This is a genomic window from Bradyrhizobium iriomotense (genome assembly GCF_018130765.1).
Classification (GTDB): Bacteria; Pseudomonadota; Alphaproteobacteria; order Rhizobiales; family Xanthobacteraceae; genus Bradyrhizobium; species Bradyrhizobium iriomotense_A.
On the sequence record NZ_JAFCJZ010000006.1, the window covers coordinates 1 to 57671 of the forward strand.

Sequence of the window (57671 nt, forward strand, 5' to 3'; positions counted from 1 at the left end):
CGCCGCCCTCGCACTTCCCCGACCTCACCCAAGCCAATCGAAAAGCCTTGACTCAAAAATCCCCATATGAGGGTGGGCAAAGCGAAGCGTGCCCACGATCTCGATGTGATCCGGAAAGATTGGTGGGCACGGCGCAAGTGCGCCTTTGCCCACCCTACGAGAGCTACGCCACCCGCCACTCCGGCACGCCATCGGCGGCCATCGTGATCTCGCCGAGCGAGCCGACGGGCGTGCGATCCATGTCAAGCAGATGGGCCAGCGTCGCGCTATCGCTCGCCGGAATTCGCGCCAGCGTGCGGCGATCGTCCTGCGTCCGCAGTATCACCACACCGTGCTCGACATCGCCGCCACGGCCGTAGAGCACCGTAAAGCTCTCGACCTTGCCTCTGCCTGACGCTTCCGTCACGAACTCCGGCACCGCGCGCTTGTTGCGGTCGGCTACGCCTTGCACGCTCGTCTCCTGCGCCAGCGCCTCGCGCGGCGGCGTCTTCGAGACCACCAGCGCGTGATGCTTGGTGACGAAGCCGCCCTGGCCATAGAGCAGGCCGAGCTTGGCGCCGTCGCGCACACGTCGCACCATCGCGCAGGCCGCGTGCGTCATGTAAGTGTTGAGCGGGGCGCCGAAGAAGGTGAGGCCGCCGGTCACGGTCGGCTGCACGTCGGCACCCAAGCCCAGCGTCCGTCGCGCCATCTTGGGCACGCAAGGGAAGCAGCTGTAGAGCTCGATCGCGTCGAATTTTCTGCCGTCGCCGCCGGCGAGGTCCATCACCGCCTTCAGCACCGCATTCTGCGGATGGCTCTCGTAGAACTGGTCGCGCAAGAGATAGTCGCGAGGCTCCTCGGCAGAGGCGCCGCCGAGCGGATAGACCAGCTTGTCTTCCGCGATGCCGGCCGCGCGTGCCTTGGCGAGGCTGGTCAGCAGCAGCGCGCCGCCCATGTTGACGCTGGGGTTGGCGACCATGAGCTTGTTATAGGGCCAGGCGATCAGCCGGTTGTCCGCCGTCGGCGTCGTGATCTCCTCCGGCGTATAGCGCCGCTTCAGCCAGGCATTGGGATTTTGCGCGGCGGCTTCCGAATAGCGCGACCATAGCGTGCCCGATTCCGCCATCGCCTCGCGCGGCGTCTGCCCCCAATGCGCGGAGGAGGCGGCTTCATAGAACGGATAGACCGTGACCGGCCGGAACACGCCGAGCTTCACCGCCAGCGGCTTCTGGAACGCCGCGCCGCGCTTGGGCTCCTCGACATCATGGGCGAACGGCGTCCATGGCAATTTTGTTCCGGCGCGCTCCGCCTTGGTCGCGGTTGACTGCGCTTCCGCGCCGCAGATCGCGGCCACGCTGCATTCACCGCGCGCGATGCGCTTGGCCGCCTCGTGGATGTAGCGGATCGGGCTCTCGCCGCCGACCGGGCCGTAATAGCAATGTGCAGGCGCAACGCCGAGGCGCTGCGCCAGCAGCTTCTCCGGATCGCGATAGCGCCAGCTCAGGAAGTTGACGACGTCGAGCGACTGCACCTCGCCGAGCAGCTTTGTGCCGGCATCCCGCTCGGCGCGCCGCAGCGCTTCTTCGAGCAGATCGAGCGGCTCGAGGCCGGCGGTGATCTCCTTAGGGCGATCGACGATCTCGCCGATGCCGACGATGACGGGGATGCGGTCTTCGGGGCTATTGGTCATTTCTTCTTAATTCACTTTCTAGGTCTTCGGCACGCCGAGGGCCGCTAAAGAAGCGGCCACCTCAGGGTGACGGCTACGGGCACAACGTCATCCTGAGGTGCGAGGTCGGCGGCGCATTCGCGCCGTCGGGCGAGCCTCGAAGGATGGGCCACGGGCACTACTCCGGCCACGCACCATCACTCCGCCACCAGCGCATTCATGTGCTCGACGGCTTCGGCAAAATCTTCCTTGAACTCCTGCACCACCGCACCCGCCGACTTCACGCTGTCGATCAGGCCGACGCCCTGGCCGACAAAGTAGCTGACGAGATCGCGCGCCTTTGCGTTGCCGCTTGCGGCTGCGCGGTCGATCGCGTTGAAGGCGTCACGGCTGACGATGCTCTGCAGCGGCATCGGCAGCGCGCCGGGGCTCTCCGGCGCGCGGTCCCAGGCATCGGTCCAGACCGAGCGGAGCTGCCGCGCCGGCTTGCCGGTGCGGCCCTTCGAGCGTACCGCATCGCGCGAGGACGCCGCGATCATCTTCTCGCGGAAGATCTCCGTGGTTTCGGCCTCGACGGTCGCAAGCCACACCGAGCCGGTCCAGGCGCCGGCCGCGCCCATGGCCATGCAGGCCGCCATCTGCCGTCCAGTCATGATGCCGCCGGCCGCCAGCACCGGCACGTCGCGGATCGGCTCGATCGCCTTGATCACCTCCGGCACCAGCACCATGGTCGAGACCTCGCCGCAATGGCCGCCGGCCTCGGTGCCCTGCACCACGAGGATGTCGACGCCGGCGGCGACCTGGCGCAGCGCGTGCTCCTTGGCGCCGACGAGCGCGGCCACCGGCACGCCGTGCTTCTTGCCCATCTCGATCATCGCCTTCGGCGGCACGCCCAGCGCGTTGGCGATCAGGCGGATCGGATGATTGAAGGAAACCTCGAGCAATTGAAGCGCGGTCTTCCCGTCGAACGGCTGCGGCTGATCGTCTGCCACTTCGGTGGTGGTCAGTTCGATATCGTATTTCTTCAGAAGATCGCGCGTGTAGTTGCGGTGCTCTTGCGGCACGCGCGCTTCCAGGCTCTTCCAGGTGACGTCCTTCTCGCCCGCCGTGGAGATGTTTTCGGGGATCAGCACGTCGATGCCGTAGGGCTTGCCGTCGACGTGCTCGTCGATCCATTTCAGCTCGCGTTCGAGCGTATCGGGCGTGTGCACGGTGGCACCTAACACACCAAAGCCGCCGGCGCGGCTGACGGCGGCGACGACGTCGCGGCAATGGCTGAAGGCGAGCAGCGGGAACTCGATGCCCAGCATGTCGCAGATCGGCGATTTCATGGTTCTCTCCCGGCGGCCGCCTTCGTTGTTGTTTTGCTTTCCTCAAGCGACCGTTCGACGCTAGCCCATCGTCGGCCGCGATGCCAAGCCGGATTTGGCCGCGCATCTTGCGTGCAGGCGTCACGCGACGCGCGCAGCCATTCCGTCGCGCAAAATTGGCCGGGCAGGGGACGCCGATAAACCTCTTGCGCTTTCACGAACGTCAGAGAGCAGCCCGGTCGCGGCGTCCGATCGGCACCAAGCGCATCTGCATTGACACGGATTATTTCGCGACCTTCAACCGGCCGAACGTTTCGCTGTCGACACCAAGACCAATCCGATCGAGGAGATCACCGCGACCACCGTGCGCCCAACATTTCAGCGCGGGCGTCCAGCGAAACGTAATTATTCGGTAAGTCGCCTCCATTACAACGATAGCGCGTGGACGCGAATGTCTAGCTGGAATGGAGAGTGCGATGGCTTGGTTCAACAACATGTCTGTTGGGCGCAAGCTCCTGCTCACATTTTCGGCAGTCGTGCTGCTGGTCGTCGTGCTCGGTGGCTTCGCGCTGAAATCGCTCTCCGACCTGCAAGGCGCGGCGCGTGAGCTGTCCGGCAACTGGCTCCCCAGCGTCGACAAGGCGAGAGGCCTGCAATACCAGATCGCCCGCATCCGGACCAACCAGCTCTCGGTACTGATGGCCAAGGAAGGCGATCGCGAGGAGATACGCCAGACCCTGCGCAAGATCGAGCAGTCCGTGACGGACGGACTCAAATCGCAGGAGACGCTGGTGGCCTCGCCGGAGGAGGAGGCGGCCGTCAAGCGGCTCAGCGGGCACTATGCGGCCTTCCTGCAGACTGACAAGGCGCTGGACATGCTTGCCACCAATCCCGAAGGCGCCAGGGAGGCCTTCTTTGCCGGCAGAAACCAGTTTCGTGAGCTGCTTGAGGACGCCGACAAGCTCGTGAAAATCAACACCGACGGCGCCGCGCGCTCTGTCGCGACGGCGGGTTCGACCTACGACAACGCACGAACCGTAATCATGATCGTGCTCGCCGTCATGATGGCGCTGGCGGCCGCGGCCGGTTTCGTGCTGCGCTCGGCGATCGCCAAGCCGCTGCTCGCGCTCGACAAGGCGATGGGGCGGCTTGCCCAGAACGATACCGCGACCGAGGTGCCGGCGACGGAGCGACGCGACGAAGTCGGTGCGATGGCCCGTGCGGTGCTCGTGTTCAGGGAGGGCATGATCGCGGCCGACGAGATGCGCGCGCGCCAGGAGGAGGAGCGGCAGGCCAAGGAGCGCCATGCCGCCTACATCATGGGACTGGCGCAGGACTTCGATGCGGCGGCAAGCTCCGCCATCGGCGGCGTCGCCGACGCAGCGAGCCGCATGCGGGCAACCGCGGGCGGCTTGTCGTCCACCGTCGGCCAGACCGGGGAGCAGGCCATGACGGTGGCCGCGGCCGCGCAGCAGGCCTCGGCCAACGTGCAGACGGTGGCCTCGGCCGCCGAGGAGCTGACCTCCTCGATCCGCGAGATTTCCCGGCAGGTTTCGCTGGCCTCGCAGGTCAGTCACAAGGCGGTGGACCAGGCCAACCGCACTAACGACATCGTCGGCGGGCTTCAGCAGGCGGCGCGCCGCATCGGCGAGGTGATCGACCTCATCAACCAGATCGCCAGCCAGACCAACCTGCTGGCGCTGAACGCAACCATCGAGGCCGCGCGGGCCGGCGATGCCGGCCGGGGTTTTGCCGTCGTCGCCAACGAGGTGAAGAGCCTCGCTGCCCAGACCTCGCGGGCGACCGACGAGATCGGCCAGCAGATCGCGTCGGTGCAGCAGGCGACCGCGCAGGCGGTCGAGGCGATCAGCGCCATCGGCGGCACCATCCAGGAGATCAGCCAGATCTCGACCACGGTCGCTTCCGCCGTGGAAGAGCAGGGCGCGGCGACACAGGCGATCGCCCGCAGCGCCGAGCAGGCCTCCGCCGGCACCGGAACGGTGACGAAGAACATCGAGGGCGTGAGCCAGTCGGCGCGCTCCGGTGGCGGCGCCGCGCAGGAGATGCTGTCCGCGGCCACATCGCTGTCGCGCGAGGCCGACCAGATGCGCTCCCTGGTCCAGGACTTCCTCGGCAAGGTCAAGGCTGCATGACGCCGGCTTGAGGCCCGCGCCGGACGCAGAGCCGGAAGGGCTTGTCATCGGCCATCCCAGGGCTAATTAATGCAGGCGCATCTTTCCGCCGGAGCCCCCGCATGACCGACGCCCCCGCCTACGTGCCGCCCAAAGTCTGGACCTGGAACAAGGAGAATGGCGGGCAATTCGCCAGCATCAACCGGCCGATCGCCGGCCCCACCCACGACAAGGAACTGCCGGTCGGCAAGCATCCCTTGCAGCTCTATTCGCTCGCGACGCCGAACGGGGTGAAGGTCACGGTGATGCTGGAGGAGCTGCTGGCGCTCGGCCACAAGGGGGCCGAATACGACGCCTGGCTGATCAGGATCGGCAATGGCGACCAGTTCGGCAGCGGCTTCGTCGACATCAATCCGAACTCGAAAATCCCGGCGCTGATGGATCGCTCCGGGCCTGAGCCTGTCAGGGTGTTCGAGTCCGGCTCGATCCTGTTCTACCTCGCCGAGAAGTTCGGCGCCTTCCTGCCTAAGGACATCAAGACCCGCACCGAGGCCATGTCCTGGCTGTTCTGGCAGATGGGCAGCGCACCCTATCTCGGCGGCGGCTTCGGCCATTTCTACGCCTATGCGCCGTTCAAGATCGAATACGCCATCGACCGTTTCGCGATGGAGACCAAGCGCCAGCTCGACGTGCTCGACCGGCGCCTTGCCGACAACGAGTATCTCGCGGGCAAGGAGTACACCATCGCCGACATCGCGGTCTGGCCCTGGTATGGCGCGCTCGCCAAGGGGCTGGTCTACGGCGCCGGCGAATTCCTTTCCGTGCAGGACTACAAGAACGTGCAGCGCTGGACCGACCAGATCGCGCAGCGGCCGGCGGTGAAGCGCGGCCGCATGGTCAACCGCGTCTCCGGCGATCCCGCCAGCCAGCTCCACGAGCGCCACGACGCCAGCGATTTCGAAACGAAGACGCAGGACAAGCTCGAGGCGGCGACGTAGTTCTCTTTCTTCACCTCGCCCCGCGTGCGGGGAGAGGTCGGATCGCACTTGCGATGCGGGTGAGGGGTACAGTCTCGTAGGGTGGCAAAGCGACTTGTCCGCCGTAGCTCGAAGAGCGAAGGCGGAAGCGTGCCCACCACTTCTTGCGCCGGCCGCGATGGTGGGCACGGCGCGCGAAGAGTGCGCCTTTGCCCGCCCTACGGCATCTCGTGGCTCACGCCATGCTCAGCTCGTGGCGTCCCACCACCATCCAGTGCACCTCGTCCGGACCGTCGGCAAAGCGCAGATGGCGGACGTCCTGGTACATTTCGGCGAGCGGGGTCCAGTGCGAGATGCCGGTGGCGCCGTGCATCTGGATCGCCTGGTCGATGATCTTGCAGGCGCGCTCGGGCACCATGGCCTTGACCATGGAGACCCAGACGCGGGCCTCCTTGTTGCCGAGCACGTCCATAGCCTTGGCGGCCTTCAGCACCATCAGCCGCATCGCCTCGATCTCGCAGCGCGCCTGCGCGATGATCTGCATGTTGCCGCCGAGATGGGCGATCTTCTTGCCGAAGGCTTCGCGGGTGAGGCCACGCTGCACCATCAGATCGAGCGCCTTCTCGGCCTTGCCGATGGTGCGCATGCAGTGATGGATGCGGCCGGGTCCGAGGCGGAGCTGCGAGATCTCGAAGCCGCGGCCTTCGCCGAGCAGCATGTTCTCCTTCGGCACGCGCACATTATTGAAGCGCATGTGCATGTGACCGCGCGGCGCGTGGTCCTGGCCGAACACATACATGGGGCCGAGCACCTCGACGCCGGGCGTGTCGCGCGGCACCAGGATCTGCGACTGCTGCTTGCTCGGCGCCGCATCCGGATTGGTCTTCACCATCACGATGAGGATCTTGCAGCGGGGATCGCCGAGACCTGAAATGTAATACTTCTCGCCGTTGATGACCCATTCGTCGCCGACCAGCTTTGCGGTCGTCGAGATGTTCTTGGCGTCGGAGGAGGCGACGTTCGGCTCGGTCATGACATAGGCCGAGCGGATCTCGCCGTTCATCAGCGGCTTCAGCCACTTCTCCTTCTGCTCCTTGGTGCCGACGCGCTCCAGCACCTCCATGTTGCCGGTGTCGGGCGCCGAGCAGTTCATGGTCTCGGACGCCAGCGGGCTCTTGCCGAGCTCGGCGGCGATATAGGCATAGTCGAGATTCTTCAGGCCCTGGCCGGTCTCGTCATCGGGCAGGAAGAAATTCCAGAGGCCTTCCTGCTTGGCCTTGTTCTTGGCCTTCTCCAGCACTTCGAGCTGCTTCGGCGTAAAACTCCAGCGGTCCTCCTTGCCTTCGCCCGCCTTGGCGAACTCGATCGACATCGGCTCGACGGTATCGCGGATGAACTTCTTGACGTGATCGTAGAGCGGCCGGACCTGGTCCGACATGCGCAGGTCATTGAGCTCGTCGCCCGGATTGAGGGTGTAGTTGGTGGTGCGGGGAATGTAGGTGTGTTTTGTCATTGTTCCTCCCGGGACGCTGAGATCATGTTGGCCGGGAGAATAGTCGCAGCGATGCCAAAGTGCGAGCGCGTATTTTTTTCACGCGGGCCATGCCACGCGATGGAATATCGCGAGGGCGTTTGAAATGTTGTTTGAATGGGGCTGGGAGAACTCCCTCCAAGTGTCGTCCCGGACAAGCGCAGCTCTTGGCAACGCGTAGCGTTGTCCAGGGCGGAGCGCAGATCCGGGACCCATAACCACAGGAAGTCGTTTGACGAAGATTCGTAGTTGTCAGCTCGCGCCATAACCGCTCCCTGTGGTTATGGGTCCCCGCTCCCGTGCGCAATTGCGCACTAGGCGGGGACGACACCGCGTGTGTAGTCGCCAGCTCAGTTCGGCATCCGATGCATCGCGCAGATCTTGTTGCCGTCGAGGTCCCGCAAATAAGCGATATAAAGCTTGTTGCCCGCGCCCTCGCGGATGCCGGGCGGATTCTCGATCGGCGTTCCACCGGCGGCTACGCCGGCGGCGTGCCACTTGTCGACCTGCTCAGGCGAGTTGGCGGCAAAGCCGATGGTGCCGCCGTTCGCAGCCGTCGCCGGCTCACCGTTGATCGGCTTCGACACCGAGAACACACCGGTCTTGGTGATGTAGAAGATGCGGTGGCCGTCGACCTTGGCCGGCCGCACCTCGAGTGTGCTCAGCAGGCTGTCGTAGAATGCCTTGGCCTTGTCCAGGTCGTTGGTGCCGATCATCACGTGCGAGAACATTTGCCCTATCCCCCTCAGAGTTTGTAGCCCGGATGGAGCGTAGCGAAATCCGGGTCTTGCTTGCTTCTCAAAATCCCGGATTGCGCTTCGCTCCATCCAGGCTACGGGACTCAAAACGCCGTGTAGCCGCCGTCGATCACGAACGTGTCGGCCGTGTGATAGGATGACGCCTTGCTCATCAGATACACCGCGATGCCGCCGAAATCGGAGGCCTCGCCGAAGCGGCGCTGCGGAATTCGCGGCATCACGTTGGCGACGAACTTGTCGTTGGCCATGAGGCCTGATGTCATGTCGCTCTTGATCCAGCCGGGCAGGATCGCGTTCGCGGTGACGCCGTGGCGCGCCAGCTCGACGCCGAGCGCGCGCACCAGCGCGTTGATCGCGGCCTTGGTCGCGGCGTAGTGTTCGTTGCGCGCGGTGCCGAAGATCGAGGCGAGGCTCGAGGTTGCGACCAGCCGGCCGAAGGGATCGCCGGCATTGGCGCGCTCGGTCATGTGCCTGGCAGCGGCCTGGAACGCGTGGAAGACGCCGTCAAGATTGGTCGCAAACATCGTGCGCCATTCCTCTTCGGTGCGCTCGATGAAGGAGCGCCGTCCGCCGCCGCCGATGCCGGCATTGGCGAAGCAGCCGTCGACCCGGCCGAAGGTGTCGAGCGTGGCCTTCATCGCGGCATTGACCGAGGCCGGATCGGTGACGTCGCAGACGCGGGTGTCCACCTTGCCTGCTAGCCCCGCCATGCTCGCGGCAGCAGCCTTGTTCTTGTCAGCATTGCGGCCCCAGATCGAGACGTTGCAGCCCTGGCCGGCGAGCGCCTGTGCGATGCCGAGCCCGATGCCGCCATTGCCGCCAGTGATCACAGCGACGCGTCCGGTGAGGTCGAAAAGGTTCATGGCGCGTTTCCTGTTTTGGGCATAAGGCGCATCAGCCGCTGCGCACAAGATTGCTTGCTATGCTCCGATCACCATGGACAAGACCGCGCCAAAAATCAAATATGCGCCCCGGCAAAACCAAATTCCGGTCTGCGAAACTGACGCAGGCTGCAACTGACGAGGAAACAATGCAGTTCAAGCACGTCACGCTCGATTTCGATGGTTCGGTCGCGATCCTCAGGCTCGACCATCAGGAGGTGATGAACGCGGTCTCCATGGACATGCTCGGCGGTCTTGCCGAGGCGCTCGATGCGATCGAGGAGAAGAAGGACGAGGTGCGCTGTGTCGTGCTGACCGGCGCGGGCCGCGCCTTCTGCACCGGCGCCAATCTGCAAGGCCGCAACAACCAGTCGAAGAAGACCAAGGCCGGCCTGACGCTGGAGACCGGCTTTCATCCGTTCCTGCGCCGCATCCGCAATCTGCACTGTCCGATCATCACCGCAGTCAATGGCCCGGCCGCGGGTGCCGGCATGAGCTTCGCGCTGCTCGGCGACATGATTTTATGCGCGCGCTCCTCTTACTTCCTTCAAGCGTTCCGGCGCATCGGTCTCGTGCCGGATTGCGGCTCGACCTGGCTCTTGCCGCGCCTCGTCGGCCGGGCGCGCTCGATCGAATTGTCGCTGATGGGCGAGCGGCTGCCGGCGGAGAAGGCGCTGGAATGGGGCCTCGTCAACCGCGTCTACGATGACGGCGTGCTGATGGAGGAGGCGATGAAGCTCGCGCGCGACCTTGCGAGCGGTCCGACGGTGGCGCTGTCGCTGATCCGCAAGCTCTACTGGGACAGCCCGGAAAATTCCTTCGAGGATCAGCTCAATCTCGAATTCCAGTGCCAGCTCCGCGCCGGCGACACCCAGGATTTTCGCGAGGGCGTCGGCGCGTTTCTGGAGAAGCGCCCCGCGCAGTTCAAGGGCAAATGATCGAGACGGAGCTCTCACGCAGCGTCGCGCGGTGGTGCAAGGGCGCGACCGGCGTCACCGGCGCGGCAAAGCTGTCGGGCGGTGCCAGCCAGGAAACGTGGCGCTTCGACATTATGCATCCCAAGGGGCCGATCGGCGCGATCCTGCGCCGCTCGCCGAAGGGTTATGGCGCGGCGCCGACGCGTGCGGCGGGCCTCGCCGCCGAGGCGCAGCTGATGCAGCTCGCCTTCGAGGCGGGCGTGCCGTCGCCGCGCGTGATGCATGTGCTGACGGCCGAGGACGATCTCGGCACCGGCTTCATCATGCAGCGGGTCGAGGGCGAGACCATCGCCCGCAAGATTCTTCGCGATGACACGTTCGCGGCGGCGCGGCCGCATCTCGCGCGGCAGATCGGTGGCATTCTCGCGGGCCTGCACAGGCTGCCGCTGGACAAGCTGCCCGAGCTGCGCAGCCGGAACGCGACCCAGGAGATCTCCGAGTTCGAGCGCGACTATCGCAGCCTGAACTGGCCGAAGCCCGTGTTCGAGCTGGCGCTGCGCTGGCTGCGCGACCACGATCCCGGCCCCTCAGTCGAGACCACACTGGTGCATGGCGATTTCCGTAACGGCAATCTCATCATCGGGGCGGATGGCGTTCGCGCCGTGCTCGACTGGGAGCTTGCCCATCTCGGCGATCCCATGGAGGATCTCGGCTGGGTCTGCGTCAACTCCTGGCGCTTTGGCGAGATCGACAAGCCCGTCGGCGGTTTTGGCTCGCGCGAGGACCTGTTCGCCGGTTACGAGGCCGCGGGCCGCAAGGTCGACGCAGCGCGCGTAAAGTTCTGGGAAGTGATGGGGACGCTGCGCTGGGGCATCATGTGCGGCGGCATGATGCAGCGCTTTCGCGAAGGACCCGAGCATTCCATGGAGCGCGCCATGATCGGCCGCCGCGCGTCCGAGACCGAGATCGATCTGTTGCGGCTCTTGGTGCCGCGCGGGAGCTGACACATGCAGGACGAGCCGACCCCGGTCGAACTGACCAAATCAGTCGCCGACTTCCTCCGCAGCGACATCACGCCGCTGATCTCCGGTCACCAGGCCTTCAAGCTGCGCGTCGCCATCAACATCCTCGATCTCGTCACGCGGCAGCTGACGCAGGAGGCGGGGAGTGACGCGAAGGAGGTGGAGCGCCTGCGCACGCTGCTCGGCATCGACGGCTCGGTGACGGAGCTCAACCATGCGCTGGCGGAGCGTATCGCCAAAGGTGAGGTCGATCTCGCAACCCCGGGCCTCGCCGAGCATCTATGGGCAACCACGATGGACAAGCTCGCGGTCGATCAGCCGAACTACGCCTCGTACAAGCGGGAACTGGGGCGCGGCGGGTAGACGGCGTCGCACATTTTCATCGTCGTCCCGGCGAAGGCCGGGACCCATACCGCGTGATCTATCGATCGTGCGTGGTGCTAATCCCGAACGACTAATCTCCGCCAAACTACCCGCTGTGGCTATGGGTCCCGGCCTTCGCCGGGACGACGCCAGAGAGAGTTATTGCGCATCACGGTAGGATCAGCATCTCCTACTTCCCCACCCATTTCGGCGGCCGCTTCTCCGAGAACGCCTTCGGGCCCTCGATGTAATCCTGCGAGGCCGCCATCGCCTGCACGGCCGGATAGTCGCGCTGCTCCGCGATCGCCTGCTCCAGCGACACGCCGAGGCCCTTTTGGATCGCCTGCTTGGACGCGCGGATCGACATCGGCGAGTTCTTGCTGATCATTTCGGCCCAGCGCAGCGCGGCGGTGAGCGCTTCGCCCTGCGGCACCACCTCGTTGACGAAGCCGAGATCAAGACCTTCCTTGGCGCTGACATGGCGCGCGGTGAGGATCATGCCCATGGCGCGCTTCAGTCCGATCTGCCGCGGCAGCCGGTGCAGGCCGCCGGCGAGCGCGGCGAGCCCGACGCGCGGCTCGGGCAGGGCGAAGGTCGCGTTCTCCGCGGCGATGATCAGGTCGCAAGCGAGCGCGATCTCGAAGCCGCCGCCCATGGCGACGCCGTTCACGGCGGCGATGATCGGCTTGTCGCAGTCGAAGCGTGAGGTGAGGCCGGCAAAGCCGCCCTTGTCCCAGCCGCGCTTGCCGCCGGCGGCCTGCCACTTCAGATCGTTGCCGGCGCAGAACGCCTTGTCGCCGCTGCCCGTGACGATCGCGATCCACTGCTCGGGATCGGCGGAGAAATCGTCGAACACCTTTTGCAGCTCGAAATGCGCATCGGTGTGCAGCGCGTTGTAGACCTCGGGCCGCGACAGCGTGACGATCGTGATCGGCCCCTTGCGTTCCACCTTGGAAAATTTCAGCTCCATCGCGCGCTCCCGCATTTTCTCGTGAAGGAATATTGACGTCATACTAGCGCGTGCCTGCGTCACAACACCATCGAATTGCGCAATGCGCCTTGCACCTCCGGCACGCCTCGCATTGCTTGACTTGGCGAAGCACTTCTCACCTTAATCATGCGAAGCAAAGACGCGCCTAGCGCCTTAACGCAAAAAGATAAATCAATCCGGGAGAGAGCCGTGGATTTCTCATTGCCTGCCGATCTCGTCGCCTATCTCGGAGAGCTCGACCGTTTCATCGAACGCGAGATCAAGCCGCTGGAGGAGGCCGACGACAACATCCGCTTCTTCGACCATCGTCGCGAATGGGCGCGCACCGATTTCGAGAACGGCGGCCTGCCGCGCCATGAATGGGAAGCGCTGCTGCGCAAGGCCAAGGATCTCGCCGACGCCGCCGGGCATCTGCGCTTTCCGGTGCCGAAGCAATATGGCGGCAAGGACGGCTCCAATCTCTGGATGGCCGTGATCCGCGAGCACTTTGCCGCGAAAGGTCTCGGCCTGCACAACGATCTCCAGAACGAGCACTCCATCGTCGGCAATTTCCCCATCGTCACCATGCTCGACCGCTACGGCCGCGACGATCAGAAGGCGATGATCGACGGCTCGATCAGGGGCAAGTATCGCATCACCTTTGGCCTCACCGAGCCGCATCATGGCTCGGACGCCACCCACATGGAGACGCGGGCGGTGCCGGCCACGCGCGACAACGTCAAGGGCTGGATCATCAACGGCGAGAAGATGTGGACCACCGGCATGCACGTCGCCACCCACTGCGCGCTGTTCGCGCGCACCAGCGGCAATGACGGCGATGCCCGCGGCATCACCTGCTTCCTGGTGCCGGCCAAGAGCCACGGCGTCAAGGTCGAGGAGTATATGTGGACCTTCAACATGCCGACCGACCATCCTCGCGTCAGTTTCACCGACGTCTTCGTGCCCGAGGATGCGCTGTTCGGCGAGGTCGGGCGCGGTCTGTCCTTGGCGCAGTGCTTCGTGCACCAGAACCGCATCCGCCAGGCGGCGAGCTCGCTCGGCGCCGCGGTCTACTGCATCAACGAGAGCGTCAAATACGCGCGCGAGCGAAAGCCGTTCGGCAAGGCGCTCGCGGAAAACCAGGCGATCCAGTTCCCGCTGGTCGAGCTCGCCACGCAGGCCGAGATGCTGCGCCTGCTGATCCGCAAGACCGCCTGGGAGATGGACCAACTGACCGAAGAGCAGATCGAGCGCACGCTTTCCGACCGCGTCTCGATGTGCAACTATTTTGCGAACCGCCTCTGCTGCGAATCCGCCGACCGCGCCATGCAGGTTCATGGCGGCATGGGCTACTCACGCCACAAGCCGTTCGAGCACATCTATCGCCACCACCGCCGCTATCGCATCACCGAAGGCAGCGAGGAGATCCAGATGCGGAAAGTGGCGGGGTTCTTGTTCGGCTATATGGGGCCGGGGAAGCATTAGGAATTTTGTGCGTTATCTCTCCCCGGGTCGTCCCGGCGAAGGCCGGGACCCATAACCCCAGGGAGGAGTCGTGGCGCGAGATGGCACTCCGAGTCTTCGCCAAACTATACTCGGTGGTTATGGGTCCCGGCCTTCGCCGGGACGACAATGTGGATAGTTGTGGGGGTGGGGCAAAGCGAAGCGTGCCCACGATCCCTTGAATACGGAACGAGATGGTGGGCACGGCGCTTTGCGCCTTTGCCCACCCTACGGCACCGCGGGATCAATTCACCCGTCGATCCTTCCCCGCCCAATACGGCTCACGCAACTGCCGCCGCAGGATCTTGCCGCTCGGATTGCGCGGCAGCGCCGGCAAAAACTCCACGCTCTTCGGCGTCTTGTAGCCGGCAATGCGCTCGCGGGTGAAGTTGATGATGTTGGTGGCGGTCGCCTGCTTGCCGGGCTTCATCACCACGACCGCCTTGACCGCTTCGCCCCATTTGTCGTCCGGCACGCCGATCACGGCGGCCTCGGCGACATCCGGATGATCGCACAGCGCGCTCTCGACCTCGGCGGGGTAGATGTTCTCGCCGCCGGAGATGATCATGTCCTTGATGCGGTCGTGGATGTAGAGATAGCCGTCCTCGTCCATGTAGCCGGCGTCGCCCGTGCGCAGCCAGCCGTCACCGCGCAGCGTTGCGGCGGTCGCCTCCGGCAAATTCCAGTAGCCGGCCATGTTCGAGCCCGAGCGCGTCGCGATCTCGCCGACCTCGCGCGGCGGCAGCGGCTTGCCGTCCGCATCCAAAATCGCGATCTCGACGCCCGGCAGCGCCTTGCCGGCCGAGCGCATCCGCTCGAGGCCCTCGATATGGTCCTCCGGCGGAAGCGCGACGATGGTGCCCGTCGTCTCGGTCATGCCGTACATCTGCACGAAGCCGCACTTGAAGACCTCGATGCATTCCTTCAGCAGCGCCGCCGGAATCGGCGAAGCGCCATACAGCATGTATTTCAGCCGCGAGAAATCCACCGTCTTCGCGCGCGGCTGCCGCACCACGAACTGCATCGCCGCCGGCACCATGAACAGTTTTGTGATGCCCGACTGCTCGAAGAAATCCAGCACCTTGGTCGGATCGAACTCGCGCGCAATCACGCCGCGGGCGCCGTGATAGAGCCCCATCACGCCCCACCCCGAACCGCCGATGTGGAAGATCGGCATCGCCACCAGCGAGACGTCGTCGGTCGACCACCGGTTCCACTCCGGCTTGTCCTCGGCATTGCCGGTCTGCACGAGGTTGAGGAAGTTTGCATGCGACAGCATCGCGCCCTTCGGCTTGCCCGTGGTGCCCGACGTGTAGAGCTGGATCGCGATGTCCTTCGTGTCGATCGGCACTTTGGGATCATCGCCGCTCTGCGCATCGCGCCACGCCGTAAAATCCTGCCATTCGGGCGCGCCGCCTTCGGTGGTGATGACGGTGCGCACGCCCGGCAACTGGTCCTTGATCTGGCGAACCTGCGCAATGAATTCCGGCCCCACGAACAGCACCGGCGCCCTGCAGTCCGCGACGATGAAGGCGACCTCAGGTCCTGCGAGCCGCCAGTTCACCGGCGCCATCACCACGACGGCCTTCATCGCGCCCATCAGCAGCTCGAAATAGAGATCGCTGTTCTTGCCGAGATAGGCGATGCGGTCGCCCTTGTTCACGCCCATCGCTATGAGTGCGTTGGCGACCTTGTTGGTCTTGATGTCGAATTCGGCAAAGCTGGTGGCGCGGCCCTCGAACTCATAGGCAATGGCGCTGCCGCGGCTTCTCGCGCGCTCGCGCACCATATCGGCGAGGTCAGCCAATGGCTGTGTGGACATGTTTCTCCCGTAGCGTTTTGTTTTTATGCCGCGGAGTGTGGCGTCATCTGCGGGTGAAGACAAGATGGGGCCCCCGCCGTCGTCCTGGCGAAAGCCAGGACCCATAGCCACAAAACGCAATTTGGCGAAGACTGGTCATGACCAATCTTCGCCAAATAGAATTCGGTGGTAATGGGTCCTGGCTTTCGCCAGGACGACGATAGAAAGAGCGGCTACCCCCGCTTCGCCCGGTCCTTCTCGTTCTGCGCCATAATGCTCTCGCGGGCGGTCTTCCAGTCGTCGTCGCTCCAGTCGCGGAGCTGGTAGAAATTGCCGCCCATCGCGAGCGCCTGCGCGCCGTCCATGGCGATGGTCTCGCCGTTGATCCAGTCGCAGCCGCCGGAGATCAGGAACACCGCGAGGTTCTGCAACTCCTCCATGGTGCCGACGCGGCCCATCGGGTTCATCGCCTTGGTGCGCGCGCCGGCCTCGTCGCCCGGCTTGATGCGCTTGCTCATGCCCTCGGTCGGGATCTCGCCCGGCGCGATGGTGTTGAGGCGGATGCCGTAGCGGCCCCATTCGGTGGCGAGCGACATCGTCATGGCATGGATCGCCGACTTGCTCATCGCCGACGGCACCACGTAAGGAGAGCCATTGCGCACCCAGGTCACAGTGATCGAGACGACATTGCCAGGCTGCTTCAACGCGATCCAGCGCTTGCCGATCGCATGCGTCACGTAGAACGTGCCGTGCATGACGATATTGGCGACCGCATCGAAGCCGCGCGGCGACAGTTCCTCGCTGCGCGAGATGAAATTGCCGGCGGCGTTGTTGATGAGGTCGGTGAGGGGGGCTTCGCGAAAGATGGTCTCGATCATCTCGTCGACCGCGAGTGCGTTGCGGATGTCGACGCCGTGGCTGGTGACGCGGCCGCCATATTGGTCCATCAGCTCGATCGCGGTCTCGTCGCACACGATCTTGCGTCGGCCGCAGATGTGCACCTCGGCGCCGAGTTGCAGGAAGCGCGCCGCCATCGATTTGCCGAGCCCGGTGCCGCCGCCGGTCACGAGAATGCGCCGTCCGGCCAGAAGATTTTCCTTGAACATCGCTGTTTCTCCCGTACGGATTGTCAGTTAATTGGTCGATTGACTAAATCCGGCTGACAGCTTTCTGTAAAGCGGCACCGAACAAGAACAGGGGAGAATTCATCCATGGAAGAGCGCGTCTCGATCTCGATCTCGGAAGGCGTCGCCGACGTGCGCCTGGTGCGCGCGGACAAGATGAACGCGCTCGATCAGGCCATGTTCGAGGCCCTTGTCGCGGCAACGGACCGGCTTTCGAAGGACAAGAGCGTGCGCGCCGTCGTGTTGTCGGGTGAAGGCCGCGCCTTCTGCGCCGGTCTCGACATGGGGCGTTTTGCCGCCATGAAGGAGAAAGGCGGCAACGGAATTCCGGGTGGCGAAAATCGCGACCTCACCGTGCGCACGCATGGCCAGGCGAACTTTCCGCAACAAGCGGTATGGGGATGGCGCCAGCTTCCGGTTCCGGTGATCGCGGCCGTGCATGGCGTCGCCTTCGGCGGCGGCTTCCAGCTCGCGCTTGGCGCCGACATGCGGTTCCTCAGCGCCGATGCGCGGATGTCGGTGATGGAGATCAAATGGGGGCTCGTGCCCGATATGGCGGGCACGCCGATCCTGGCGTCGCTGGTGCGCGACGACATCTTACGCGATCTCACCTACACGGGCCGCATCTTCTCCGCACAGGAGGCAATGACCTATGGTCTTGCCACGCGGATCTGCGACGACCCGCGCGCTGCGGCCCTCGAAGTCGCGCGCGAGATCGCCGGCAAGAGCCCCGATGCGATCCGCGCCGCAAAACGCCTGCTCAACAATCTCTCGGTCGATCCGGGTCCGGCGCTGCTCGCCGAATCCGTCGAGCAGCAGAAGCTGATCGGCAGCCCGAACCAGACGGAAGCTGTGCGCTCGAATCTGGAGAAGCGCGCGGCGAAGTATGCGGACTGAGTTCGTCATTCCGGGATGCGCCGTAGGCGCAGGCCCGGAGTCCATCGCGCCTCATCGTCCGCTGTGAAATGGATTCCGGGCTCGATGCTTCGCATCGCCCCGGAATGACAATCTGAGTGATACCCATCTCTCTCAACCCGACGAAAGATCGGAACTCAACAAATGAGCGAAACGCCAAACTTCCTCGGCATCGTCTCCGGCGAGCGCCGCCGCAGCCATGCCGAGGTTGCCAATCGCGCCGACCGCATCGCCTCCGGCCTCGCCAAGATCGGCGTCCGCCAGGGCGACTGCGTCTGCATGCTGATGCGCAACGACATCGCCTTCCTTGAGGCCGCTTACGCCGCGATGCGGCTCGGGGCCTATGGCGTGCCGATCAACTGGCACTTCAAGCCGGAGGAGATCAACTACATCCTGACAGACACCGGCACGTCCGTGCTGATCGGGCATGCCGACATGCTGCACGCGCTGCGCGATGCGATTCCGAAGGGCGTCACCGTGCTCAGCGTGCCGACGCCGCCGGAGATCCTGTCCAGTTACAAGATCGATCCCGATCATCTGACCACGCCGGACTTCGCGATCGATTTCGAACCTTGGCTCGCGCAGCAGCAGCCCTATGACGGCCCAATCGTGCCGCAGCCCATGAACATGATCTACACATCAGGGACGACGGGTCATCCCAAGGGCGTGCGCCGCAACGCGCCGACGCTGGATCAGCAGGCCGCCGGCGAACGCATGCGCGCGATGATCTACGGGCTCAAGCCCGGCGCCCGCGCGCTGCTGCCGGGTCCGCTCTATCATTCCGCGCCGAACTCCTTCGCCATCCGCGCCGGCAAGCTCGGCGGCGCGCTGGTGCTGATGCCGCGGTTCGAGGCTGAGGAGTTCTTGGAACTCATCCAGCGGTACAGGATCGACACCATCTTCATGGTTCCCGCCATGTTCATCCGCCTGATGAAGCTGCCGGAGGAGGTCCGCAAAAAGTACGACGTCTCTTCGCTCCGCCACGTCATCCATGCCGCGGCGCCCTGTCCGGCCGACGTCAAGCGCGCCATGATCGAATGGTGGGGGCCGGTGATCTACGAATTCTACGGTTCGACCGAATCCGGCGCCGTCACCTTCGCGACCTCCGAGGACGCACTGAAGAAGCCCGGCACCGTCGGCAAGATCTCGCCCGGCGCCGAGCTGCGCTTCCTCGGCGAGGACGGAAGCGTGCTTGGCGTAGGCGAGATCGGCGAGATCTATTCCCGCATGGCGGAGCTTGCCGACTTCACCTACCACAACAAGCCGGAGAAGCGCGCCGAGATCGACCGCGGCGGCTTCATCACCTCCGGCGATGTCGGCTATATCGACGCGGACGGCTACGTCTTCATCTGCGACCGCAAGCGCGACATGGTGATATCAGGCGGCGTCAACATCTACCCGGCCGAGATCGAATCCGTGCTGCACGCCGTATCAGGCGTGCACGATTGCGCGGTGTTCGGCATCCCCGATGCCGAATTCGGCGAGGCGCTGATGGCCGTGGTCGAGCCGCAAGCCGGCGTGACACTCGATGAAGCCTCCATCCGCGCCAGCCTGAAAGCCCACTTGGCCGACTACAAGGTGCCCAAGCACATCGAGATCCGCACCGGGCTGCCGCGCGAAGACTCCGGCAAGATCTTCAAGCGCCGCCTGCGCGATCCCTATTGGGAGCAGGCGGGCCGGAAGATTTGATACTTTGTAGCCCGGGTGAGCGAAGCGATACCCGGGACGGTGAGAGGTAAGGCCCCGGATATCGCTTCGCTCATCCGGGCTACCCTACTGTCTTAGCAGCGACAGATTCCGAACCTATATAGATGGGATCATCGACCTCCGGATCATGCCATGACCCCCGTCTCCATCCTGCTCAACATCCTCTGGATCCTCATCGGCGGCGCCTGGATGGCGTTCGGCTGGCTGGTCGCCGCAGTCATCATGGCCGTCACCATCATCGGCCTTCCGTGGGCACGAGCGGCGTTCAACATCGCCGTCTACACGCTGCTGCCGTTCGGCTCGAGGGCGGTCAGCCGCTACGAGGTCACCGGTGTCGAGGATATCGGCACCGGTCCGCTCGGGGTGATAGGCAACATCATCTGGTTCGTGCTGGCCGGCTGGTGGCTGGCGCTCGGCCACCTCGTGACCGCGCTGGTCCTTGCCATCACCATCATCGGCATCCCCTTCGCCTGGGCCCATCTGAAGCTCGCAGGCATTGCGCTCTGGCCGATCGGCAAGGTGATCGTGCCGGCTTAGGGCGTGGACTCCGTCAATGTCGGCCTCCGGCGGCAGTTCGTAGGATGGGTAGAGCGAAAGCGAAACCCATCAATCCGTCCGCCGATGACGAAACAGGATGGGTTTCGCAAGGGCTCAACCCATCCTACGCGCTAGGTCATGCTCCCTGGCATAAAGCACCGGATCGATATGTCCGGATAGAGGTCGTTGTAGACCGGCCAGACCATGGTGCGTCCGGCCATGTTCGGTACAGTGACTAAGGCATCGTCAGGCACATCGACCCAGATCATCACTTTGGAGTCGGCAGTTTTCGGTAGTCGCACACGGTAGTGGCCGTCTCTGGCTTCCCAGTCTACGTCTTCGACGGCATGACCGTCGGCGTACGAACAGCAGAGGCCCTTGCTGCTCGCCAAACCCTCAAACCATTCAAGAAGTGGTGAACTCCTGTAGCGTCCGTCCAGATCGCGCCCCGGCGCCGGCGACATCACCATCGCGATCGCCGCGCTCGTGGCGATTTGCGAAATCCCGCGTTTGATCAACGCTGCGCAGTGGCGCCCCATGGTACCTCCGGGCGAACTGTTAACCGCTTGTGAGTAGGTATCTTTCGTCTGAGGGAGGTTCAGAAATTGGGGTGGGGCCGAATGTCGCGAAGTACCTGACAAAGTTTGGCAGCGCGAGCTCGTAGGATGGGTTGAGCCCTTGCGAAACCCATCAATCCATCCGTGATGGCGAAGCTAGATGGATAGAGCGTAAGCGAAACCCATCAAGTCGTCTGCCGGTGACGAAGCATGATGGGTTTCGCAAGGGCTCAACCCATCCTACGCGTTCCCGCGGTGGCGGCCTGCAGCTCTGTGGCGGTACACACCCAATGCCTTGCGCTGCCCCACAGGCAAAACACGCCACATGCGGGTCAAGGGACGGGGCTGCAAAATATTCTGATTGACCGAATTACTGATTTCGGCTAAACCGCATTCCATCCTGGTCCGTCAAAGGGACGTTTCGCGATCGTCACGATACGTAGGCCGGGATGCGATGGACGCGGCAGCGCCGGCGCGTGACGGGATGGCAGGGCGGGCTACGCCTGCGAGCCATCACGATCCGCGGCACGACACGGCGCTGTCACAGCGTTTCCTTTCGGCTTCGGGGGCGAGCACGCGCGAGCTTTCGAATGGCTTGGGAGGGACGTCCGCGGACGGCAAAAGCGTGTGGTCCTGACGCCCGGGGTCTGTGCGTCAAGGCTTGCGGTGGTGAAGCGGCCCGACCGAGCGCGCGCATCGATCATCCGCGAGGCGACGGGGGCAATAGTGCATCGCTCCCCGGGGAGAGCGCGCCATAAGCCGTAAAACCATTGCGCAGGGAAGGTCGGGATGTCCCGGCATCACCTGTGGTCACCCCGCGTGCGTTTCTCGCGTGCGGACCTTGGGTGCCAGCCGGCGCCCGGCCTTCCCTGCGCCCTCTCTTCTCGACGAGGGTGAAACGGACAGCAAAGCTCGGGCGCCTGCGCCGCGAGATCGCGAAGGCATGTTTGTTGATGAGGCTAGCCATATTCTCGTGCCCCGGACGCAGCGCAGCGCGCCCCCGGCGATGCGAAGCATCGTCCGGTGCGGCGTGGTGCGCTGCCGAGCCGGGGCCCAGACAATGGCGGGGCGACGATGTGGCTCCTGGGTCCCGGCTCTGCGCAGCAACGCTTGAGGCGTTGCTGCGCGTCCGGGACACGAACGGCGCCGGCACTGTGCGTCGCCACCAAGTTCATCTTGCGCTGCGGTAGAAAAATATCGCACACTCCTTCGGACCGGGCCGCCAAGGCGCTAGCAGGGGAGCGAGCCATGTCCCTCCAGACCGTACCATCAGACGCCACCGAGCATCGCCCCAACCGTCCCGAGGACGTTCAGGTCACGGAAGCGGAAGCGCGGCTGCGGGACGATATCCGCCTGCTGGGGCGCATTCTGGGCGACACGGTGCGCGACCAGGAGGGGGCCGATGTGTTCGATCTGGTCGAGCGCATCCGGCAGACCTCGATCCGGTTCCACCGCGACGAGGACCGGCTCGCCCGCCGTGAGCTCGAGCAGATCCTCGACAGCATGTCGACCTCCGAGACGGTGCGGATCGTCCGCGCCTTCAGCTATTTCTCGCACCTTGCCAACATCGCCGAGGACCAGAACAACATCCGCCAGATGCGCGCCCGCAGTGCCGCCAACAACGGCGGCTCCGGCGTGCTGGCGGAGACGCTGGCGCACGCCAAGGCGGCGGGCATCGGTCCAGACCAACTCCGCAACTTCTTCAAGACCGCGCTCGTCAGCCCGGTCCTGACCGCGCATCCGACCGAGGTCCGCCGCAAGAGCACCATGGACCGCGAGATGGAGGTCGCTGGCCTGCTCGATCGCCGCGAGCGCGTCGCGCTGACCGCGGACGAGGCCGCCGCCAGCGACGAGCAGCTCCGCCGCGAGGTGCTGACGCTGTGGCAGACCAACCTGTTGCGCCGGACCAAGCTCACCGTGCTCGATGAGGTCGGCAACGGCCTGTCGTTCTACGACTACACCTTCCTGCGCGAGGTGCCGCGGCTGGTCAACGTGCTGGAAGATCGGCTGGAAGAGGGCGGGCAGGCGGCGGGCGAGCTCGCCTCGTTCCTGCGGATGGGCAGCTGGATCGGCGGCGACCGCGACGGCAATCCCTTCGTCACCGCCGACGTCATGCGCGGCACGCTGCGGCTGCAGTCGAGCCGGGTGATGCAGTTCTATCTGAACGAGCTGCACGTGCTCGGCTCCGAGCTGTCGATCGCGGCCCATCTCGCCGATGTCTCCGAAGAGCTGCGCACGCTGGCGGAGCGTTCGCCGGACACCTCGCCGCACCGGAGCGGCGAGCCCTATCGTCTGGCGGTGTCAGGTATCTACGCGCGCCTGACCGCGACTGCCGAAGCGCTCGAGGTCGAGATCACGCGCCGGCCGGTCGGCAAGGGCAGGCCTTACGAGAGCGTGAGGGAGTTGCAGGCCGATCTCGACGTGCTGCACCGTTCGCTGATCTCCAATAATGCCCGCGTCATCGCCCGCGGCCGGCTGCGGCTGCTCCGGCGCGCGGTGGATTGCTTCGGCTTCCATCTGGCGCGGCTCGACATCCGCCAGAACTCCGCCGTGCACGAGCGCACCATCGCCGAGCTGATCGACGCCGCCAACCCCGGCATGTCCTATCTCGCGCTCGGCGAGGAGGCGCGCATCTCGCTGCTCACCAACGAGCTGCGCTCGACACGCTCGCTGGTGTCGCCATTCGTCAAATACAGCGACGAGACCATGGGCGAGCTCAACGTCTTCCATGCCGCAGCCGAAGCGCATGCGAAATTCGGCTCGGACGCCATTCCCCAATGCATCATCTCGATGTGCAAGGGCATGTCCGACATGCTCGAGGTCGCGGTGCTCCTCAAGGAGGTCGGACTCGTCCATCCCTCCGGGCGCAGCGCCATCAACATCGTGCCGCTGTTCGAGACCATCGAGGATCTGCAGGCCTCAAGCGGCATCATGGACCGCATGCTGTCGCTGCACGATTACCGCCGCCTCGTCGATAGCCGCGGCAGCGTGCAGGAGGTCATGCTCGGATATTCCGACAGCAACAAGGATGGCGGCTTCGTCACCTCGGGCTGGGAGCTCTACAAGGCCGAGATCGGCCTCGTCGAGGTGTTCGAGCGCCACCACGTGCGGCTGCGCCTGTTCCACGGCCGCGGCGGCTCGGTCGGCCGCGGTGGCGGGCCGAGCTATGACGCCATCATCGCGCAGCCCGGCGGCGCCGTGAACGGCCAGATCCGCATCACCGAGCAGGGCGAGATCATCTCGTCGAAATATTCCAACGCCGAAGTCGGCCGCAACAATCTGGAGATCCTGGCGGCCGCAACGCTGGAGGCGAGCCTCTTGCATCCGCGCCAGAGCGCGCCGCGCCGGGAATATCTGGTCGCGATGGACGAGCTTTCGAATCTCGCGTTCAAGGCCTATCGCGGCCTCGTTTACGAGACCGAGGGCTTCGTCGATTACTTCTGGGCCTCGACCGTCATCAACGAGATCGCAACGCTGAACATCGGCAGCCGTCCGGCCTCGCGCAAGAAGACCCGAGCGATCGAAGACCTGCGCGCGATTCCCTGGGTGTTCTCGTGGGCGCAGTGCCGCCTGATGCTGCCGGGCTGGTACGGTTTTGGCAGTGCGGTCGAGCAGTGGATCGCGGAGCATCCGCAACAGGGCATGCCGTTCCTGAAAGAGCTCTACAAGGAGTGGCCGTTCTTCCGCATGCTTCTGTCCAACATGGACATGGTGCTCGCGAAAAGCTCGATCGCGATCGCCTCGCGCTATGCCGAGCTCGTGCCGGATGAGGCGCTGCGCGAAAAAATCTTCGGTCGCATCCGCCGCGAATGGCATTCCTGCATCGAGACGCTGCTCGACATCATGGGCCAGGACCGGCTGCTCCAGGGCAACCCGCTGCTGGAACGCTCGGTGCGCCACCGCTTCCCCTATCTCGATCCGCTCAACCACGTGCAGGTCGAGCTGCTGAAGGAGCATCGCGCGCAGAACCCGGACGAACAGGTGCTGCGCGGGATTCAGCTGACGATCAACGGGATTTCGGCGGGGTTGAGGAATACGGGTTAGTCCCACTCCGTCGTTCCGGGGCGATGCGAAGCATCGAACTATGGTGCGCAATTGCGCACCTGAGAACCTCGAGATTCCGGGTCTGGTCCTTGCGGACCAGCCCGGAATGACGGTGTGCCCTTCAACAGAAATGCGCGCCTTGCGTCTCCACATAGACCGCATAGAGCGACTGGCTCGCGGTCATGAACAGGCGGTTGCGCTTCTTGCCGCCGAAGCAGACATTGGCGCAGGTCTCCGGCAGCAGGATCTGCCCGATGCGCGCGCCGTCATTCGGTGCGAACACCTGCACGCCGTCATAGCCCGGCCCGACCCAGCCGGCGCCGACCCAGATATTGCCCTCGGTGTCGACGCGCAAACCGTCGGGGAAGCCCGACTTGCCCTCGAGCTTCATGTCGATCAACCGCTTCGGGTTCGACAGCTTCGCCCCGTCGATGTCGTAGGACCACACCACGTTCTCGGCCTGCGGATAATGCGTGATGCCGGTGTCGCAGACATAGAGCTTCTTGTAGTCGTGGCTGAAGGCGATACCGTTCGGCTTGAACGGCTCGTCCGCGACCTTCGCAACCTGACCGGTCTGGGTGTCCAGCCGGTACACCGCTTCCTTCTGGTAAGGCTGCAGCGAGCCGGTATTGGCGAGCTTGCCCTCGTAGATGCTGATCGCGCCATAGCCGGGATCGGTGAACCAGATCGCCTTGTCGTTGGGATGCACCACCATGTCGTTGGGGCCGTTGAGCGGCTTGCCGCCGGCCTGCTCGGCGAGCGTCGTCACCGAGCCGTCATGCTCATAGCGGACGAGGCGGGTGCGCTCGGCGCTGATCTGGCGTCCCTCGGTGTCGAATGAATTGCCGTTGGCCTCGTTGGACGGCTTGTGGAACTGCTCGGAGATGTGGCCGTCATCGTCGAGATAGCGCAGTTGCCGGTTGGCCGGGATGTCGCTCCAGACGAGATATTGGCCTTGAGCATTCCACGCCGGCCCTTCCGCCCACAGGCAGCCGGTATAGAGCCGCTTGATCGCGGTGTTGCCGACCTTGGCCTTGAAGCGCTTGGGGTCGATGACGACGATGTCGGGGTCGGGATAACGCTGCGGCTCGGCATTGGCGCCGAAGTCGCGGGCGTCGGCCTGCGAGGCGAGGACGGTGGAGGCGGCAAGGACCGCTGCGCCTTTGAGGACATCGCGGCGGCCGAGACCGCCGCTTGCAGTCGTGTTGTCAGAGTTGGTCAGTATTCTTGTCATGGTTTCCTCCCAAAGTTTTGTTGGGAGGACACCATTCGCCCGCATTCAGGCGTAAACCGGGGCGATCTCCGATCGAGACAAACGGAGATCGCAGGGCAGGAATGCGGGAAATGCGGATAGACGGGATCCTTACACGGGATCCCACGTGAAGATGTCGGCGGAGCGGTCGAGTTTGTAGAACGAGCCCTTGAGCGCCGGCATGCCGTGTTCCGCGATCGATTGCGGCGTCCAGCCTTCGCTCCGCTGCACCGAGCGGATCGGCCGGTTCTGGCTGAACAGGAAGATCTCGTTCATGCGCACGCCGAAGATCTGGCCGGTGACATCCTTGGCGGAATCGCCGAGCAGATAGCCGCAGAGCGGCGCGATCTTCTCCGGCCCCATCTGCTTGATCTTCTCGACGCGCGCCTTCTCGGCGTCGGTCTCGGTCGGGATGGTGCCGATCATGCGGGTCCAGGCGAACGGCGAGACGCAGTTGGAGCGGACGTTGAAGCGGCCCATGTCGAGCGCGATCGACTTCGACAGCCCGACGATGCCGAGCTTGGCCGCGGCGTAGTTAGCTTGGCCAAAGTTGCCGATCAGGCCCGAGGTCGAGGTGAAGTGCACGAAGGAGCCCGACTCCTGCTCGCGGAAGATGCGCGCCGCGGCGTGGCTGACGTAGAACGAGCCCATCAGATGCACCTTGATGACGGCTTCGAAGGCTTCCACGCTCATCTTGTGGAAGATCATGTCGCGCAAGATGCCGGCATTGTTGACGACGCCGTCGAGCCGGCCGAAATGATCGGTTGCGGTCTTCACGATCTTGCTGGCGGGGATCGCTTCGGCCACCGACTCGAAATTGGCAACGGCAGTCCCGCCGCGCTTCTTGATCTCCTCGACCACTTCTTCGGCCGGCGCGGCGTTCGAGCCGGCGCCGTCGGCGGCTCCGCCGGGATCGTTGACCACGACCTTGGCGCCTTCGCCCGCGCACAGCAGCGCGATCTCGCGCCCGATACCGCGGCCTGCGCCGGTGACGATGATGACCTTGTCTTGCAGTGATTTTGTCATTTGCATTCTCCGCTAGCCGTTCCAAATTCCGCCGTCATTCCGGGGCGCGCCTCTTGGCGCGGGCCCGGAATCCATTTCTCCGCCTCGTGTGCTGCACGATGGATTCCGGGTTCGTGCTGCGCGCGCCCCGGAATGACGGTGCTTCACCTCTCGTTCGTAAACACGATCGTCCCACTCGCCGCGAACATGCCGCCGACGCCGTGGCACACTGAAATCTTCGCATTCGGCACCTGCGCCGGTGCGATCCCACGCATCTGGCGCACGCTCTCCTGGAGCGCGTACATGCCGTACATGCCCGAATGCATGTAGCTCAATCCGCCGCCATTGGTGTTGAGCGGCAGTTTTCCGCCCGGACGCGTATTGCCATCCGCAATGAACCTGCCGGTTTCTTCGTACGGCATGAAGCCGAGATCGCCGAGCCCGAACAGCGGCAGATGCGCAAACGCGTCGTAGATCATGAGATGGTCGACATCCCCGTGCGCGATGCCGGCCTCCTTGAAGGCGAGCGGCCCCGCGACCTTGAAGGCGCGCGAGGAGTTGAACGTCTCCATCTGGCTGACCATCGGCGTCTCCACGCTCTCGCCGGTGCCCATGATGTAGACGGGCTTGCGCGGAAAGTCCTTGGCGCGATCGGCCGAGGTGAGGATCAGCGCGCCGCCGCCGTCGGTGACGAGGCAGCACTGCAGAAGCCGGAACGGATAGGCGATCATGCGCGAGTTGAGCACGTCGGCGACCGTGATCGGCTCCTTCATCATTGCCCGCGGATTCTTCGCCGCCCACTCGCGCTGTACCACCGCAACCGAAGCCAGCTGCTCGTGCGTGATGCCGTAGGTCTTCATGAAGCGCAGCACGGGAATCGGGAACATGCTGGGCGGGCCGTAGACGCCGTAGGGCGCCTCGAACTGGCCCTGCAGGCTGTCGGCGGGGATCGAGCGCGGCAGCTTGCCGATCATCGACTTGCCGCTCTCGGCATGGGTGATCAGCACGGTCTTGCAGAGACCCGCCTCGATCGCCGCCGCGGCGTGGCGGACATGCAGCATGAACGAGCAGCCGCCGACCGAGGTGCCGTCCACCCAGGTCGGCTTGATGCCGAGATAGTGGCAGACCTGCTGCGGCGTTTCGACCGCGGTGGCAAAGCCGTCGATGTCGGACAGCTTCAGCCCGGCATCCGCAATGGCGTTGAGCGCCGCATCCGCGTGAAGCTGGAGCTGCGAGGCGTTGGGGATGACACCGAGCTCGGTGGTCTCGGCCGCGCCGACGACGGCAACCTGGTTCCTGCGCATGGCCTTACCCCTTCGCCGGACGAAACACGGGAAGGGTGATCTTGTCGTCGAGTGCCTCGAAAGCCACCTCGAGCTTCATGTCGAGCTCGAGTGCTTCGGGCGTCTGCGGGCAGTCGATGATGTTGCTCATCATCCGCGGGCCCTCGGCGAGCTCGACCACCGCGATCGCGTAAGGCGGCGTGAAGCCGGGGGCGGCGGGGCGGTGGTTGATCACATAGCTGTAGAGAAAACCCTTGCCGCTCGCCTTGAAGATGCTGACCTTGCGCGAGGCGCAGGACGGGCAGAACGGGCGCGGCGGGAAATAGACATGCGCGCAGGCGTCGCAGCGCTGCAGGCGCAATTCGCCGGCCTTGGTGCCGTCCCAGAAATGCTGGGTCTCCGGCGTCGGTTTCGGTCGCGCCCGCTGCGGTTCGGCCATGTCGGAAAACCTCCCAAGGGGCAGGCTTCACGCCCGCCTGTTTCGATCTTGATGCGACAATCGACCATCGCGCGTCAACGGTCCAGCAATGCGCATGCATGCCATCATGCGCACAATGCTTGTGTCGAACTGAGTCGGCGCTATAGATTGCGCGCGCCAATATTCCGTGAGACAGACATGCCCGATTTTCCGACACTGGCGAAGCTCGCCGACGACCTCGAAAGCGGCCGCACTACCTCTCGCAAGCTTGTCGAAGCGTGCATCGCCAGGATCGCCGATCCCGCCGGCGAGGGGCAGCGCGCCTTCATCCATGTCGACAAGGACGCGGCGCTGACGACCGCCGACGCCATGGATGCCCTGCGCAAGGTCAAGGCGGCGCCCTCGCGCTATGCCGGCATTCCCATCTCGATCAAGGATCTGTTCGACATCAAGGGACAGACCACGCGCGCCGGCTCCCGTGCGCTCGACGATTCCGATCCAGCCGAGCACGATGCGGCGGCGGTCGCGCGGCTGCGTAATGCCGGCTTTGTGCTGATCGGGCGCACCAACATGACCGAGTTCGCCTATTCCGGCATCGGCATCAATCCGCATTACGGCACGCCGAAAGGCGCCTGGAACCGGGCCGAGGGCCATGTGCCGGGCGGCTCCTCCTCGGGCGCCGCGGTGTCCGTGCTCGACGGCATGGCGCATGGCGCGCTCGGCACCGACACCGGCGGCTCCTGCCGCATTCCGGCGGCCTTCAACGGCATCGTCGGCTACAAGCCGACGCAGCGCCGCGTGCCGCTGGACGGCTCGGTGCCGCTGTCCTTCTCGCTCGACAGCATCGGGCCTCTGGCGCGATCGGTCAGCTGCTGTGCCATACTCGATGCCGTGCTCGCGGGCGAGCCCATCGTCGCGCTGAAGCCGCGGCCCGTGAAGGGCATGCGGCTCGCGGTGCCGACCACGATCGCGCTCGACGATCTCGACGCGGCGGTCTCCGAGACCTTCGAACGCGCGCTGAAGACGCTCGCTGACCACGGCGCCGTCATCGAGCGGATCGAGATGGTCGAGTTCCACGACATCGGCCCGATGAACGCCAAGGGCGGTTTTGCGGCCTCCGAAAGCTACGCCTGGCACCGCTATCTCATCACGGCCAAGGGCGACGTCTACGATCCCCGCGTGTCGGTGCGCATCATGCGCGGCGAGGCGCAGAGCGCGGCCGACTATATCGATCTGCTCAACGAGCGCCGCTCGCTGATTGCCCGGGTCAACGCGCGCATCGCGCCCTATGACGCCCTGGTGCTGCCGACCACCGCGAACACGCCGCCGAAGATCGCCGACCTTGCCGACGACAAGGTGTTCACCGCCCAGAACCTGCGCGCGCTGCGCAACTGCACTCTCATCAACATGATCGACGGCTGCGCCATCTCGCTGCCCGCACATCGCGCGGGCGACGTCCCGGTCGGCCTGATGCTGGCAGGCGCGGGCGGCTCGGACCGCCGTATCTTTGAACTTGCTGCCGGCATGGAGGCCGTCATTCGTGTTTGATCTCACTTTCACCGTCGACGCCCAGGACACCACCACGCCGCTGACGCTGGCGATCGACCAGATGGTCATCGCCGGCTGGACCGGCCGCGACCCCGTCGCGCGCGACAAGCACATCGCCGAGCTGCAGGAGATGGGCATCGCCCCGCCGGCCTCGACGCCGATCTACTATCGCGCCTCGGCGCGGCGGCTGACCCAGGAAGACCGCATCGAATGCACCGGTGGCGACTCCAGCGGCGAGGTCGAGTTCGTGCTGGTCGGCTGGCAGGGCCGCGTCTTCGTCGGCTGCGGCTCCGACCACACCGACCGCAAGGTCGAGGCCTATAACGTCACGGTGTCGAAGCAGATGTGCGACAAGCCGATCGCCTCGACGCTGTGGGAGCTCGAGGACGTCATCGGCCACTGGGACAAGATGATCCTGCGCTCCTACGCCACGATCAAGGGCGAGCGGGTGCTCTACCAGGAGGGCACGCTGGACGCCATGCTGCCGGTCGATGACCTGATCGCGCGCGGCTTCGAAGCTGGCAAGTTCCCCGACGGCTGCGCCATGTTCGGCGGCACGTTTGCCGCCAAGGGCGGCATCCGCCCGGCGGAGCGGTTCGAGTTCGAGCTGGAAGACCCCGTGCTGAAGCGCATCATCAAGCACGGGTACGACGTGACGACGCTGCCGGTGCGGGGCTGAGCGCTACAGGCTACGCTGGCCGGCCGGGGTTGAGGCGGGCGCGTCGCGAAATTCGATGGGGCGCTGCCGAGCCCCGTCGGCTTCGGCTTCGCTGATCAACGCTGCCCGCAGCATGCGGTCGATGACGCGGTTTCGCCAGTCCTTGGCGAGGTCGTTCCGTCTCATCGCGATCTGCGGCGTTCTATGCAGCGCAGCCAGGAGCGCAATCTCGTCGATTGCGAGCATCTTCATCGGCTTGCCGAAATACGCGGTCGCCGCGGCGTCGACCCCGTAGCTGCCTCGTCCGAGATACATCTCGTTCAGATAGATTTCGAGAAGGCGGTCGCGCGAAAATGCCCTCGCGACGCGGTTCACCAGATAGGCGTTGCCGAGGTGCCAATCGAGACCGCGGCAACAATTGGCGCTTCCGGCGACCAGGCACCTTGTCACGCCCCAGGTGATCCCCGATGACCGCGGCTCGCGGCGGACAATGGCCGCAAACACGCTCTCAAAATAGGGATTGAGGGACGGACGCTCGTAGAATTCCGGCTCCTCCGACGCGATGACCGCCTTCTGCAGCAGCAGGGGAATATCGGCGAGCGGAGTGTATGGGTCTTGTTTGTCGGCGCGACAAACGGGACCAGTCGCAGATGCTGCGGCGATACGCGCGACGTCGGGAACGCCGACCTCGTATTCGAAGTGCCAAACGACGTATAAGGCGACGGCCAGCAGGCCGGCACTCGCGAGCGAGAGCAGGGCCAGCGTCGTCTTGGCAGCAATGACGAGAAATTTGCGCATCGAGTGCAGGCTGAAGGAGCGGGACGAGCTCGTTACAACCTTACGGCGGAACCGGACGGAATTGGGGCGGGTTGGGCCTTACGGAAATCGGGTGGTTATCGCAGGCGCGATCTGCGACACCCAAATCCGCCATTCCGGGGCGCGCCCAATTGGGCGCGAGCGCGGAATCCATCGTGCGTCATCGTCGGTGGAGGAATGGATTCCGGGCTCGCGACTGCGTCGCGCCCCGTAATGACGAAAGTGAATAGGACGACCGCTATGGCAATCGCGAAACGTGCTCCGGCTATTGACGAGGCGACCGACCTGACCTCCCACGTCGACACCCTCGACTGGCCCCAGATCACGAGTGAGATCGACTCCCAGGGCTGCGCCGTCCTGAAGGGCCTGCTCACCCCCGACCAATGTCGCGCCATTGCCGCGCTCTATCCCGATGATGCAGGCTTCCGCAGCCGCATCGTCATGGGGCGCCACGGCTTTGGCCGCGGCGAGTACAAGTATTTCTCCTATCCGCTCCCCGATCTGATCGCGCAGCTCCGTCCGGCGCTCTACACGCACCTGCAAGGCGTCGCCAATCGCTGGAACGAGGCGATGGGGATCGACATCCGCTATCCCGCCGCGCACGCCGCCTTCCTCAAGCGCTGCCATGACGCTGGCCAGACACGGCCGACGCCATTGCTGCTGCAATACGAGGCTGGCGACTATAATTGCCTGCATCAGGATCTCTATGGCGAGCACGTCTTCCCGCTCCAGGTCGCGATCCTGCTGTCGGAGCCGGGGCGCGATTTCACCGGCGGCGAGTTCGTGCTGACGGAGCAGCGCCCGCGCATGCAGTCCCGCGCCGAGGTGGTGCCGCTCGCGCAGGGCGATGCGGTCGCCTTTGCCGTGCATCACCGCCCGGTGCAGGGGACACGCGGCACCTACCGCGTTAATCTCCGCCATGGCGTCAGCCGGATCAGGTCCGGCCAACGCCACACGCTGGGTGTGATCTTTCATGATGCCAAATGAGTGCTGCGATTGACGGGTGATCTGTTCGACACAGTCGCCGAGGCGCAGCCGTCGCGCGAGGAGATCGCCGACGGCGCCGTGCTGCTGCGCGGTTTCGTCAAGCCGATCGAAAGCGAGCTGATCGAAGCGGTGCGCGCCATTGTGGCGCAGTCGCCGTTCCGGCGGATGACGACGCCCGGTGGCTACCAGATGTCGGTGGCCATGACCAATTGCGGCGAGCGCGGCTGGATCACCGATCACACCGGCTATCGCTATGATCCCATCGATCCACGAACCGGCGCGCCATGGCCGGCGATGCCGCCGGTGTTTTGCGATCTCGCCCGCCGTGCAGCCGAGCAGGGCGGTTTTAACGGCTTTTCGCCCGATGCCTGCCTCGTCAATCGCTACGAGCCCGGCACGCGGCTGTCGCTGCATCAGGACAAGGACGAATTGGAGTTCTCCGCGCCGATCGTCTCGGTCTCGCTCGGTCTGCCCGCGATCTTCCTGTTCGGCGGCATGGCGCGCAGCGACAAGCCGCGCCGCTTCCGGCTCGTCCATGGCGACGTCGTGGTCTGGGGCGGGGCCAGCAGGCTCGCCTATCACGGCGTGGCACCGCTCGCCGATGGTGAGCATCCACTGCTCGGACGGCGGCGGATCAATTTGACTTTCCGCAAGGTGCTCTGAAGCATTCCCTCAAGTCGGGCCGTCGTCTAAGCTCCGGCGAGGGGAGGCGGCGACATGACCACAGCAGAGGTCTCGACTGGCGCGAGCCGCAGCGCGGCTCGCACGGGACTTTATCTCGCCGCGCTGCAGCTCGTGTTCACGCTGGGCTGGACGACCTACGTCATCTACCTGCCGAAGCTCGCGGCCGATGCCGGCATCGCGCCGGCGGCGGTGATCTTCATCCTGATGCTGGACCAGGCGATCTTCACCATCGCCGACACCGCGATGGGGATCGCCGCCGACAGGATCGCGCCATTCGTCGGCAGGCTCGGCCTGTTCGTCGGCGTGTTGGCGGCGATCTCCTGCGCGGCCTTCGTCGCGATGCCCTTCGTGGCCGGGATCGGCGCGGGCGCGCAGGCCTGGTTGATCGCGCTGATCGTGGTCTGGTCGATCACGTCATCGGCCCTGCGCGCCCCGCCGCTGACCCTGCTCGGCAAATATCGCGCCAGGCCGCAGGTGCCGTTTCTCGCTGCGCTGGCCATGCTGGGCTATGGGGTCGCCGGCGCCGTCTCGCCCTATCTCGGCGTGGTGCTGCGTGAGCACGATGCGCGGCTGCCTTTCGTGATCTCGAGCGCGGGGCTGCTGCTGACGGCGCTCGGGCTGTCACGGGTCGAGTACGACGTGGCGCGCGACACCTCGCCGCCGACGCCGGCCGAGGCGGCCAAGCCGCTTGGCCTCGTGCCGATCGCCTTTATCGTCGCGATGGTGGCGCTGGCGCTCGGCTATCAATTGCACTTCGCCATGAACAGCGCGCCGTTCTATCTGCGCTTCGCCAAGCCGAACGAGCTGCAATGGCTGATGCCGGTGTTCTGGATCGGCTTCAACATCGCGATGTTTCCGGCAAGCCTCGTTGTCAGGCACCGCGGCGGCCTGATTGTGATGGGTGCCGCCGGATTGCTCGGTGCGGTCGCGATCGCGGCGGCGGAGCTCGCCGGCAGTCTCAACACGCTGATCGCGGCGCAGTTTCTCGCCGGTGCCGCGTGGGGCTGCATGCTGATGAGCGCGATCTCCGCCGCGCTCGCCATCGGCTCGACCGGCGCGGAGGGCAAGGTCACCGGCCTCGTCTTCTCGGCATTGGCCCTCGGCACCTTCGCGCGGATGGCGGCGGTCGCGGGCGGCTTGCAGAAGCTACCCGAATATGCGCCGCTGCTGCACTGGGCGCCGGTCGCCTGCTGGTCGGTCGCCGGCGCGGGCCTGCTGGTGATCGCGGCGGCGCGGCTTCAGGGAGCGTCCGGCCTCAAGGCTTCGGCGGGTGAATGAACGCCCACGGACTCACCTCCGAATCCCGGGTCACCTCGACCGAGATCAGATACGGCCCGCCATGGCTAAGCGCCTTCTCCATCGCAGCCTTGAACTGGTCCGGCGCGGTGACGCGCGCAGCCGCCACGCCAAAGGACTCCGCGAGCTTGACGAAATCCGGGTTGACCAGGTCAGACGCCACCACGCGGCCATCAAAACGCTCGCGCTGGTCGCGGCGGACATTGCCGTAGGCGTTGTTGTTGAACACCAGCGTCACCACGCCGATGTTGAACTGCACGGCGGTGGCGAGCTCCTGCACGCCGAACATGAAGCCGCCGTCGCCGGTGATGGCGACCACAGGCTTGTCGGGGTTGGCGACCTTGGCGCCGAGCGCGGTCGGGAAGCCCGAGCCGAGCGTGCCCTGATAGCCTGATGTGATGAAGGTGCGCGGCTGGTAGATCGGAAAGCCGTACCAGGAGGCGAAGCCGACCTGCGACAATTCATCGGTCACGATCGCATTGGCCGGCAGCACCTCGCGCAGGATGTTCAGATACGCCATCTGCGGCTGGACGCGCTGGATCTCGGCTTGTGCGCTCGCGGTCGCTTCGCGGATCGCGCCGCGGCGGCCGGCGGTCTTGCTGTAACCCACCTTCCGCACGGCGGCGGCGAGATAGGCAGTCGCGGCCTTGGCATCGGCGACGATCGCGGTGTCGGAAGCGAACCGCCGCATCTCGACCGGATCGATGTCGATGCGGATGCTCTTCAGGCCAGCGGGCTGATACGGCCAGCGCGACATGGTCGGCAGCTCCAGCCGCGTGCCGATGCCGATCATGAGATCGGTGTTCGGCCACAGCTTGTAGGCGGCGGCCATGGTGAGGCCGAGCTCGTGCGCGTTGGAGACGATGCCGCGACCGCTGCGGAAGGCGACCACGGGCGCATCGATCATCTCGGCGAGCTCGAGGATCTCCTCGCCTGCCTCGATCGCACCGCTGCCGACGAAGATCATCGGCGCCTTGCTCGCCTTGATCAGCGCGGCCGCCTGCTTGATCATATCAGGATCGGGCAGCGGCGCGGGCAGCGGCTCCAGCACCTGTGCCGCAGCCGTGGCCGCGCGCTGGGTAAAAATGTCCCAGGGCATCTCGACCGAGGCAGGGCCACGCCGGCCGGACGTCATCTCCTGGAAAGCGCGCGCCACGGTGGTCGGCGCATTGCCGGGCGTCTCGATGCGGTCGGCCCATTTCACATAGGTGCGCAAGGTCGCGAGCTGGTCCGGCATCTCGTGCAGATGGCCGCGGCCCTTGCCGAGGAATTGCGTCGGCACCTGGCCGGTGACGCACAGCACCGGCTCGTTGCAGCCATAGGCGGTGAGCAGCGCCGCGCTGGCATTGAGCACGCCGGGGCCGGGCACCACGCTGAACACGCCGGGCCGGCCGCTGGCGCGCGCATAGCCGAACGCCATGTAGCCGCAGGCCTGCTCGTGCCGCGCGCCGATCACCTTGAGCTGGGCCTGGTGGAAGGCGTCGAACAGGCCGTAGATTTGCGCGCCGGGCAGGCCGAACACAGTGTCGACGCCATGGGCGACAAGGCCGCTTACGATCGCTTCGCCGCCGGTGAGGGTGGTCATTGCATCATTCCATTCGTGTTGTTGTCTTAGGCTTCGTCGACGACGCCGTTGCGTAAAGACCCGATCCCCTCGGCTGCGACCTCGATGACATCGCCAGGCTTCAGATAGCGCGGCGGATCAAACCGCGCACCGGCGCCGGTCGGCGTGCCCGTCACGATGATGTCACCGGGAACGAGCGTTGCGAAGGTCGAGATATAGCTGATGAGGTAGCGGAACGGAAACATCAGCCGGCTGGTGCGGTCGTCCTGCCTGAGCTCGCCATTGACATGCGTCGTCAGGCGAATATCTGCGATCTGCGCTTCCTTCGTGTAAGGCACGAGCCAGGGGCCGAGGCTGCCGCTGGAATCAAAGTTCTTACCCTGCGTAACGTTGAACTTGGCGTGACGCAGCCAGTCGCGCACCGAGCCTTCGTTGCACAGCGTCAGCGCGGCGATGTGATCGAGCGCGGCGCTCTCGGCGATGTGCCGGCCTTGCTTGCCGATCACCAGCGCGATCTCGCCCTCATAGTCGAGCTGCGCGGACGCGCGCGGGCGTACCAGCGGCGTGTCGTGGCCGACGAAGGAGCGTGGGCTCCGCATGAACATGCTCGGATATTTCGGCGCGTCCTGGCCGTCCTTGTACTCGGCATTACGATCAGGGTAGTTGACGCCGATGCAGATGATCTTCTCCGGCGCGGGCACCGGCGGTAGCCATGTGATCTCGCCGAGCGCGTGCACCGGCGTGCGGCCGGCGGCTTCCTCGGCAAAGCTCACGAGCTTGCCCGCGGCGATCACCTCGCGCAGCGTCGGATAGTCTTTTGCGTGGCGCGCGGAGAGATCGACGATGCCGCCCTCGAGGACGGCGCCGTAGTGGGTTTCACCTTTGACCGAATAGGTGGCGAGGCGTGGAAGCTTCATCGGCTACTATTCCCTGTCGTCCCGGCGAAGGCCGGGACCCATACCGCGGAATCTATCGATTGCATTCGGTAGGTGTACCGAACGACCAGCTTTCGCCAAACCACTCCCTGTGGTTATGGGTCCCGGCCTTCGCCGGGACGACGGGTGGAGAGAGACTTCGAAACTCACCCGCATCAATCCGCCACCAGCACATCGGCCACGAACTTCGGCTCGCGCACGGCTTGCCCGCTGAACGGCGAGCCCTGCTCGAACCAGGAGCGCGGCGCCGGCGCGCCCCACAGCGTCTGGCGGCGCGGATCGCGCAGCGACCAGCGCAGCGGCTCGTGGTCGTGGTCGCCGGTAAAATAGTCGCTGGTGTAGAGCTCGAGGCGGTGTCCGTCGGGATCGCGCACGTAGAGGAAGAACGCGTTCGAGATGCCGTGGCGTCCCGGACCGCGCTCGATGTTCTTCACAAAGCCTTGCGAGGCCATGACGTCGCAGAGATGGATGATGTTCATCGCCGTCGGCGTCCAGTAGGCGAAATGGTGCAGCCGCGGGCCCTTGCCGTTGGTGATCGCAAAATCGTGGACGTTGCCCTTGCGATGCATCCAGGCCGCCGCGATGCGCCCGTTCGGTCCGTCCTCCTCGGCATATTCGGTGAGGCGGAAGCCGAGCCGGGCATAGAAGTCGACGGTGTCCTGCACCTCGGCGGCGAAGACGTTGAAATGGTCGAGCCGCTGCGGGTGGCAGCCCCTATAGAGGTCGTAGCGGCGGAGCAGATGCGGCCGCTTGTCCATCGCCGCATAGAGCTCGATCTGGAAGCCGAAGGGATCGGTGAATTGCAGCGTACGGCCCTGGAAGGGCTGATCGACGAAGGCGTAGGCGAGGCCGTTCTCGGAGAGGAACGCGGCAGCCTCGTCGAGATCTTTGTCGTTGCCGACCTTGAAGCCGAGCCTGTTACAGGCGGGCACGGCTGCCTTCCGCAGCACCAGCGAATGATGCTGGTGCTCCTCGGCGGCGCGCAGGTACACGACACTGTCGTCGGCATCCTCGACATGCAGGCCAACGGTGGTCTCGTAGAACTCGCGGCTCAGCTTCAGATCGGTGACGTCGAGCACGACGTGGCTGGAGCGGATGATGTTGAACGGCGGTTCGAAGACGTGTTGCGGTACGGGCATTGGCGTTTCCCCTCGAACTTGTCATTCCGGGGCGGCTCGAAGAGCCGAACCCGGAATCCATCGTGCAGCAGAGTTGGTGGATAAATGGATTCCGGGTTCGTGCTTCGCACGCCCCGGAACGACTGTTTCCCTAAATTCCCAGCTTCTGAATCTTGTGCGTGCCCCGCGCCAGCGAGACATGCTTGGTTTCCATGTAGAAGTCGAACGAGTAATCGCCGCCGTCGCGGCCGATGCCGGAGGCCTTCATGCCGCCGAACGGCGTCGGCAGATGGCGGACGTTTTCCGAGTTGAGCCAGATCATCCCGGCCTCCAGCGCGTCGGCAACGCGCAGAGCACGACCGACATCGTTGGTCCAGACATAGCCGGTGAGGCCATAACGGATGTCGTTGGCGATCGCGACGGCGTCCGCTTCGTCCTTGAAGGGCAGCACGGTGAGGAAGGGGCCGAACACCTCCTCCTGCGCCACCCGCATCTTGCCGTGCGCGCCGGTCACCAGCGTCGGCTCGACATAATGCCCGCCGCCCGGGCCGTCATAGGCCTTGCCGCCGACCGCGATCGTCGCGCCGTCCTGGCGCGCGACGTCGAAATAAGAGCAGACCTTTGCCAGGTGCCGCTCGTGGATCAGCGGGCCGATTTCGGTGGCGGGATCGAGGGGATGGCCAACCTTCAGCGCCTTCACGCGCGCGGTCAGCTTCTCCACGAATTTTTCCGCGATGCTCTGCTGGATCAGCAGGCGGCTGGATGACGTGCAGCGCTCGCCGTTGAGCGAGTAGATCATGAATACGACGGCGTCGAGCGCGCGGTCGAGATCGGCATCGTCGAACACGATCACGGGGTTCTTGCCGCCGAGCTCGAAATGCACGCGCTTCAGCGTGGGGGCGCCCTGGATCATGATGGCAGATCCCGTCGCGCTCTCGCCAACGAAGCCGATCGCCTTGATGGCGGGATGCTCGGTCAGGGCCTTGCCGGCCTCCTCGCCAAAGCCGTGCACGGTGTTGAGCACGCCGTCGGGCACGCCGGCTTCCTTGACGAGCCTTGCCAGAATGGAAGCCGTCACCGGCGACCACTCGGCCGGCTTGTGCACGACGGTGCAGCCGGCGGCCAGGGCAGGGGCGATCTTCCAGGTCGAGAGCATGAACGGCGTGTTCCACGGCGTGATCACGCCGACCGGGCCGATCGGCACGCGCGTCGAGATGTTCCAGTGCTCGTCGCTCGGCGTGTTGAGGCCGTCGCGTGCCTCCGCGCATTTGTCGGCGAAGAAGCGGAAGTTCTCGGCGGCGCGGATCGCGGCCTTGGCCATGAAGCGGTAGGCTTGTCCCGTGTCGATGCATTCGAGCACGGCGATGTCGTCGGCATTGTCCTCGATCGCATCGGCCACCCGATGCAGCAGCTTGCGCCGCATCGCCGGCCCCATGTCGCGCCAGGACTTGAACGCGAGCGAAGCGGCCGTTGCCGCGCGATCGATATCCTCCGCATTGCCGCGTGCGACGCTGGCGAGGACAGCGCCATCGACCGGCGACTTGGTCTCGAACGTCTCGCCCGATATCGACGGCACGATCTTGCCGTCGATCATGTGGCCGATGCCGTCGGCGCGCAGCGTTTTCAGCAGCGGCGCGACGCGGTCGCGGTTGGCCTGGAATACGTCGGCTTTCGGGGTGGGCTTATCCATGGGCGGCCTCCACCTTCAGGGCGTCGTGGATGTTGTTGCGCTTCCAGCTGGTGTCCTTGTCGTTGATCTGCATGTCGAACGACAAAGCGAATTTGCTGGCGGCGAAGACGGGATCGAGATGTTTCGAGAGTGCCTGGAAGACGTGCTCGCCGGCTTTCTGGCGCGTAGGAAGGTCGCGGCCCTCGCCGATGCGCAGCACCATGTCGAGGAAGCCGTAGTCCTGTCGCGCGTCCGCGATCGCATAATGCTCGCAGCGGATCGCGCGGACGCGGATGCCGCCGAGCGGGAAGATGCCGGTCTCGACCGCCGCCTTGCGCACGATCTCGCAGACCGCGCCGATGTCGAGGCGGCCATCGAGATTGGCCGAATATTCAATGGTGAAATGCGGCATCGCGGTTTCACTCCCTCTGTAGTCTTGTCGCTTAAGCGAAGTAGCAGCTCACCGAGCCGTAGACGCCATAATCGGCTTGAATTGTGTCGCCCCTGCGGGTCTCGATCGGACGGATGAAGGAGCCGGCAAGCACGACCTGCCCGGGCTCGAGCGCCAGCCCAAGCGGCGCGATCTTGTTCGCAAGCCACGCGACGGCTGTCGCGGGATGATTGAGCACGCCGGCGGCGAGACCCGTCTCTTCCAGCTGACCGTTCTTGAAACACAATGCGCCGATCCAGCGCAGATCGGCATCCAGCGGACGGATCGGCCGTCCCCCGAGCACGATGCCGGCATTCGCCGCATTGTCGGCGATGGTGTCAAAGATCTTGCGCGTCGCCTTGGTCTTGGGATCGACACGCTCGATCCGCGTATCCAAAATCTCCAGCGCCGGCACCACGAAGTCGGTGGCATTGAGCACGTCGAACATCGTGCAGTCGGGCCCTGTGAGGCGCTTGCTCATGACGAAGGCGAGCTCGGCCTCGACGCGCGTCGCGATGAAGCGCTCGGTCGGGACCAGACCGCCATCGGCGAAGAACATGTCGTCGAGCAGCACGCCGGAATCCGGCTCGTCGATATTGAGCGCGCTCTGCATCGCCTTCGAGGTCAGGCCGATCTTGTGGCCCTTGACGACGCGCCCCCCCGCGATCTTGACGTCGACCCAGGCCTTCTGAATCGCGTAGGCATCAGCGATGCTGATCTCGGGGAAATCCTGCGAGAGCTGTCGGATCTGCGTGCGGGTCTTCTCCGCCTGGTGCAGACGCCTCGCGCAAGCCTGGATATCGTCGTTGGAAAGCGCCATTCGTGATCTTACAAATCGTGGTGCCCGGAGATACTTAACATGTTAAGTGAATGCGTCAAACAGAATCTGAGTTTGCTGCACTGCAAACGTTTTGCAGTCTGAAAGGGCGTCATGAGCAAGAGACCGGCTGATCCCGCGAATGGAAGCGCACCTGCCGCCCGCCATGTGCCGATGCGCGACTTTTCGCGCTCGCTGCCGATGTCGCTGCTGCGGGCGCGTGAGGCTGTGATGCGGCAGTTCCGCCCCTCGCTGCGCGAACATGGCCTCACCGAGCAGCAATGGCGCATCCTGCGCGCGCTCGCCGCCATCGAGGCCGCCGAGGTCACGGAACTCGCGCGCACTGCGTTCCTCCTCGGGCCGAGCCTGTCGCGCATCCTGCGCGATCTCGAGGCGCGCAACCTGATCGAGCGCAAGACGGCGAAAGCGGACCAGCGCCGCAGCATGGTCTCGATCTCGAAGGAGGGCGTGAAGCTGATGGCCTCCGTGGCGCCGACCTCGGAGGCGATCTACGCCGAGATCACCAGCCGCTTCGGCGCCCGCAAGCTCGCCGAATTGCAGGAGATGCTCGGCGAACTCGAGCAGAGTCTCGCTGGCCTCGGCGCCGGCAACGAGGCAAGTGCCGAGGAGTGACAGCAGATATGCGCTCCCGCGCGGCAACTGTCATGGACATGGCCGCATTTTTTCGCTCAAAGTGCCGCCCAAGCCGATCGCTCGAAAGTCGGCGCCGGGACGGATGCCCCCCTTGCCGGATGACATCTTGCGTCATTGCGAGCGTAGCGCGGCGATCGGGTTCGCGGTAATAACGGCGTCGCCTTGTCGCGGCGCTCGTCATGGTGACGACAGTCCAAACAACAAAGAAGGAAGGCAACGTGGCGAACAAAGTCAAAGAGATCTGGAAGTCGGGCAAGGCCGTGGTCAATGCGTGGCTGGCAATTCCCTCCGGCTTCTCGGCCGAGATGGTCGCGCAATGCGGCTTCGACAGCGTCACGGTCGACATGCAGCACGGCGTGCAGGACTATCTCTCGATGGTTCAGTGCTTCCAGGCGATGGACAAGCACCCGGTGACCCCGATGGTGCGCGTGCCCTGGAACGAGCCCGGCATCATCGGCAAGGTGCTCGATGGCGGCGCCTATGGCGTGATCTGCCCGATGGTCAATACGCCGCAGGAAGCCCGGAACCTCGTCTCCTATTCCAAATATCCGCCGAAGGGCGTGCGCTCCAACGGCCCGATCCGCGCCGGCATGTACGGCACCGCCGGCTCCTACCAGAAGACGGCCAACGACGAGATCGTGCTGCTGCCGATGATGGAGACCCGGACCGCGGTCGAGAACATGGAAGCGATCCTCGATGTCGAAGGCATCGACGGCGTCTATATCGGTCCGTCCGATCTCGGCTTCTCCTACGGCCTCGAGCCCAAGCTCGACCGCAGCGAGCCCGAGATCCTCGCGATCTACGAGAAGATCATCAAGGAATGCGGCAAGCGCGACCTCAATCCCGGCATCCATTGCAGCGGCGCGGAAGGTGCCGCGCGCGCCATCAACATGGGCTTCAAGCTGGTGACGCTCTCGAACGAGGTCGGTCTGATGACCACCTATGCCAAGATGCAGGTCAACGCGACCCGCAAGGATTCGGCCGGCAAGGCCTAAGCACATCTCTCTCCCTCCCTCTCCCCGTTCTTACGGGGAGAGGGTTGGGGTGAGGGGCCTCTCTCAACACGAACCAATCTAACGATCGAACGCGCGGCTTGCCCCTCACCCGGATCGCTGCGCGATCCGACCTCTCCCCGTAAGAACGGGGAGAGGTGAAGTAAGAGACCCAAGGAGACTCCCATGACCATCAGCCCCGTCATCCGCCTGCATCCCGATGATGGCGTGGTGATCGCGCGCGCGAGCCTGCCGCCGGGAACGGTGGTGGCCGACGGCGTGACCACGGTCGACCGCATTCCCTCCGGCCACAAGATCGCGATCAAGCCGATCGCCGTCGGTGAGCCGGTGATCCGCTATGGCCAGATCATCGGCTTTGCGACCATTCCGATCGCGCCGGGCCAGCACGTGCACGTGCAGAATTGCGGCATGGGCGACTTCGCCAAGGACTACGCCTATTGCGCCGACGTCAAGCCGACGCCGAACTTCGATCTGCCCGCGACGTTCGAAGGCATCCGCCGCCCGGACGGCCGCGTCGCCACGCGCAACTATATCGGCATCCTCACCTCGGTGAATTGCAGCGCGCATGTCGCAAGCCTCGTCGCCGACGTCTTCAAGAAGAATCCCTTCACCGGCGACAATCCGCTGGCCGATTTCCCCAACGTCGACGGCGTGGTCGCGCTGACCCACAAGACCGGCTGCGGCATGACGCAGAACGAGCCGCTGGCCTTGCTTCGCCGCACGCTCGGCGGCTATGCGCGGCACGTCAATTTCTCCCACGTCATCGTGCTCGGCCTCGGCTGCGAGGTGAACCAGATCGGCGGCCTGATGGAAGAGCAGAAGCTCGCCGGCCGCCTGCGCGCAATGGACATCCAGGAGGTCGGCGGCACCCGCAAGACGGTCGAAGCAGGCATCGCCTTCGTGCGCGAGGCGCTCGCCGATGCCAACAAGGTCAAGCGCGAGACGGTGCCGGCGAGCGAATTGACCGTGGCGCTGCAATGTGGCGGCTCCGACGGCTATTCCGGCGTCTCGGCCAATCCTGCGCTGGGCGCCGCCAGCGATCTCGTCGTCCGTCACGGCGGCACCGTGATCCTGTCGGAGACGCCGGAGACCTATGGCGCCGAGCATCTCTTGACCCGCCGCGCCGTCAGCCGCGAGGTTGGTGAGAAGCTGGTCGACCTCATGCGCTGGTGGGACGAGTACACCGAGCGCGAAGGCGCCGAGATGAACGCCAATCCGAGCCCGGGCAACAAGGCCGGCGGTCTCACCACCATCCTGGAGAAGTCGCTCGGCGCGATGGCCAAGGCCGGCACCACCAACCTCGTCGAGGTGCTGCGCTACGCCGAGCCGGTGACCAAGCGCGGCTTCGTGTTCATGGACACGCCCGGTTACGACCCCGTCGCGGCGACCGGGCAGGTCGCCGGCGGCGCCAACCTCGTGTGCTTCACCACGGGCCGCGGCAGCGTGTTCGGCTGCAAGCCCGCGCCCTCGATCAAGCTCGCCACCAACACGCCCATGTACAAGCGCATGGAAGAGGACATGGACGTCAATTGCGGCACCATCCTCGAGGGCGAGGAGAGCGTCGAGCAATGCGGCCAGCGCATCTTCGATCTCATCCTCAAGACCGCCTCGGGCCAGTCGACCAAGAGCGAAAGCTTCGATTTCGGCGGCGCCGAGTTCGCACCCTGGGTGCTGGGCGCGACGATGTAACGGTGCTGATGCACCTCGCTGCAGGACGCGGACACCTACGTAGTCATACGTAGGTGTCATATGACCGCGGGAGTCCCCGCGGTCACTCGGGATTAACATTTCGTACCGTAATCGTGAGTTGATGCGGGCTACCCTTCGAGGGCGCTGCCCTTCGACAGGATTCGTCAACGATGACGCGTGCGATACGGCCAACTGGCGTGGAAAACCTCCTTGGCGAAGAGGAGCTGATCGTGTCCAAGACCGATCTCAAGGGCCGCATCACCTACGCCAACGACGTCTTCATCCGCATGGCGAAATACTCCTACGCCGAGCTGATGGGCGCGCCCCACAGCCTGATCCGCCATCCCGACATGCCGCGCGCCGTCTTCAAGCTGCTCTGGGATACGCTGCAGTCCAAGCAGGAGATCTTCGCCTACGTCGTCAATCTGGCGAAGGACGGCAGCCATTACTGGGTGTTCGCCCACGTCACGCCGACGTTCGACGAACGCGGCAACATCGTCGGCTATCACTCCAACCGTCGCAAGCCCGACCCGGCGCAGATCGAGCGCATCAAGCCGATCTACAAGACGCTGTGCGCGGAAGAAGCGCGGCATGCCAATGCCAAGGACGGCATGCATGCGAGCTTCGAGGCCATGGTCGGGCTGCTCAAGCAACAGGGTGTCGGTTACGATGAATTTGTGCTCTCTCTCTAAGGCGCAGGGAGCGACCGCGCTCGCGTGTGGTCTTGCCGTCGTTGCATTCGTTCTCTCGCTTCTCGGTGTGACCGGTATAGCCAGCGCCCTTTTGCTCGGCACGACGGTCGTGCTGCTCGGCTATGCCGCCTGGTGCCAGCATCGCACGGCGGTGGCCGTCGATGAGGTCGCCGACGTCTGCCGCATGGCGGCGCATGGCGATCTCGAGGCGCGCATCCTCAGTGAGCGGCAGGCCGGGCGGATCGGAGCGATCCAGAAATCCGTCAACGACATGCTCGACATCACCGATGCCTTCCAGCGCGAAGCTTCCGCATCGATGGAGTATGCCAGCCGCGGCAAGTATTTCCGCAAGATCCTCGCGCGCGGGCTGCCCGGCTCGTTCCGCCGTTCGGCCACCGTCATCAATTCCGGCACCGACAGTTTGGGGCGCCGTGTGGTTGAGGTCGCCAGCCTAGCAAAGCAGTTCGGCACGCATCTCGACCAGGTTGCCGGCACGCTGATGACCGCCGCCACCGACCTCGAATCCGACGCCGGCCAGATGGCATCGGCGGCCGAGAAGACCAGCCGGCAGACCTCCGGCGTGCTCAGCGCGTCCGACCAGGCCTCGCGCAACGTCGCCACCGTCGCCAGCGCTGCGGAGCAACTCGCATCGTCGATCGCCGAGATCAGCCGCCAGGTGGCCGGCTCGACCACGAGCACGGGACGGGCGGTGAACGAAGCCAATCGCGCCGGCAGCGAGATCCGTAACCTGGCGGACGCGGCCATGCGGATCGGCGACGTCGTCAAGCTGATCAGCGAGATCGCCTCGCAGACCAACCTGCTCGCGCTCAACGCCACCATCGAGGCGGCGCGGGCGGGGGACGCCGGCCGCGGCTTTGCGGTGGTGGCCTCCGAGGTCAAGAGCCTTGCCAACCAGACCGCGAAGGCCACTGAAGAGATCAGTGCCAAGGTCGGCGAGATGCAGCAATCGACCACCAATTCGGTCGCGGCCGTCGAGGCCATCGCGCAGACCATCGCCGAGATCAACGGCATCACCGCCTCGATCGCGACCTCGATCGAGCAGCAGGGTCTTGCCACCCGCGAGATCGCCCACAACGTCCAGGAAGCCTCGGCCGGCACCTCGCAGGTCTCCTCCAACGTCACAGGCATCAGCGATGCCGCGGCCGACACCGGCCGCGTCGCCAGCCGCGTCAACAGCGCCTCCGAGCGCGTCCACGGCGAAGTCGAGACTCTCCGCCGCGAGGTGACGCAGTTCTTGCAGCGGCTGACCTCGGCGGCGTAACGCTGCGCCACCCACCGCCGTCGTCCCGGACAAGCGCGCCCCAAGGCGCGCGCCGATCCGGGACCCATAACCACCGGCGGTGGTTGGGTGCGAGCTGACAATTGCCAGCCTTCGTCAAACGACTTCCTGTGGTTATGGGTCCCGGATCCGCGCTCCGCTCCGGGCAACGCTGCGCGTAGCCGGGAGCTCTGCTCGTCCGGGACGACGTGTGGGGAAAGAGCGGCGGAGCCATAATCTCCGTCATCGTCCCGACAAAGCCGGGATCACGGGATACTTCCTAGGCACCCTCTGCCCGTTGTTAGTGCTTGATCGCATTGACGTCAGGTGTTCTGCTCAAAAAAGCTGCTGGAGCACCGCACCCCGTGTCGATCTACGTCGCATTACACCACGTCACGCACTACAAATACGACCGCCCGATCGATCTTGGCCCGCAGACCATCCGCCTGCGGCCGGCGCCGCACACGCGCACGCCGGTCCTGAGCTATTCGCTCAAGGTCACGCCATCAAATCACTTCGTGAACTGGCAGCAGGACCCGCAAGGCAACTGGCTCGCCCGCTACGTCTTTCCGGAGAAGACCACCGAGCTGAAATTCGAGGTCGACTTCACGGCGCAGATGACCACGGTCAACCCGTTCGACTTCTTCGTCGAGCCCTATGCCGACAGCTTTCCGTTCGACTATCCGAAGGACCTGAAGACGGAGCTTGCGCCCTATCTCGAGACGATCAAGCCCGACCGCCTGTTCGCGAAATTTCTCGACACGATCCCGCATGAAGCCCCGAACACCGTCAACTTCCTGGTCGATCTCAATCGCGAGCTTCAGAAGCACGTCCGCTACATCATCCGCATGGAGCCCGGCGTCCAGACGCCGGAGGAGACACTCTCCTCCGGCGCCGGCTCATGCCGCGACTCCGCCTGGCTCCTGATCCAGACGCTGCGTCATCTCGGGCTCGCCGCCCGTTTCGTCTCCGGCTACCTGATCCAGATCCGTCCCGACATCGATCCGATCGAGGGGCCGCCCGAGGTCGAGAACGATTTTACGGATCTGCACGCCTGGGCCGAGGTCTACCTTCCGGGCGCGGGCTGGATCGGGTTCGACGCGACCTCCGGCATGCTGGCGGGCGAGGGGCACATCCCGGTCGCGGCCACGCCGCATTATCGCTCGGCCGCGCCGATCTCAGGCGGTGCCGGCTTTGCCGAGGTCGAGTTCGCCTTCGACATGAGCGTCAAGCGCATCCGCGAGGCGCCGCGCATCACAAAGCCGTTCTCCGATGAATCCTGGGCGCGGCTCAACGATCTCGGCGAGCAGGTCGACGGCGATCTCGCCGCGCAGGACGTGCGGCTCACCATGGGCGGCGAGCCGACCTTCGTCTCGGTCGACGATCTCGAGGCAGGCGAGTGGAACACGGAGGCCGTTGGCCCCACCAAGCGCACGCTCGCCGACGATCTGATCCGCCGCCTGCGCACGCGCTTTGCACCCGGCGGCCTTCTGCATTACGGTCAGGGCAAATGGTATCCGGGCGAGAGCCTGCCGCGCTGGGCCTTCGGCCTCTACTGGCGCAAGGACGGCTTGCCGATCTGGAAGAACGCCGACCTCATCGCCAAGATCGAAAATCCGCGGCGGCCCGAGGTCAGGGATGCCGAGGCCTTCATGGAAGGCACCGCCGCGCGGCTCGGCCTCGACCACGGCTACATCATGCCGGCCTATGAAGACCCGGCCTATTGGCTGCAGAAGGAAGCCGAGCTTCCGATCAACGTCGATCCCTCCGATTCCAAACTGTCCGATCCCGAGGCGCGCGCCCGGATGGCGCGGGTGTTCGACGAGGGCCTGAACACGCCGCGCGGCTTCGTGCTGCCGATCCAGCGCTGGAATGCGCCGCCGCGCTGGCGCAGCGAACGCTGGCCGCTCCGGCGCAATCATCTGTTTTTGATGCCGGGCGATTCACCGCTCGGCCTGCGTTTGCCGATCGGCTCGCTCGGCTACGTGCCGCCCAATCAATATCCCTACATCATCGAGCAGGACCCGATGGAGGCGCGCGGCAAGCTGCCGGTGTTCACGCCCCCGGCGCGCCCGAAATCGCCGCCTCGGGAAGCGCCCGAGAAGCTCAACACGTCGGTCCCCGTCCGGACCGCGATGTCGATCGAAATCCGCGACGGCGTGATCTGCGCGTTCATGCCGCCGGTCGAGCGTATCGAGGATTATCTCGAGCTGGTCGCGGCGCTCGAAGCCACGGCCGAGGAGATGCAGCTCCAGGTCCATGTCGAAGGCTATCCGCCGCCGTTCGATCCGCGCATCGAGGTCATCAAGGTGACGCCCGATCCTGGAGTCATCGAGATCAACATCCAGCCGGCCAGGAGCTGGCGCGATGCCGTCGAGATCACCTCCGGCCTCTATGAGGACGCGGCGAAAGTGCGCCTCGGCGCCAACCGTTTTCTGGTCGACGGCCGCCACACCGGTACCGGCGGCGGCAACCACGTCGTGGTCGGCGGCTCCTCACCGCAGGACTCGCCGTTCCTGCGCCGGCCCGATCTGCTCAAGAGTCTGGTCTTGTACTGGCAGCGGCATCCCTCGCTGTCCTACTTCTTCTCCGGCCTGTTCATCGGCCCGACCAGCCAGGCGCCGCGCATCGACGAGGCCCGTCACGACAGCATCTATGAGCTCGAGATCGCGCTCTCGCACGTGCCGCCGCCCGGCTACCAGACACCGCTGTGGCTGGTGGACCGGCTGTTCCGGCATCTGCTCGTCGATATCACCGGCAATACCCACCGCGCCGAGATTTGCATCGACAAGCTCTATTCGCCGGAGGGACCGACCGGACGTCTCGGCCTCGTCGAATTCCGCGCGCTCGAAATGCCGCCGGATCCGCGCATGTCGCTGGCGCAGCAGCTCCTGATCCGCGCGCTGATCGCGAAGATGTGGCGCGAGCCGCAACAGGGCAAGTTCGTGCGCTGGGGCACCGCGCTGCACGACCGCTTCATGCTGCCGCATTTCATCTGGGAAGACTTTCTCGACGTGCTCACCGAGCTCAAGCAGTTCGGCTATCCGTTCGAGCCGGAATGGTATCTGGCCCAGCTGGAATTCCGTTTCCCCGCTTTCGGCCGCGTCCATCATGGCGGGGTGACGCTGGAGCTGCGGCAGGCGCTGGAGCCGTGGCACGTGCTGGGCGAGGAGGGCTCGGCGGGCGGCACCGTGCGCTATGTCGACTCGTCGGTCGAACGGCTCCAGGTCAAGGCGGAAGGCTTCGTCGAGGGCCGTCACGTCGTCACCTGCAACGGCCGGCGCCTGCCGATGACCTCGACCGGCCGCTCGGCCGAGGCGGTGGCCGGCGTCCGCTTCAAGGCCTGGCAGCCGGCCTCCGGCCTGCACCCGACCATCCCCGTCCACGCGCCCTTGACCTTCGACCTGATCGACACCTGGAACGGCCGCTCGCTCGGCGGCTGCGTCTATCACGTTGCCCATCCCGGCGGGCGCAACTATGACACCAAGCCGGTCAACACCTACGAGGCCGAGGCGCGGCGGTTGGCGCGCTTCCAGGACCACGGCCATACCCCGGGTCCGATGCAGCCGCCACCCGAGGAACGCACAAATGAATTTCCGCTGACCCTCGACTTGCGGACCCCGCTCCTGCAATGAGTATGATGGTGGGAGAGGGAAAGGCCCATGGGCGAGGGCGCAGCCGAAGACAACGACCAGGCGGGCAGGGCACTAGCCCAGCAGCGGATCGCGCAATGGGTCCGCGACTATAGCCGCCTGCCCGGCATCCCCGACGAGTTCCTTGGGCCCGACGGTGCCCCGCGCGCGGTCTGGAGCCGCTTCTTCGACGCCTTCGGCGCGCTCGCGCCCGACGAGATCGAGCGGCGCTTCGGCATGGCCGACCGTCACCTCCGCGAGGCCGGCGTCACCTACCGCGCCCCCGGCGACAGCGCCGACCGGCCGTGGTCGTTGAGCCATCTGCCGCTGCTGATCGACGAGGCCGACTGGCAGCAGCTCTGCGCCGGCATCACCCAGCGCGCCGAGCTGCTCGAACTGGTGCTGCGCGACATCTATGGCGAGGGTCGGCTGGTCGCCGAAGGCGCGCTGCCCGCGGCCGCGATCGCCGGAAGCCCCGAATATCTCCGTCCCGTCTGCGGCGTGCCGCCGCCCGGCGGGCGCTACCTCTCGATCTATGCCGCCGATGTCGGCCGCGGTCCCGACGGCCGCTGGTGGGTGCTCGGCGACCGCACCCAGGCGCCCTCGGGCGCGGGCTATGCGCTGGAAAATCGCCTCGTGCTCTCGCGCGCCTTCTCCGATCTCTACAAGTCCATGAACGTGCCGCGCGTCGCGCCGTTCTTCGAGGCGTTCCGCGACAGTCTGCGCGCGCGCGCCGATCGTGACGAGCCGCGCATCGGCGTGCTGACGCCAGGCAGCTTCAGCGAGACCTATTTCGAGCATGCTACGCTGGCGCGCTATCTCGGCTTCCTCCTGGTCGAGGGCGACGATCTCGCCGTCAGCGACAATCGCGTCCACATCCGCACCGTCGCCGGCCTGAAGCGGCTCGATGTGCTCTTGCGCCGTGTCGATTCCAACTCGCTCGATCCGCTCGAGCTCGATGCCTCCTCGCGGCTGGGGGTGCCTGGCCTGATCGACGTGCTGCGCAAGGACGGCGTCGTCGTCGCCAACATGCCGGGCTCCGGCGTCTTGGAGGCGCGGGCGCTGCTCGGCTTCCTGCCGGCACTGAGTCGCCGCCTGCTCGGCGAAGAGCTGAAGATGCCGCACATTGCGACCTGGTGGTGCGGCCAGCGCAGCGCGCGCGACGAAGTGCTGTCGCGGCTCGACGAGGTCGCGATCGAGGGCGCCTATCGCCGCGGCGTGCCCGGCTTCGACAGCAATGGCCCGGTGCTCGCGAGCGAGCTCGACGCATCCGGACGTCAGCGCCTGATCGACGCCATCAGCGCGCGCGGCATGGACTATGTCGGCCAGGAGGTGGTGCGGCTGTCGACCATGCCGGTGTGGGAGCATGGCCAGATCACGCCGCGTCCCTTCGTGCTGCGCGTGTTCGCGGCTGCGACGCCCGACGGCTGGGTCATCATGCCCGGCGGCTTCTGCCGGATCGCAGAGCAAGCCGATGCGCGCGCGGTGTCGATGGGCGACGGCGCCCGCGCCGCCGACGTCTGGGTCGTCTCCGACAAGCAGGTCTCGACCGCGACGCTCTTGCCGGCGACCGACAAGGTCCGCATCCGCCGCATCGCCGGCGTGCTGCCGAGCCGCGCCGCGGACAATTTGTTCTGGCTCGGCCGCTATCTCGAACGCGCCGAGGCGACACTGCGCCTCGTGCGCGCGCTGGGTTCGCCCAGCGGCCCCAACAAAGGCACCGCGGCCTCGCTGCAATCGGCCGAACGCATCCAGCGCCTGCTGGTGGCCTGGGGTGCGATCTCGCAGACCTCGCGCGCGGCACCCGGGCGCATCGTCGCCGAAGCGTTGCAGAGTCCGGAACGCTTCGGCTCGGCACTGTCGCTGGTGCGCGCGGCCCAGCGCACCGCGACGTCCTTGCGCGAGCGCTTGTCGCCGGACGCCTGGCAGGTCATCACCGAGATGGCCGAACGGCTCGCTTACGAGGTCGAGGACGACGACAGCGTGCTCAGCGCCGCCGAGCTGACCCTGCAGGAGCTGGCAAGCTTCGCGGGCCTTGCGCAGGAGAACATGAACCGCGCCGCCGGCTGGCGCTTCCTTGATATCGGCCGCCGCACCGAGCGCGCCATCAACACCACGCGCTTTGCACGTCAATTTGCATATGACGAGGCCGGCGACGAGGATCTCGACATCCTGCTGACGCTGGTGGATTCCCAGATCACCTACCGCTCGCGCTATTTGCTGGCGCCGATCCTGGCTCCGGTGCGCGACCTCGCGGTGCTCGACGGCTTCAATCCGCGTTCGGTGGCGTTCCAGGTGGCGACGCTGAACGAGCATATCGCGGCGTTGCCGAGCCTGAAGGAGCACGGCCTGATCGAGCAGCCGCAGCGGCTTGCGGTGGCGGTGCAGGCCATGCTGGCGACGGCCGAGGCCGAGAAGCTCGAGGTCAAGACGCTGTTCGCGCTGGAGCAGGATCTGCTTAGCCTCGCCGAGGCGATCGGGCTGCATTATTTCCCGCACGGCCCGAACGCCAGCCGCCCGGAAAAGCTGACGGGGCTGGCGTGATCTACGACATCCGTCACGTCACGACCTACGAATACGAAAGTCCGGTCAGCTTCGCCCGCTGTACGCTGCGGCTGGAGCCCAGAAGCGGCAACGGCCAGGAATTGATCTCGCACCAGGTCGAGATCCGTCCGCGCCCCTCCGAGCGTAACGTTCGTCGCGACTTCTTCGGCACGCTGACCGAGAGTGTGGTGATCGAGGCCGCGCATCGCAATCTGCGCATCGACTCGCGCTCGCGGGTTTCTATCTCGCGCCGGCCGCCGGCGCGCGATGCCTCCAGTCCGACCTGGGAGAGCATTCGCGACTTCGCGTTTGAGGCGACCAGCCTCGGGCCGTCTTCACCGGTCGGCTATGTCTTCGCCAGCCCGCTGGTGCCGGTGCTGCGCCCGGTCAGCGCCTACGCGGCGGAAAGCTTTCCGCCCGGCGAGGGCATCCTCAAGGGCGCGGTCGATCTCATGCATCGCATTCGCAACCAGTTTCGCTACGACCCCAAGGCCACCGTGATCTCGACGCCGCTGAACGAGGTCTTCGACAAGCGCCATGGCGTCTGCCAGGACTTTGCCCATGTGATGATCGCAGGCCTGCGTGGGCTCGGTCTGCCAGCGGCCTATGTCAGCGGTTACTTGCGTACCATCCCGCCGCCGGGCCAGCCGCGCCTGCAGGGCGCCGACGCCACCCATGCCTGGGTCTCGCTGTGGTGCGGGACGGAGCTGGGCTGGGTCGATTTTGACCCGACCAACGACCTTCTGGTCGCGAACGACCATATCGTGCTCGCGGTGGCACGCGACTTCTCCGACGTCTCGCCGGTCGACGGCATCATCGTCGGTTCGCCAAAGCAGAAGCTTGGCGTCGCCGTCGACGTGCTGCTGGTGGAGTGACGGCGGCCTCCCGTCCCGGCCGCGAAGACGATGCAGGCGCATGCGCCAGGCTGCGGTCCATTGCGCCGGCCTGTCGTCCGCGTCCGATAAAGCGAATTTGATTTCCGCGCCTGCGCCGGGCCCAACCCGACGGGTCGGCCCGGCTGCATCGCGCCGCGACCGCAACCACGATCTCGCAAGGCACAAGAGCAAACATAATTTACGTAATTGGGATCCGGGATTTGGTCACTCGGCCCAAGATGGGCTATGCTGGCCCTCGCGTCGAGGACAACAATGGAACGTCGGGAGCTGGCGTGGGACACCACCGACAAGCGGGGCTGCATCCATGATGACGTTACCGAGACTGGCGGCTGAATCCCTGGAGAGGTTGCTGGGCTCGTTCATGCGTCGCAGGTACGACGAGGACTCTGCAAGGATTGTTGAGGGGGCGACGCGCACAGCACTTGAGTGCATTGGCAACAGTGACGCGCTCTACCACAATATCGAGCATACCATGCTGGTGACGCTGGCGGGCCAGGCGATCCTCCAGGGCCGCCATCTGCATGCGCACCTCTCGGCAGAAGATTACACCCACATCCTGGTCGCCTGCCTCGCCCACGACATCGGCTATGTCCGTGGCCTGTTCGAGGAGGATGACGAGGACGGCTTCTTGATCGATGCGGCCGGGACCAAGGTCTCTTTGCCGCGCGGTGCATCGGATGCCAGTCTCATGATGTATCACGTTGATCGGTCGAAGCTTTACGTAGAGCAGCGGCTCCAGCCGGTCGCCGGTCTCGACAGCGAGCGCATTGCCCGCGCCATCGAGGGAACGCGTTTTCCGGCACGCGAGGGCCAGGACTACGACGAGGACGCCTCGATCCTGCGCGCCGCCGATTTCATCGGCCAGCTCGGCGATCCCAACTATCTGCGCAAGGCCAACGCGCTCTACTACGAGTTCGAGGAAGTCGGCATGAACCGGCAGCTCGGCTACGACTCGCCCGCCGACATCGTGAACCGCTACCCACAATTCTACTGGAACAGCGTCGCACCGTACATCCAGACCGAGATCGGCTATCTCAACAAGACCGAGATCGGCCGGCAGTGGATCGCCAATCTCTACAGCAACGTGTTCCGCGCCGAACGCGAGATCTCGCTGTCAGGTCCGCAGAAGTAGGTGAGGCCCACGTAGCCCGGATGAGCGCAGCGATATCCGGGGCCGGCCGCGCCACATCCCTGATGTCGCTTCGCTCATCCGGGCTACGACCGCCCATATCCGTGAGCAAACCATGCAACAAAAAACCATCACCACGGATGTCCTCGACATCGCCTATCTCGACCACGGCGCGCCCGATGGCTGGCCCTGCATCATGGGCCACGGCTTTCCCTATGACGTGAACGCCTATGCCGCGGCTGCGCCGCTGCTCGCGCAAGCAGGCGCACGCGTGCTGGTGCCCTGGCTGCGTGGCTATGGGCCGACACGTTTCCGCTCCGCTGCAACGCTGCGCTCCGGCGAGCAGGCCGCTCTGGGCGCCGATCTCCTGGCCTTCATGGATACGCTTCACATCGAGCGCGCAATCGTCGGCGGCTACGACTGGGGCGGCCGCGCGGCCTGCGTGGTCTCTGCATTGTATCCCGAGCGCGTCGTCGGGCTCGTCTCCGGCAATTCCTACAACATCCAGAACATCGCCCGATCCATGGAGCCGGCCTCGCCGCCGGAGGAGGCGGCGCTCTGGTATCAATATCTCTTCCACGCCGAGCGCGGCCGCCGCGCGCTGGAACGTAACCGGCGCGGCTTCGCCCGCCAGCTCTGGGCAATGTGGTCGCCGACATGGACCTTCGACGATGCGACGTTCGAGACCAGCGCTGTGTCCTTCGACAATCCTGATTTCGTCGATGTCGTGATCCACTCCTATCGTCATCGTTACGCGCTGGTTGAAGGCGATCCCGCCTATGCCGCGATCGAGGCCAGGCTCGCCGCGCAACCCGCGATCCGGGTCCCGACCATCGCGATCGACGGCGACAGCGACGGCGTCAATCCCGGCACCGCGCACCATGCGCGCAAGTTCGAGGGCTTCTTCGAGCGGCGCGTGTTCGCCGGCGCCGGCCATAATTTGCCGCAGGAGCGGCCGGCCGAATGGGCGCAGGCCGTGATCGACGTGCGCGAGGCGGCCGGATCCTGATTTTCGCGATCGCGGGAACTTTTCGCTCGTCCCGCCGTCCAATTCCTGAGTTGCGCGTCAAGCTGTCAGGAGGTGACCATGAGCGAGGACAAGAAGCCAAGCGGGCCCGATCTGACCAGGGGCGCATCGCTCACCGAGTTCAAGGACGGCAAGCTGCTCGGCCATGTTGGGAGCGAAGAGGTTCTGCTGGTGCAGGCCGGCGGCGAGATTTTTGCGATCGAGCCCGCCTGCAGCCACTATCACGGTCCGCTCGCCGAGGGCCTCGTGGTCGGCGACACCATCCGCTGCCCCTGGCATCACGCCTGCTTCTCCTTGCGCACAGGCGAGGCCACCCGTCCGCCGGCGTTGAATGCGCTGGCGGTATGGGAAGTGACACGGAACCAGGACAGGATTTTGGTTCAGCGCAAGCGCGAAGCACCGAAGCCGTCGGCAGCGTACCGCAGTGCGCCGACATCCGAAAAATTCGTCATCGTCGGCGGCGGCGCCGCCGGCTTTGCCGCAGCCGAGACGCTCCGGCGCGAAGGCTTTGCCGGCGCCATCACCATGCTGAGCAATGACGGCGCAATGCCGGTCGACCGTCCTAACCTCTCCAAGGATTATCTCGCTGGCAACGCGCCGGAGGATTGGCTGCCGCTGCGGGGAGAGGACTATTATCAGAGCGCCGGCATCGATCTCAGGCTCAGCACGAACGTTGCGGCGATCGATCCAAGGGCCCGCAGCGTGACCCTCGGCAATGGCGACAGCCTGCCGTTCGACCGGCTACTGCTCGCGACCGGCGCCGAACCCGTCAAGCTGCAGATCCCGGGTGCGGAGCAGCCGCACGTCCACATTTTGCGCTCCGTCGCCGACAGCCGCGCCATCATCAAGGCCGCCGGCAGTGCGAAGCGCGCGCTGGTGATCGGTGCCAGCTTCATCGGCCTGGAAGTTGCGGCGTCCTTGCGGGCGCGCAAGCTCGACGTGCACGTGGTTGCGCCGGAGGAGCGACCGATGCAGAAGGTGCTCGGGTCCGAGATGGGCGACTTCATTCGCACGCTGCATGAAGAGAACGGCGTCAAGTTCCACCTCGAGGACATTGTGGAGAGGCTGGACGGCACCCGCGCCACGCTGAAGAGCGGCGCCGTCATCGAGGCGGACCTGGTCGTGGTCGGCATTGGCGTCAGGCCGCGCATTGCGCTGGCCGAGCAGGCGGGCCTTGCCGCCGATCGCGGCGTCAGCGTGACTGAATATCTCGAAACCAGTGTCGCCGGCGTCTTCGCCGCCGGCGACATTGCGCGCTGGCCTGATCCGCATTCGCGGCATACCATCCGCGTCGAGCATTGGGTGGTGGCGGAGCGCCAGGGCCAGACCGCGGCGCGCAACATGCTCGGCAGGCGCGAACGCTTCGACGCAGTGCCGTTCTTCTGGTCCCAGCATTACGACGTCCCGATCAACTATGTCGGTCACGCCGAGAGCTTCGACGAGGTCGCTATCGACGGCAGCATCTCCGGCAAGGACTGCCTGCTGAAGTACCGCAAGGGCGGCCACGTGCTTGCGGTCGCTTCAATTTATCGCGATCTCGACAATCTCAAGGCCGAGCTCGAAATGGAGCGCTCGCGCGGATGATGCACCGTATTCTCCGGCCAGGATCCGGGACGCCCGGAACGTCGTTCGGTTCCGCATCCCGCACGTATAGATTGCATGCGGCGCCAAAAAAGGGGAAAACTTGCCGACCTTGATTCTGCATCACTCCCCGTGGAGGCGATGTTCCCCGCGGTAGCGATATGGGCACGGCGATCAGGACCGTGAATTCGTCGTTCAGCATCATCGGCGTGCTGATGGCCTTCGGCGTCGGCAGCGCGGCGCTGCTTGCGGCCGGACATCGGGACTATCCGGAACTCCACACCGTTCTCGACACCAGCATAGCGCTCATCACGGCGCTGCTGGCACTGCTGTTCTGGGACATGGGCGCCCGCAC

47 protein-coding genes (1 of these 47 running past the window's edge) are annotated in these 57671 nt (G+C 65.3%); 27 read left to right on the top strand and 20 right to left on the bottom strand.

Features of this window, described 5'->3' with window-relative positions:
- Positions 1 to 163: 163 nt before the first annotated feature.
- Together JQ635_RS12850 and JQ635_RS12855 are read right to left on the bottom strand one after the other, a co-directional pair.
- Positions 164 to 1672 carry an acetyl-CoA acetyltransferase gene (locus tag JQ635_RS12850; RefSeq protein WP_211410237.1) on the bottom strand — a complete coding sequence of 503 codons (1509 nt, stop codon included), beginning with the start codon at positions 1670 to 1672 and terminating at the stop codon, positions 164 to 166.
- A 176-nt stretch (positions 1673 to 1848) separates the two neighbouring features.
- Complete coding sequence (locus tag JQ635_RS12855; RefSeq protein WP_211410238.1) at positions 1849 to 2982, bottom strand: nitronate monooxygenase; 1134 nt, start codon at positions 2980 to 2982, stop codon at positions 1849 to 1851.
- 455 nt (positions 2983 to 3437) lie between these two features.
- Between JQ635_RS12855 and JQ635_RS12860 the strand changes: the two genes are divergently transcribed.
- On the top strand, positions 3438 to 5114 hold the full coding sequence (locus tag JQ635_RS12860; protein ID WP_211410239.1) for a methyl-accepting chemotaxis protein: 1677 nt from the start codon (positions 3438 to 3440) through the stop codon (positions 5112 to 5114).
- A 101-nt stretch (positions 5115 to 5215) separates the two neighbouring features.
- Complete coding sequence (yghU, locus tag JQ635_RS12865; RefSeq protein ID WP_211410240.1) at positions 5216 to 6091, top strand: glutathione-dependent disulfide-bond oxidoreductase; 876 nt, start codon at positions 5216 to 5218, stop codon at positions 6089 to 6091.
- Between the two features lie 214 nt (positions 6092 to 6305).
- Here the strand turns inward: yghU and JQ635_RS12870 are convergent, their stop codons facing one another.
- From JQ635_RS12870 to JQ635_RS12880, 3 genes are all read right to left on the bottom strand, one after another.
- Complete coding sequence (locus tag JQ635_RS12870; RefSeq protein ID WP_211410241.1) at positions 6306 to 7583, bottom strand: acyl-CoA dehydrogenase family protein; 1278 nt, start codon at positions 7581 to 7583, stop codon at positions 6306 to 6308.
- Positions 7584 to 7951: 368 nt separating this feature from the next.
- Positions 7952 to 8332, bottom strand: a complete 381-nt coding sequence (locus JQ635_RS12875; protein ID WP_211410242.1) for a VOC family protein — start codon at positions 8330 to 8332, stop codon at positions 7952 to 7954.
- Between the two features lie 110 nt (positions 8333 to 8442).
- Complete coding sequence (locus tag JQ635_RS12880; RefSeq protein WP_211410243.1) at positions 8443 to 9222, bottom strand: SDR family NAD(P)-dependent oxidoreductase; 780 nt, start codon at positions 9220 to 9222, stop codon at positions 8443 to 8445.
- A gap of 167 nt (positions 9223 to 9389) precedes the next feature.
- On the opposite strand from JQ635_RS12880, the gene JQ635_RS12885 reads away from it, so the two are divergent.
- Genes JQ635_RS12885 through JQ635_RS12895 form a run of 3 tightly spaced genes read left to right on the top strand, consistent with a single transcriptional unit; the run spans position 9390 to position 11542 of the window.
- The gene (locus tag JQ635_RS12885) at positions 9390 to 10178 is read left to right on the top strand and encodes an enoyl-CoA hydratase/isomerase (RefSeq protein ID WP_211410244.1); all 789 of its coding nucleotides are present in this window, start codon (positions 9390 to 9392) and stop codon (positions 10176 to 10178) included.
- On the top strand, positions 10175 to 11161 hold the full coding sequence (locus JQ635_RS12890; protein ID WP_211410245.1) for a phosphotransferase family protein: 987 nt from the start codon (positions 10175 to 10177) through the stop codon (positions 11159 to 11161). Before JQ635_RS12885 ends, JQ635_RS12890 begins: the two co-directional genes overlap by 4 nt.
- A gap of 3 nt (positions 11162 to 11164) precedes the next feature.
- The gene (locus tag JQ635_RS12895; protein WP_211410246.1) at positions 11165 to 11542 is read left to right on the top strand and encodes a DUF6285 domain-containing protein; all 378 of its coding nucleotides are present in this window, start codon (positions 11165 to 11167) and stop codon (positions 11540 to 11542) included.
- Positions 11543 to 11732: 190 nt separating this feature from the next.
- On the opposite strand, the gene JQ635_RS12900 is transcribed toward JQ635_RS12895, so the two are convergent.
- Positions 11733 to 12512 carry an enoyl-CoA hydratase-related protein gene (locus JQ635_RS12900; RefSeq protein ID WP_211410247.1) on the bottom strand — a complete coding sequence of 260 codons (780 nt, stop codon included), beginning with the start codon at positions 12510 to 12512 and terminating at the stop codon, positions 11733 to 11735.
- 210 nt (positions 12513 to 12722) lie between these two features.
- On the opposite strand from JQ635_RS12900, the gene JQ635_RS12905 reads away from it, so the two are divergent.
- Positions 12723 to 13997 carry an acyl-CoA dehydrogenase family protein gene (locus tag JQ635_RS12905; protein ID WP_211410248.1) on the top strand — a complete coding sequence of 425 codons (1275 nt, stop codon included), beginning with the start codon at positions 12723 to 12725 and terminating at the stop codon, positions 13995 to 13997.
- A gap of 262 nt (positions 13998 to 14259) precedes the next feature.
- Here JQ635_RS12905 and JQ635_RS12910 read toward each other — a convergent pair whose 3' ends face one another.
- Both JQ635_RS12910 and JQ635_RS12915 read right to left on the bottom strand, forming a co-directional pair.
- On the bottom strand, positions 14260 to 15837 hold the full coding sequence (locus JQ635_RS12910; RefSeq protein ID WP_211410249.1) for a fatty acid--CoA ligase: 1578 nt from the start codon (positions 15835 to 15837) through the stop codon (positions 14260 to 14262).
- A 212-nt stretch (positions 15838 to 16049) separates the two neighbouring features.
- Entirely contained in the window at positions 16050 to 16922 is an 873-nt protein-coding gene (locus JQ635_RS12915; protein WP_211410250.1) for an SDR family oxidoreductase, read from the bottom strand.
- A 105-nt stretch (positions 16923 to 17027) separates the two neighbouring features.
- Between JQ635_RS12915 and JQ635_RS12920 the strand changes: the two genes are divergently transcribed.
- The 3 genes from JQ635_RS12920 (at position 17028) to JQ635_RS12930 (ending at position 20099) form a co-directional block, all read left to right on the top strand.
- On the top strand, positions 17028 to 17837 hold the full coding sequence (locus tag JQ635_RS12920) for a crotonase/enoyl-CoA hydratase family protein (protein ID WP_211410251.1): 810 nt from the start codon (positions 17028 to 17030) through the stop codon (positions 17835 to 17837).
- Between the two features lie 162 nt (positions 17838 to 17999).
- Entirely contained in the window at positions 18000 to 19544 is a 1545-nt protein-coding gene (locus JQ635_RS12925; protein WP_211410252.1) for an acyl-CoA synthetase, read from the top strand.
- Positions 19545 to 19694: 150 nt separating this feature from the next.
- A complete protein-coding gene (locus JQ635_RS12930) occupies positions 19695 to 20099 on the top strand; it encodes a YccF domain-containing protein (protein WP_183240804.1) in 405 nt (134 codons plus the stop codon).
- Positions 20100 to 20230: 131 nt separating this feature from the next.
- On the opposite strand, the gene JQ635_RS12935 is transcribed toward JQ635_RS12930, so the two are convergent.
- A complete protein-coding gene (locus JQ635_RS12935; RefSeq protein WP_211410253.1) occupies positions 20231 to 20638 on the bottom strand; it encodes a hypothetical protein in 408 nt (135 codons plus the stop codon).
- Positions 20639 to 21904: 1266 nt separating this feature from the next.
- Here JQ635_RS12935 and ppc point away from each other — a divergent pair.
- Positions 21905 to 24700, top strand: coding sequence for a phosphoenolpyruvate carboxylase (gene ppc / locus JQ635_RS12940; RefSeq protein ID WP_211410254.1), 2796 nt, complete (start codon positions 21905 to 21907; stop codon positions 24698 to 24700).
- A 121-nt stretch (positions 24701 to 24821) separates the two neighbouring features.
- Here ppc and JQ635_RS12945 read toward each other — a convergent pair whose 3' ends face one another.
- The 4 genes from JQ635_RS12945 to JQ635_RS12960 form a co-directional block, all read right to left on the bottom strand.
- The gene (locus JQ635_RS12945; protein WP_211410255.1) at positions 24822 to 25934 is read right to left on the bottom strand and encodes an SMP-30/gluconolactonase/LRE family protein; all 1113 of its coding nucleotides are present in this window, start codon (positions 25932 to 25934) and stop codon (positions 24822 to 24824) included.
- 129 nt (positions 25935 to 26063) lie between these two features.
- Positions 26064 to 26978 carry an SDR family NAD(P)-dependent oxidoreductase gene (locus JQ635_RS12950; protein ID WP_211410256.1) on the bottom strand — a complete coding sequence of 305 codons (915 nt, stop codon included), beginning with the start codon at positions 26976 to 26978 and terminating at the stop codon, positions 26064 to 26066.
- A gap of 143 nt (positions 26979 to 27121) precedes the next feature.
- A complete protein-coding gene (locus JQ635_RS12955; RefSeq protein ID WP_211410257.1) occupies positions 27122 to 28261 on the bottom strand; it encodes a thiolase C-terminal domain-containing protein in 1140 nt (379 codons plus the stop codon).
- A 4-nt stretch (positions 28262 to 28265) separates the two neighbouring features.
- Complete coding sequence (locus JQ635_RS12960) at positions 28266 to 28679, bottom strand: Zn-ribbon domain-containing OB-fold protein (RefSeq protein WP_027568974.1); 414 nt, start codon at positions 28677 to 28679, stop codon at positions 28266 to 28268.
- 177 nt (positions 28680 to 28856) lie between these two features.
- Between JQ635_RS12960 and JQ635_RS12965 the strand changes: the two genes are divergently transcribed.
- Complete coding sequence (locus tag JQ635_RS12965) at positions 28857 to 30206, top strand: amidase (protein ID WP_211410258.1); 1350 nt, start codon at positions 28857 to 28859, stop codon at positions 30204 to 30206.
- Complete coding sequence (locus tag JQ635_RS12970) at positions 30199 to 30885, top strand: DUF2848 domain-containing protein (RefSeq protein ID WP_211410259.1); 687 nt, start codon at positions 30199 to 30201, stop codon at positions 30883 to 30885. Before JQ635_RS12965 ends, JQ635_RS12970 begins: the two co-directional genes overlap by 8 nt.
- 3 nt (positions 30886 to 30888) lie before the next feature.
- On the opposite strand, the gene JQ635_RS12975 is transcribed toward JQ635_RS12970, so the two are convergent.
- The gene (locus tag JQ635_RS12975) at positions 30889 to 31662 is read right to left on the bottom strand and encodes a transglycosylase domain-containing protein (protein WP_211410260.1); all 774 of its coding nucleotides are present in this window, start codon (positions 31660 to 31662) and stop codon (positions 30889 to 30891) included.
- A gap of 258 nt (positions 31663 to 31920) precedes the next feature.
- Here JQ635_RS12975 and JQ635_RS12980 point away from each other — a divergent pair, with 258 nt between their 5' ends.
- Genes JQ635_RS12980 through JQ635_RS12990 form a run of 3 tightly spaced genes read left to right on the top strand, consistent with a single transcriptional unit; the run spans position 31921 to position 34629 of the window.
- Entirely contained in the window at positions 31921 to 32667 is a 747-nt protein-coding gene (locus JQ635_RS12980) for a 2OG-Fe(II) oxygenase (protein ID WP_211410261.1), read from the top strand.
- 9 nt (positions 32668 to 32676) lie between these two features.
- Positions 32677 to 33330: a DNA oxidative demethylase AlkB gene (alkB, locus tag JQ635_RS12985; RefSeq protein WP_211410488.1), complete on the top strand. Its 654-nt coding sequence runs from the start codon at positions 32677 to 32679 to the stop codon at positions 33328 to 33330.
- Between the two features lie 54 nt (positions 33331 to 33384).
- Entirely contained in the window at positions 33385 to 34629 is a 1245-nt protein-coding gene (locus JQ635_RS12990) for an MFS transporter (protein ID WP_211410262.1), read from the top strand.
- Here the strand turns inward: JQ635_RS12990 and JQ635_RS12995 are convergent.
- The 6 genes from JQ635_RS12995 to hpaH all read right to left on the bottom strand — a co-directional run bounded on the left by JQ635_RS12995 (position 34607) and on the right by hpaH (position 41183).
- Entirely contained in the window at positions 34607 to 36232 is a 1626-nt protein-coding gene (locus JQ635_RS12995) for a thiamine pyrophosphate-dependent enzyme (RefSeq protein WP_211410263.1), read from the bottom strand. The two genes, JQ635_RS12990 and JQ635_RS12995, sit on opposite strands and share 23 nt — an antisense overlap.
- A 26-nt stretch (positions 36233 to 36258) precedes the next feature.
- Complete coding sequence (locus JQ635_RS13000) at positions 36259 to 37128, bottom strand: fumarylacetoacetate hydrolase family protein (RefSeq protein ID WP_211410264.1); 870 nt, start codon at positions 37126 to 37128, stop codon at positions 36259 to 36261.
- Between the two features lie 173 nt (positions 37129 to 37301).
- Positions 37302 to 38285 (bottom strand): 3,4-dihydroxyphenylacetate 2,3-dioxygenase, encoded by a 984-nt coding sequence (gene hpaD, locus JQ635_RS13005; RefSeq protein ID WP_211410265.1) that lies wholly within the window; start codon positions 38283 to 38285, stop codon positions 37302 to 37304.
- A gap of 130 nt (positions 38286 to 38415) precedes the next feature.
- Complete coding sequence (gene hpaE, locus JQ635_RS13010) at positions 38416 to 39954, bottom strand: 5-carboxymethyl-2-hydroxymuconate semialdehyde dehydrogenase (protein ID WP_211410266.1); 1539 nt, start codon at positions 39952 to 39954, stop codon at positions 38416 to 38418.
- The gene (locus tag JQ635_RS13015; protein ID WP_211410267.1) at positions 39947 to 40345 is read right to left on the bottom strand and encodes a 5-carboxymethyl-2-hydroxymuconate Delta-isomerase; all 399 of its coding nucleotides are present in this window, start codon (positions 40343 to 40345) and stop codon (positions 39947 to 39949) included. Before JQ635_RS13015 ends, hpaE begins: the two co-directional genes overlap by 8 nt.
- A 31-nt stretch (positions 40346 to 40376) precedes the next feature.
- Entirely contained in the window at positions 40377 to 41183 is an 807-nt protein-coding gene (hpaH, locus tag JQ635_RS13020; protein ID WP_211410268.1) for a 2-oxo-hept-4-ene-1,7-dioate hydratase, read from the bottom strand.
- 111 nt (positions 41184 to 41294) lie between these two features.
- Here hpaH and hpaR point away from each other — a divergent pair, with 111 nt between their 5' ends.
- From hpaR to JQ635_RS13080, 12 genes are all read left to right on the top strand, one after another.
- Entirely contained in the window at positions 41295 to 41813 is a 519-nt protein-coding gene (hpaR, locus tag JQ635_RS13025) for a homoprotocatechuate degradation operon regulator HpaR (RefSeq protein WP_211410269.1), read from the top strand.
- Positions 41814 to 42052: 239 nt separating this feature from the next.
- A complete protein-coding gene (locus JQ635_RS13030) occupies positions 42053 to 42829 on the top strand; it encodes an HpcH/HpaI aldolase family protein (RefSeq protein WP_349631862.1) in 777 nt (258 codons plus the stop codon).
- A 183-nt stretch (positions 42830 to 43012) separates the two neighbouring features.
- Positions 43013 to 44536 (top strand): UxaA family hydrolase, encoded by a 1524-nt coding sequence (locus JQ635_RS13035; protein WP_211410271.1) that lies wholly within the window; start codon positions 43013 to 43015, stop codon positions 44534 to 44536.
- 170 nt (positions 44537 to 44706) lie between these two features.
- Positions 44707 to 45228, top strand: coding sequence for a PAS domain-containing protein (locus JQ635_RS13040; RefSeq protein WP_211410272.1), 522 nt, complete (start codon positions 44707 to 44709; stop codon positions 45226 to 45228).
- A complete protein-coding gene (locus JQ635_RS13045; protein WP_211410273.1) occupies positions 45206 to 46510 on the top strand; it encodes a methyl-accepting chemotaxis protein in 1305 nt (434 codons plus the stop codon). Before JQ635_RS13040 ends, JQ635_RS13045 begins: the two co-directional genes overlap by 23 nt.
- Before the next feature lie 362 nt (positions 46511 to 46872).
- On the top strand, positions 46873 to 50142 hold the full coding sequence (locus JQ635_RS13050; RefSeq protein WP_211410274.1) for a DUF2126 domain-containing protein: 3270 nt from the start codon (positions 46873 to 46875) through the stop codon (positions 50140 to 50142).
- A gap of 27 nt (positions 50143 to 50169) precedes the next feature.
- Positions 50170 to 52683, top strand: coding sequence for a circularly permuted type 2 ATP-grasp protein (locus JQ635_RS13055; RefSeq protein ID WP_211410275.1), 2514 nt, complete (start codon positions 50170 to 50172; stop codon positions 52681 to 52683).
- Complete coding sequence (locus JQ635_RS13060; protein WP_211410276.1) at positions 52680 to 53558, top strand: transglutaminase family protein; 879 nt, start codon at positions 52680 to 52682, stop codon at positions 53556 to 53558. Before JQ635_RS13055 ends, JQ635_RS13060 begins: the two co-directional genes overlap by 4 nt.
- 325 nt (positions 53559 to 53883) lie before the next feature.
- Entirely contained in the window at positions 53884 to 54711 is an 828-nt protein-coding gene (locus JQ635_RS13065; RefSeq protein WP_211410277.1) for a metal-dependent phosphohydrolase, read from the top strand.
- Positions 54712 to 54823: 112 nt separating this feature from the next.
- Complete coding sequence (locus tag JQ635_RS13070; protein WP_211410278.1) at positions 54824 to 55717, top strand: alpha/beta fold hydrolase; 894 nt, start codon at positions 54824 to 54826, stop codon at positions 55715 to 55717.
- A gap of 78 nt (positions 55718 to 55795) precedes the next feature.
- Positions 55796 to 57319, top strand: a complete 1524-nt coding sequence (locus tag JQ635_RS13075) for an FAD-dependent oxidoreductase (RefSeq protein WP_211410279.1) — start codon at positions 55796 to 55798, stop codon at positions 57317 to 57319.
- A gap of 179 nt (positions 57320 to 57498) precedes the next feature.
- A protein-coding gene (locus JQ635_RS13080) for an ATP-binding protein (protein ID WP_211410280.1) crosses the window boundary here: on the top strand, positions 57499 to 57671 show its 5' end (the start). 2443 nt of this gene lie beyond the right edge of the window; only the first 173 of its 2616 coding nucleotides appear in the window; its start codon is at positions 57499 to 57501; its stop codon lies beyond the right edge, outside the window.

What these genes read in the sequence shown, in the direction of transcription:
- JQ635_RS12960 (WP_027568974.1), bottom strand. Translation starts at nt 28,679, where the DNA reads ATGGCCGAACCGCAGCGGGCGCGACCGAAACCGACGCCGGAGACCCAG.
- JQ635_RS13055 (WP_211410275.1), top strand. Translation starts at nt 50,170, where the DNA reads ATGGGCGAGGGCGCAGCCGAAGACAACGACCAGGCGGGCAGGGCACTA.
- JQ635_RS13070 (WP_211410278.1), top strand. Translation starts at nt 54,824, where the DNA reads ATGCAACAAAAAACCATCACCACGGATGTCCTCGACATCGCCTATCTC.
- yghU (WP_211410240.1), top strand. Translation starts at nt 5,216, where the DNA reads ATGACCGACGCCCCCGCCTACGTGCCGCCCAAAGTCTGGACCTGGAAC.
- JQ635_RS12950 (WP_211410256.1), bottom strand. Translation starts at nt 26,978, where the DNA reads ATGACAAAATCACTGCAAGACAAGGTCATCATCGTCACCGGCGCAGGC.
- JQ635_RS13065 (WP_211410277.1), top strand. Translation starts at nt 53,884, where the DNA reads ATGATGACGTTACCGAGACTGGCGGCTGAATCCCTGGAGAGGTTGCTG.
- JQ635_RS12910 (WP_211410249.1), bottom strand. Translation starts at nt 15,837, where the DNA reads ATGTCCACACAGCCATTGGCTGACCTCGCCGATATGGTGCGCGAGCGC.
- JQ635_RS12990 (WP_211410262.1), top strand. Translation starts at nt 33,385, where the DNA reads ATGACCACAGCAGAGGTCTCGACTGGCGCGAGCCGCAGCGCGGCTCGC.
- JQ635_RS12855 (WP_211410238.1), bottom strand. Translation starts at nt 2,982, where the DNA reads ATGAAATCGCCGATCTGCGACATGCTGGGCATCGAGTTCCCGCTGCTC.
- JQ635_RS12875 (WP_211410242.1), bottom strand. Translation starts at nt 8,332, where the DNA reads ATGTTCTCGCACGTGATGATCGGCACCAACGACCTGGACAAGGCCAAG.
- JQ635_RS12850 (WP_211410237.1), bottom strand. Translation starts at nt 1,672, where the DNA reads ATGACCAATAGCCCCGAAGACCGCATCCCCGTCATCGTCGGCATCGGC.
- JQ635_RS13035 (WP_211410271.1), top strand. Translation starts at nt 43,013, where the DNA reads ATGACCATCAGCCCCGTCATCCGCCTGCATCCCGATGATGGCGTGGTG.
- JQ635_RS12920 (WP_211410251.1), top strand. Translation starts at nt 17,028, where the DNA reads ATGGAAGAGCGCGTCTCGATCTCGATCTCGGAAGGCGTCGCCGACGTG.
- JQ635_RS12885 (WP_211410244.1), top strand. Translation starts at nt 9,390, where the DNA reads ATGCAGTTCAAGCACGTCACGCTCGATTTCGATGGTTCGGTCGCGATC.
- ppc (WP_211410254.1), top strand. Translation starts at nt 21,905, where the DNA reads ATGTCCCTCCAGACCGTACCATCAGACGCCACCGAGCATCGCCCCAAC.
- JQ635_RS12975 (WP_211410260.1), bottom strand. Translation starts at nt 31,662, where the DNA reads ATGCGCAAATTTCTCGTCATTGCTGCCAAGACGACGCTGGCCCTGCTC.
- hpaH (WP_211410268.1), bottom strand. Translation starts at nt 41,183, where the DNA reads ATGGCGCTTTCCAACGACGATATCCAGGCTTGCGCGAGGCGTCTGCAC.
- JQ635_RS12930 (WP_183240804.1), top strand. Translation starts at nt 19,695, where the DNA reads ATGACCCCCGTCTCCATCCTGCTCAACATCCTCTGGATCCTCATCGGC.
- JQ635_RS13040 (WP_211410272.1), top strand. Translation starts at nt 44,707, where the DNA reads ATGACGCGTGCGATACGGCCAACTGGCGTGGAAAACCTCCTTGGCGAA.
- JQ635_RS12860 (WP_211410239.1), top strand. Translation starts at nt 3,438, where the DNA reads ATGGCTTGGTTCAACAACATGTCTGTTGGGCGCAAGCTCCTGCTCACA.
- JQ635_RS12995 (WP_211410263.1), bottom strand. Translation starts at nt 36,232, where the DNA reads ATGACCACCCTCACCGGCGGCGAAGCGATCGTAAGCGGCCTTGTCGCC.
- JQ635_RS12955 (WP_211410257.1), bottom strand. Translation starts at nt 28,261, where the DNA reads ATGCGCAGGAACCAGGTTGCCGTCGTCGGCGCGGCCGAGACCACCGAG.
- hpaD (WP_211410265.1), bottom strand. Translation starts at nt 38,285, where the DNA reads ATGCCCGTACCGCAACACGTCTTCGAACCGCCGTTCAACATCATCCGC.
- JQ635_RS13000 (WP_211410264.1), bottom strand. Translation starts at nt 37,128, where the DNA reads ATGAAGCTTCCACGCCTCGCCACCTATTCGGTCAAAGGTGAAACCCAC.
- JQ635_RS12925 (WP_211410252.1), top strand. Translation starts at nt 18,000, where the DNA reads ATGAGCGAAACGCCAAACTTCCTCGGCATCGTCTCCGGCGAGCGCCGC.
- JQ635_RS13045 (WP_211410273.1), top strand. Translation starts at nt 45,206, where the DNA reads ATGAATTTGTGCTCTCTCTCTAAGGCGCAGGGAGCGACCGCGCTCGCG.
- hpaR (WP_211410269.1), top strand. Translation starts at nt 41,295, where the DNA reads ATGAGCAAGAGACCGGCTGATCCCGCGAATGGAAGCGCACCTGCCGCC.
- JQ635_RS12895 (WP_211410246.1), top strand. Translation starts at nt 11,165, where the DNA reads ATGCAGGACGAGCCGACCCCGGTCGAACTGACCAAATCAGTCGCCGAC.
- JQ635_RS12900 (WP_211410247.1), bottom strand. Translation starts at nt 12,512, where the DNA reads ATGGAGCTGAAATTTTCCAAGGTGGAACGCAAGGGGCCGATCACGATC.
- JQ635_RS12870 (WP_211410241.1), bottom strand. Translation starts at nt 7,583, where the DNA reads ATGACAAAACACACCTACATTCCCCGCACCACCAACTACACCCTCAAT.
- JQ635_RS13075 (WP_211410279.1), top strand. Translation starts at nt 55,796, where the DNA reads ATGAGCGAGGACAAGAAGCCAAGCGGGCCCGATCTGACCAGGGGCGCA.
- JQ635_RS12915 (WP_211410250.1), bottom strand. Translation starts at nt 16,922, where the DNA reads ATGTTCAAGGAAAATCTTCTGGCCGGACGGCGCATTCTCGTGACCGGC.
- JQ635_RS12965 (WP_211410258.1), top strand. Translation starts at nt 28,857, where the DNA reads ATGCCCGATTTTCCGACACTGGCGAAGCTCGCCGACGACCTCGAAAGC.
- JQ635_RS12935 (WP_211410253.1), bottom strand. Translation starts at nt 20,638, where the DNA reads ATGGGGCGCCACTGCGCAGCGTTGATCAAACGCGGGATTTCGCAAATC.
- JQ635_RS13015 (WP_211410267.1), bottom strand. Translation starts at nt 40,345, where the DNA reads ATGCCGCATTTCACCATTGAATATTCGGCCAATCTCGATGGCCGCCTC.
- JQ635_RS12980 (WP_211410261.1), top strand. Translation starts at nt 31,921, where the DNA reads ATGGCAATCGCGAAACGTGCTCCGGCTATTGACGAGGCGACCGACCTG.
- JQ635_RS12945 (WP_211410255.1), bottom strand. Translation starts at nt 25,934, where the DNA reads ATGACAAGAATACTGACCAACTCTGACAACACGACTGCAAGCGGCGGT.
- JQ635_RS12880 (WP_211410243.1), bottom strand. Translation starts at nt 9,222, where the DNA reads ATGAACCTTTTCGACCTCACCGGACGCGTCGCTGTGATCACTGGCGGC.
- hpaE (WP_211410266.1), bottom strand. Translation starts at nt 39,954, where the DNA reads ATGGATAAGCCCACCCCGAAAGCCGACGTATTCCAGGCCAACCGCGAC.
- JQ635_RS12890 (WP_211410245.1), top strand. Translation starts at nt 10,175, where the DNA reads ATGATCGAGACGGAGCTCTCACGCAGCGTCGCGCGGTGGTGCAAGGGC.